Here is a 57,440-nt window from a genome sequence, read left to right as displayed (position 1 = left end):
GCTGCCAGAACTGCCGGCCGGCACCGATGTCCAGGTCACCGGCGCGGACGCCTCGTCACGAAGCAGCGGCGTGCTCGTCGGCGAACTCGACGAAGACCTCGGCGGGATGCTCACCGAACGCTGGAACGGCTCGTCATGGCGGGTCGTCCCGGCACCGACTCCGAAGCAGAGCCTCGGCGCGTCACTGCTCGACGTGGAGGACTTCTCACCCAGCAACGCGTGGGCCGTCGGGTACGCGCAGATCCTCGACGGGACGGTCCCGGACCCGGACGGCGGATTGCCACATCAGCTCGATCACTTCGAGCCGGTCGTGCGGCACTGGGACGGCACGGCCTGGCAGGTCGTGAACATGCCCGACGTCGCCGACAGCTGGTATCTCCAGTCGATGACGGCCGTCTCCCCCCATGACATCTGGGCGGTCGGCCGCACGCAGGACCTGAAGCCCGTCGTCGTGCACTACGACGGGACCTCGTGGTCCCATGTGCCCGTGCCTGCGGCGAGCGGGGAACTGCGGAGTGTCGTCGCCAGCGGCCCGCATGACGTGTGGGCGGTCGGCGGAATGCGCAACGCGGACGACACCGGCGCCGAAGCGCTCGCCCTGCGCTTTGACGGCACCGCTTGGCACAGAGTTCCGATGCCGGCCGGCACCGGCGTGCTGGACCACGGGACTGCCACCCCCCTGGGCGTCGCGTTCAGCGGTAACACCGACGCCCCCGACGAGGGCGACAGAGCGCCGTTCGGGATCCAGGTGGAGGACGGTCGGGTGCGGCCGATGAGGTTACCGACGGGCATCACGGACGTGACCTTGACCGCGATGGACTCGGCCGGCCCGGGACTGCTCATGACCGGCTTCCGGGTCATCTCCACCGACACGACGTACGGGTGGATCCCGGTGCTCCTGACCGGCTGCTGGTAGCACCCGGATCGCCCCCCGGCAGGGCGCGCGGCCCACACCGTTCGCGGGTCCTGCCGGGCCGGGGTTGCGAACATCGACTCCCGCTCCCCGCAGCAAGCGGAGGTCCCCCGGCTCTCCGTTGTTCCCACCCGGTGCGCAGGCACTCACTTCCGCGTCACCCCCTACCCCCGCGTCAGCGACAGCAACTCCCGCGCCGGCCCCGTAGGCCGATGCCCCACCGGCCACACCGCGCGCAGGGAACGGTGCAGCCGGACGCTGTCGAGGGGGATGCTGACCAGGCGGCGCATCGCCAGCTCCTCGCCGACGGCGAGTTCGCTGAGGACGGCCGGGCCCGCGCCGCTGACCGCGGCCGCCTTCACGGCGGTGGTGGAGGAGAGCTCGATCAGGGGGCGGGCCAGGCCGCCGAGGGCGACGTCGAGGACCTGGCGGGTGCCGGAGCCCTTCTCCCGGAGGATGAGCGGGGTCGTGGCGAGCTCGTCGGCGGCCAGCGGGCGTCGGCGGCGGGCCCAGGGGTGGGCGGGGGCGGTGACGACGATGAGGCGGTCGTGGGCGATGACGGCGGAGTCGAGGCCGGGCGGCACGGTCAGTCCCTCGACGAAGCCGAGGTCCGCCTCGTCGGCCAGGAGCCGCTCGGCCACCGCCGCGGAGTTGCCCGCGAGCAGCGACACGGCCGTGTCGGGCCGCTGGGCACGCAGCGCGAGCAGCCAGCCCGGCAGCAGGTACTCGGCGATCGTCATGCTCGCCGCCACCCGCAGCCGCGAGTCGCGCCGGTCGCGCAGCGCCTGTGCGCCCACGTCGAAGGCCTCCGCCGCCTCGACGATCCGCCGCGCCCAGTCCGTCACCAGGGCGCCCGCGTCCGTGAGCCGTGAGCCGCGCGGGGACCGGTCGACCAGGGCCACACCCAGCTGCCGTTCCATGGAGCGGATCCGGCTGCTCGCGGCCGGCTGGGTGATGCCGAGCTCGCGCGCGGCCCCGCCCAGACTGCCCAGCCGCGCCACCGCCAGCAGCAGTTCCAGTGCCCCGAGATCCGGCACCCGGTGCGCCAGCGAGCCCCCGGGCGCGGGTCGGTCCTCCGCCTGCCCCTCCGTCTTGCTCATAAACCCAGCTTATGCCGTCATAGGAACATACTTACTGGTCGCGTGCGCCGGACCGGGAGACGGTGGACGCATGGTCACCGCCGCCCACCCCCTCCCGCGCGCCCTGTCGGTCCGTCACCTCGGACCGAACTGGTACGCCACCGTCATGGGCACCGCCGCCGTCGCCCTCGCCGGCACCGCGCTCCCCCTTCGCCCACCCGGCCTGCGCACCGCCTGCACCGCCGTCTGGGCCCTCAGCCTCGCCCTGCTGCTCATCCTGCTCGCCGCCCGCGCCCTGCACTGGACGCACCACCGCGACCAGGCCCGCGCCCACCTCCTCGACCCGGCTACGGCACCTTTCTACGGCTGCCTGTCCATGGCCCTGCTCGCGGTCGGCGGCGGCGCCGTCACCGTCGGCCGCGACTGGCTGGGCCCGCGCGCCGCGGTCGTGCTCGACGCCGTGCTGTTCAGCGCCGGTACGGTCGTCGGGCTCGTGGCCGCCGTCGCCGTCCCGTACCTGATGGCCGTACGCCACCGCGTGGAGCCGGGGCAGGCTACGGCCGTGTGGCTGCTGCCGCTCGTCGCGCCCATGGTGTCCGCGGCGCTCGGGCCGCTGCTCGTGCCGCACCTGCCGCCCGGGCAGCCGCGGGAGACCCTGCTGTTCGCCTGCGTCGCGATGTTCGGGCTGAGCCTGCTCGCGACGCTGGTCACGCTGCCGTCGATCTTCGCCCGGCTGCTCACCGGCGGCCCGCCTCCCCTCGCGCTCACCCCGACCCTGTTCCTCGTCCTGGGCCCGCTCGGGCAGTCCACGACCGCCGTCGGCGCCTTCGCCGACGTGGCACCGGGCGTGGTCCCGGCGCCGTACCGCGACGGCTTCGCCGTGCTCGCGGTGCTGTACGGGGTGCCGGTCATGGGCTTCGCGCTGCTCTGGTTCTGCCTCGCCGCCGCGCATGTGCGGCGCGCCCGACGGCACGGCATGGGCTTCGGGATGACGTGGTGGGCGTTCACCTTCCCGGTCGGCACCTGCGTCACCGGCGCCGCCGCGCTCGCGCGGCACACCGGTCTGGTGGCCTTCGAGGGGCTCGCGGTCGTGCTGTACGGGGTGCTGCTGGCGGCCTGGGTCACCGCGGCCGCGCACACCGCGCGCGGACTGCTCAGCGGTGAGCTGCTCGCAGGGCCGCGCCCAGCACCCGTGGCGCCTCGGCCAGCGACGGTCCGTACCATGTCAGGTGCCGTCCGCTGACGAGCGCGCAGGGCAGGCCGGGGAAGGCCTCAGGACCGTCGTCGGCGGTGAATCGGTACGGCTCGTCCGGCAGGACGACCAGGTCCGGTGCCGCCGCGCGCAGGTCGTCCAGCGGGATGCGGGGATAGCGCTCCTCGTGTCCGGCGTACAGGTGGTCGACGCCCAGGCGGGCCAGGACGTCACCGGCGAAGGTGTCCCGGCCCAGCACCATCCACGGCCGGCGCCAGATCGGCACGACCGCCGTCCTGCGGGGCTCGGGCACCGGCGGCGCGGACCAGGCCTCCTCGGCCTCGTCCAGCCAGCGCGGCCGGGACACGGCACCGCACGCCTCCAGGACCCGCGCCAGTTCCCGGAAGGCCTGCGGTACGTCCCGCACCTGGGTCAGCACCACGCTCACGCCCGCGGCGCGCAGGGCGTCGAGGTCCGGCTCGCGGTTCTCCTCCTCGTTGGCGATCACCAGGTCGGGCGCGAGGGCGACGATCCGCTCGGTCTTCGGGTTCTTGGTGCCGCCGACGCGGGTGACGTCGAGCCCCGCCGGATGCGTGCACCAGTCCGTGGCGCCGACCAGGACACCGGGCACCGACACCGCGACCGCCTCGGTCAGCGACGGCACCAGCGAGACGACTCGCATCCGTCCCACCCGCGCTTCACGGACGCGAGCGGTGTGAGCGGTTCTGCACCGCCTCGACGTTCTCGGCCACCGCGACGACGACCACGCGCGTGTCCGGCACGGTCGCCCGCCAGCGGTGGCGCACCCCGCCGGTGAGGTACAGGGTGTCGCCGCGGCCGAGCCGGTAGGCGCGCCCCTCCGCCTCGATCTCCACGCCTCCGTCGGCGACGTACATCAACTGGTCGTTGCGGTACTGGAATTCACGGCCCGCCTCGTGGTCGCCGGTGAACTCCGAGGCGTGCATCTGGTGGTGGCCGCGCACCAAGGCACGGGCCCGGGGCTCGGGCCCCGGCTCGTTCTCCTCGGCGCGCACCACGTCGACGCTGCAGGCCGGGTCGGCGGCCGCGAGGAGTTCGACGGCGGTGGTGCGCAGGGCGTCGGCGACCCGTTCGAGGGAGCTGCGGCTGGGCCGCGCCCGGTCGTTCTCGACCTGGCTCAGGAAGGGGACCGACAGACCGCTGCGCTCGGCAACGACGGCAAGGGTGAGGTGCAGGGCCCGGCGCCGTCGCCGCACGGCCGCCCCGACCCGCAGAGGCTGTTCTTTGTGGTCGCCCATCGCTCCGGCTCCCTCCTTCGCTCCTCGGTCCGCCGTCCGCGCGCCCCGCTGCGGACACGCTCCTCCTGAGGAGTTCTCTGCACCCTACGCAGGTTCGGCAAACCGTTTCATGCGCCCGTCACATCGACGTCACGCGGCGGTCGGCCGGACCTGCTGGATCACGCCAGTAGATCAGCTCACCGGCCGCTCCGGGAGTGGTTTTCCGCCTTCGCCTCCGCGGGGACCGAAGAGGCTGACCAGAAGGGGTGCGACCAGGGGGCGGCGGGCCCGCGGCGGCGCCCGGTCCGAGCGACGGAGCCGTCGTCACGTCCGCCGCGCTCGGTGTCGCCTGCGGGCCAGGAGGAGTTCGGGTGACGGCCTGACGTTATGTGGTTGTCCGGATCCGGTCAGTGGGCGCCCCGTCACGCCGGAAGGGGCGGGCCCCGCCCTACGTGTGGGACACGTACGGCGATGCCCGCCCCTCCTCAGGCGGTCCGGGAGTGTCAGGTCACCCGGCCGCCTGGCTCTTCCCGCCCGCCTTGGCGACCGGGGCCCACTTGTCGACCAGGCCCGGGTGCTGCCGCAGCCAGGTGCGCACGGCGTCCTGTTCCTTGCCCTTGCCGGACTTCTGGATCTGGGCCTCCAGACCGGTGAGCTGCTCCTCGGTCATCGAGAAGCCCTTCAGCCACTTGCCGACCTCGGGGTTGTCGGCGGCGAAGCCCTCGCGGGCGAGGGTGTGCACGCCGTCGCCCTTGCCCCAGGCGCCCTTGGGGTCCTTGAGCTTCTTCAGGTCGTAGTCGCTGTACGCCCAGTGCGGCGACCAGAGCGTGACGGCGATCGGCTGCTTCTTGGCGTAGGCACGCTTGAGTTCGGCGAGCATCGCGGGCGTCGAGCCGTCCACGACGTCGTAGGAACCCTCCAGGCCGTAGTCCTTCAGCACCTTGTCCTTGAGCAGGCCCATCATGCCGGCGCTCGGCTCGATGCCGACGATCTTGCCGTCGAACTCGGAGGCGTGGTTCTTCAGGTCCGCCAGGGAGTTCACGTCCTTGACGTACGACGGGACGGTGATCTCGAGGGAGGTGGGGCCGTACCACGAGCCGAGGTCGTCCAGTTGCTTGCCGTACTTCTTCCAGTACTCGGCGTGGGTGGTGGGCAGCCAGGCGTCGGTCTGGAAGTCGATCTGGCCGGTGGCGACGCCGGTGTAGAGGGGGCCGGCCGCGTACTGGGTCGTGGTGACCTTGAAGCCGCGCTCCTCCAGGAGTTCCTTCCACAGGAAGGTGGAGGCGATGCCCTCGTCCCAGGGGATGTAGCCGATCTTGATCTCCTTGCCCTTGCCGACGTCCGTGGCCGAGGCCTCGGCTGTGCCGCCGGGGGCACCGAAGACGCCGAGACCGCCGGCGACCAGGCCGAGGACGGCCACGCCGACGACGGCGACGACGGGACGGGGGCGGTGGTTCCACAGCGTCGGGCCGCTGGTGGCTCGGGCCTTGGCGGCGGCGCGGCGGCCGAGCGGGGAGATGTGCGTGCCCAGCGCGCCGGTCATCCGGTCCAGGTAGATGGCGAGGACGACGATGCCGAGGCCCGCCTCGAAGCCGAGGCCGATGTCGAGCTGGCCGATGGCCTCGTTGACGGCGCCGCCGAGACCGCCGGTGCCGACCATGCCGGCGATGACGACCATCGACAGGCCCAGCATGATGACCTGGTTGACGCCCGCCATGATCGTGGGCAGGGCCAGCGGCAGCTGGACGCGCAGCAGGGTGTCCCGGGGTGTCGTGCCGAAGGCCTCGGCGGCCTCCACGAGCTCGGCGTCGACCTGGCGGATGCCGAGTTCGGTCATGCGCACGCCGGGGGCGAGCGCGAAGATCAGGGTGGCGACGACGCCGGCCGGGACGCCCATGCCGAAGAACAGGATCGCCGGGATCAGCAGCACCATCGACGGCATCGTCTGGAGCAGGTCCAGGACGGGCCGTACGGCCGCGCTGACGGTCTTGGAGCGGGCCGCCCAGATGCCCAGCGGGATGGAGACCACCAGGGCGACGACGGTGGCGACGATCACGAGGGACAGGGTCGACATCGCCTGGTCCCACAGGTCGAGCGAGTCGACCAGCGCGAATCCGGCGAACGCGAGGACACCCGCGACCAGGCCGCGCAGCCACCAGGCGAGCACCGCGAGGATGCCCGCGAGCAGCAGGGGCTCGGGGGCGGTGAGGACGGTGTCGATGCCGTCGTACATGCCTTCGACGACCGTCTTGATCGCGTCGAAGAGCCAGGACATGTGGGTGACGAGCCATTCGACGCCGGAATCGACCCAGTCGCCGAGGTGGAGCCTAGGCACGGGCGATCACCTTGCCCTCCGGGTTGTCGCAGGGCGCGGGAGCTGCGCTCTCGTCGCCGAGGAAGCCGACCAGCCGCTGCCGCGGCACCACTCCGACGACTCTGCTCGCCTCGTCCACGACCGAGACGCGGTGCGACAGACGGGCACTGATCGCGCACAGTTCCACGAACGGCGTCTCGCGGGTCGCGGTCTCGCAGGCGCAGAGGGGGGCGTCGGCGGTGACCGAGGCGTCCATGACGGCGCCCGCGGTCAGCACCCGGGAGCGGTCGACGTCCTGGATGAACGAGGCCACGTAGTCGTTGGCGGGCCGGACGAGGATGTCCTCGGCGGTGCCGGTCTGGACGATGCGGCCGTCGCGCATGACGGCGATGCGGTCGCCCAGGCGCATGGCCTCGTTGAGGTCGTGGGTGATGAAGACGATCGTCTTCTTCAGGGTCTGCTGGAGGGTCAGCAGCTGGTCCTGCATGTCACGGCGGATCAGCGGGTCGAGCGCGCTGAAGGACTCGTCCATCAGCAGCAGGTCGGCGTCGGTGGCGAGGGCGCGGGCGAGGCCCACGCGCTGCTGCATGCCGCCGGAGAGCTCGTCGGGCCAGGACTTCTCCCAGCCGTCGAGGCCGACCAGGGCGAGGGCCTCGGCGGCGCGCTTCTCGCGCTCCGCGCGGGGCACGCCCTGGACGCTCAGGCCGTAGGCGGCGTTCTCCAGGACGCTGCGGTGCGGGAACAGCGCGAAGTGCTGGAAGACCATGCTGATCTTCTTCGCGCGGACCTCGCGCAGCTCGCGGTCGGCGAGCGCGGTCAGGTCCTCACCGTCGAAGAGGACGCGTCCGGCGGTCGGCTCCAGCAGGCCGTTGAGCATGCGCAGCAGGGTGGACTTGCCGGAGCCGGACAGGCCCATGACGACGAAGATCTGGCCCGGGTCCACGGTGAAGGAGGCGTCGATGACGGCGGCGGTGGTGCCGTCGTTGCGCAGCTCCTCCCGGTCGGCTCCCTGGCGGAGCCGCTCCACCGCCTCGACCGGTCGTCTGCCGAACACCTTGAAGAGATGTTCGGCCTCAAGCCTGGATGACACGCGTACCTTCTCGTCTCGGGGGCAAGGAAAGGGAGCGATCTTCGGCAGCAAAGGTTGAAGTTGCAACCGGTGTCGCTCCGAGGCGGCGCCTGCCCCAAGCGCCACGGGCCAAACACGGCCGTGGGCCACTTCACAGGGCGTTCACAAGTGCCACGCGAGGGAATGCCACCGGGTGACTGTCGGTCCCGTACGGCATGATGCGTGGCGTGACCGGACGACTGATGCTCCTCGACACCGCCTCGCTCTACTTCCGCGCCTACTTCGGCGTCCCGGAGTCCGTGAAGGCACCGGACGGCACACCGGTGAACGCGGTGCGCGGACTGCTGGAGTTCATCGACCGCCTGGTCCGCGACCATCGGCCCGCCCACCTGGTGGCGTGCATGGACGCCGACTGGCGCCCGCAGTGGCGGGTCGACCTCATCCCCTCCTACAAGGCGCACCGCGTCGCCGAGGAGCGCGAGGTGGGCCCGGACGAGGAGGAGGTGCCGGACACGCTCTCGCCGCAGGTGCCGGTCATCGAGGCCGTTCTGGACGCCGTCGGCATCGCGCGCGTGGGCGTCGAGGGGTACGAGGCGGACGACGTGATCGGCACGTTCACGGCACGCGCGAAGGGCCCGGTCGACATCGTCACGGGCGACCGGGACCTGTACCAACTGGTGGACGACGCGCGCGGGGTGAGGGTGCTGTACCCGCTGAAGGGCGTGGGATCCCTTGCGCTCACCGATGAGGCCGCGCTGCGTGAGAAGTATGGGGTCGACGGCAGCGGGTACGCGGATCTGGCGCTGCTGCGCGGCGACCCGAGCGACGGCCTGCCGGGGGTACCCGGCATCGGGGAGAAGACCGCGGCCAAGCTGCTGGCCGAGTTCGGCGACCTGGCCGGGATCATGGCGGCGGTCGACGACCCGAAGGCGAAGCTCACGCCGTCGCAGCGCAAACGCCTCGACGAGGCACGGCCGTACGTCGCCGTCGCGCCGAAGGTCGTGCGGGTCGCCGGTGACGTGCCCCTGCCGGACGTGGACACGGTGCTGCCGAGCGCGCCGCGGGATCCGGCGGGTCTGGAGGAGCTGGCGGCGCGCTGGGGACTGGGCGGGTCGTTGCACCGGCTGCTGACGACGCTCGGCGCCTGAGGTTCGAGCGCCCCGTACATCAAGAGATCGCAAAAGCGTGGGAAATCCCGGCCGGGAGAGGCGTTGAACAAGAAGGGAATGCTAACTTAGGTAACCCTAACCAGGGTGTGTGGATTTAGGCGTATGGGAGGCCGTCATGGCAGAACGTCCGGCTCGAAAGCCGCGGAAGCCCCATTCCGCGCAGGTCGTCCGCACTGAACGGCTGACTCCGCACATGCAGCGCGTGGTTCTCGGCGGCGCCGGCCTGGCGGAGTTCTCCGCGGACACCGCGACCGACCACTATGTGAAGCTGCTGTTCCCCGCCGAGGGCGCGACCTATCCCGAGCCCTTCGACGTGGAACGCATCCGTGCGGAGTTCCCGCGCGAGCAGTGGCCGGTGACCCGTACCTACACGGTGCGCGCCTGGGATCCCGTACACCGCGAGCTGACCCTGGACTTCGTGATCCATGGCGACGAGGGCCTGGCCGGGCCGTGGGCGGCGCGCGTCCAGCCCGGCGAGACGGTCCACTTCATGGGCCCCGGCGGCGCGTACGCCCCCGATCCGCACGCCGACTGGCATCTGCTGGCCGGGGACGAGAGCGCCCTGCCCGCGATCGCCCGCTCGCTGGAGTCGCTGCCCCCCGGCGCGGTGGCGCACGCCTTCGTGGAGGTGGCCGGCCCCGAGGAGGAGCAGAAGATCGACTCCGATGTCGAGGTCGTCTGGCTGCACCGGGGCGAGCGGCCCGTGGGTGAGGCACTGGTCGAGGCCGTCCGGGCGCTCCGGTTCCCCGAGGGCCGTGTCCACGCCTTCGTGCACGGCGAGGCCGCCGCCATGAAGGAACTGCGCAAGCTGCTGCGCGTCGAGCACACGCTCCCCCGCGAGGACCTCTCCCTGTCCGGTTACTGGCGCCTCGGCCACAACGAGGACGGCTGGCAGGCCTCCAAGCGCGAGTGGAACGCCCGCGTGGAGGCCGAGCAGGAGGGCACGGCGCCGGCCGCGTGAGGGCGGATCCCCCGACGGGAAATGGTTTGTCGGGCCGGGTGCCGGGTGGGTAGCTTCGCCGCTCATGACATCCCCGCTGCGTACGAAGCGTCTGCTCCTCGACCGCTACGTCCCTGAAGACGAGGAGAACTTCGTCGTCCTCTTCCAGGACGCGAGGGTGTCGCGATGGATGGGTGACGGCCCCTCCTCCGAGGCGGACGACAGGGCTCTGTTCGGGCGGATCTTCACCAAGGTCTACGCGGCGGACCTCTTCGACGTCTGGGCCGTCCGCCGCGACGGACGTCTGGTCGGGCACGCCGAGATCAAGCCGACCGACGAGGTCGAGGGCTACGAGATCATCTATGCCCTGGCCCCGGAGATGTGGGGGTGCGGCCTGGGCCGCGAGGTGGCCGAGGCACTCGTCGCATACGGCTTCGACACCCTCGGGCTGACCGAGGTGCACGCGACCGTGGCCGCGGCGAACAAGGCCTCACTGGCCTTGCTGGACGCGATCGGTTTCGAGTACGTCCGGTCCGTGACGGAGGAGGACGGCAGTACGACCCGGGTGTTGACCCGCTCCCACCGCCCGGTCAGTCGCCCTGGAGACGGGCGTGCAGGTGCATGTCGTGCCAGCCGTCCGGGTGAAGGAGGGCACTGCGCTTGACGCCCTCCAGCGCGAAGCCGGTCTTGGTGGCGACGCGGCAGGAGGCCTCGTTGGCGACGGCGTGCATGAGCTCCAGGCGGTGGAAGCCGACCTCGTCGAGGGCCCAGCGGGAGAGGGTTGTCGTGGCGCGCGCGGCGACGCCCCGGCCGCGGGCCGCCGGGGTGGTCCAGTAGGCGACCTCGGCGACGCCGTCGGCGAGCACGATCTCGCGCAGCGCGACCCGGCCCAGGAGCCGGTCGGACTCCGCGTCGGTCACCGCCCACTGGGCGTCCCGTTCCGTGTCCCAGACCTTGCGCCACCCCTCGATCCAGGGGCCGACCTCGTCCTCCGAGTCTGCGGCGCGGACATGCCACTGGTGCATCAGGGGATCCTGGAAGGCCTGGTGCACGGCGGGCGCGTCCTCGGCCCGCCACGGGCGCAGGAGCAGTCCGTCACCGCTGGGTATCACGGGCTGCGGGGCGCGGTTGAGGGTGCCGGGGGGCAGGACCGGGCTGGTGAGGAAGGGCATGTCCCGCATCCTGCCAAGCGGGCGACGCCCGGCCAACAGGTTTTGCCCCTGCCTCGGGCTTCCCCACCTCACCCCGGCCGGGGGCCTCCCCGGCGCGCCGTACGCTGGCCCTGATGAGACGTCGTACCCCTCCCCCGCCCTCCCCACTGCCGCAGCGCGACGGGATCGATCCGGTGCGGGTGCGGTTGCCCGGGGAGGGCGCGTGGGCCACGGTGCGGGAGCATCTCGTGGAGAGGCTCACGGGGGCGGGGCCCGGGGTGGTCGACGGGATGTTCGACGCGGGACTGGTCGTCGGGGCGGACGGGCGGGCGGTGGCGCCGGACGCGGCCTATGTGCCGGGGATGTTCGTGTGGTTCCACCGGGACCTGCCCCCCGAGGTGCCCGTGCCGTTCCCCCTCGAGGTGGTGCACCGCGACGAGCACATCGTCGTCGTCGACAAGCCGCACTTCCTCGCCACCACCCCGCGCGGCGGCCACGTCACCCAGACCGCCCTCGCCCGGCTGCGCCGCGAGCTGGAGATCCCCACGCTCGGCGCAGCGCACCGGCTGGACCGGCTCACCGCCGGTCTCGTGCTGTTCACGGTACGACCCGAGGAACGCGGCGCCTACCAGACGCTGTTCCGCGACCGGCGGGTGCGCAAGGAGTACGAGGCCGTCGCCCCGTACGATCCCGCGCTCGCGCTGCCCCGGACCGTACGCAGCCGGATCGTGAAGGAGCGCGGCATCCTGACCGCGCTCGAGGTCGCGGGCGAGCCGAACGCCGTCACCCACGTGGAGCTGGTCGAGCACCGGCCGGAGGGCCTGGCGCGCTACCGGCTGGTGCCGGCCACCGGCCAGACCCATCAGCTGCGCGTGCATCTGAACGCGCTGGGCGTGCCCATCCTCGGTGACCCGCTGTATCCCGTGGTGACCGACCCCGTGCCGGCCGGTGACTTCCGGCGACCCCTGCAACTGCTGGCACGGGCGCTGGAGTTCACCGATCCGGTCACGGGAGTGGAGCACCGCTTCCGCAGCGGTCGGACACTTCAGGCGTGGTCCTCGTACACGACCTGGTCCAATCAGTAACCGCGCCACCAGCGCACGAGGCGGCGCCAGGCACCCGGCCCGCGGGTCGGCTCCGGGTACACCGTCGGCTCGGGCTGCGGGGGCGCCACCTGCGTGGGGGCCGGTGCGGGGGCGGAGACCGGGGTGGACGCCGGTGCCGGCAGGGGCGCCGACACGGGCTGCGGATCCGTGGTCACCTGCCAGGCGGGCCGCGGCGCCGGGACCGCGCCGTGGCTCGGCTTCTGCATGATGTCCTGCGGCGGCTGCGGCGCGAACCGCACCGGCAGCTCCACCAGATGGCGCGAGGCGATCGAGGTGGTCCAGCGCAACTCGTCCTGGTCGCAGTCGAGTCGGACGTCCGGCATGCGCATCAGCAGCGCGTCGACGCCGACCTCGGTGATGGCGCGGCCGATGTCCTGGCCGGGGCACTCGTGAGGTCCTGCGCCGAAGGCGAGGTGGGAGCGGTTGCCCATCATGCTGGCGGACAGGTCGGGCCGTACCCGGGGGTCGATGTTGCCCGGTGCCGGGGCGAAGAGCAGTCCGTCGCCCTTGCGGATGCGTTGGCCGCCCAACTCCGTGTCCTGTTTGGCGAAGTAGCCCAGGATCGCGCTGAACGGGGGTTCGTCCCACAGGGTCTGCTCCACGGCCTCCCCCACGGTCATCTGGCCGCCGTTGAGCCGGGCGACGAAGCCCGGGTGGGTGAGGACCATGCGCAAGGTGTTGGACAGCAGGTTGACGGTGGCCTCGTAGGCGGCGAAGAGCACCAGGCGCAGGTGCTCCCTGACCTCGTCGTCGGTGAGGCGGGCCGGGTGGGCGATGAGGTGACTGGTGAAGTCCTCACCGGGCTGGGCACGGCGACGGGCGGCGGCCCGGCTCAGCACCTCCATGACGTAACCGTGGCTGGCGATCGCGGTCTTGGTGCCCTTGAGGGCGTCGCGGGCGGCCTGCACGAGCCGGTCGTTGTACTCGTCGGACATGCCGAGGACCTCGCACATGATGGCCATCGGCAGGTGCTCGGTGAACTGGCTGACCAGGTCGGCGCTGCCCTTCTCGCAGAACTCGTTGACCAGCAGCTGGGTGTAGCGGTTGATGTGTCGGCGCACACCGCGGTGGTCGATCGTCGAGATGGCGCCGAGGACCGCGCCGCGCAGCCGCAGGTGTTCGTCGCCCTCGGCGTGGGAACAGATGGGCTGCCAGGCGATGTGCGGCATCAGGGGGTGGTCGGGCTTGACGGCGCCGTCCAGCAGCGGGGTCCAGACGCGGCTGTCGCGGGTGTACACCGACGGCGTGCGCAGCATCTGGAGGTTCTCGGAGTGGCCGAGGACCACCCACATCGGCACGTCGTCGTGGAGCAGCGCGGGCGCCACCGGCCCGTGTTCGTCGCGGAGTTCCTCGTAGAGCTCCCCCAGGTCCTCCGCCTCGGGGCCGTAGAGCCGCCTGAGTCCCCCGGGGCCGCGGTCGTGGGCGGGGCAGCCGGGGGGCGGATCGAGAGTGAGGTCGTCCGTACCGGTCGAGGAGTGGTGTTCAGGCGTCACAGGGGTCGCTTTCGAAGCAGAGCGGATCTGGGGGAGGGCGTACGGGTGTCAGGTGAGGCTGCCGGAGAGCGCCAGGGAGTGCAGGAAGCGCATCAGCGTCATCAGGACGTCACGGCTGGAGGCGCGCCGGCGGGCGTCGCACTCCACGATCGGGACCTCCGGCGGCAGGTCGAGTGCGGCGCGGAGGTCCTCGACGGGGTAACGGGGGCCGTCGGGGAAGGTGTTGACGGCGACCACGAAGGGCACTCCGCGCTCCTCCAGCCTGCCCATGACGTCGAAGCTGACCTCCAGGCGGCGGGTGTCGAGCAGGACGACCGCGCCTAGCGCGCCCTCGAACAGGCCGTTCCACAGGAACCAGAAGCGTTCCTGGCCGGGGGTGCCGAACAGGTACAGCACGAGTTGTTCGGTGATGCGGATGCGGCCGAAGTCCATGGCCACGGTGGTGGCGGTCTTGGTCTCGGAGCCGTAGTTGTCGTCGACCCCGACCCCGGCCTCCGTCATGGTCTCCTCGGTGGTCAGCGGCTTGATCTCGCTGACCGAGCCGACCATGGTCGTCTTGCCGACTCCGAAGCCGCCCACGATGACGATCTTCGCCGCGGCCTGGGTCGACTGCGGCAGATGGTCCTCGGCCCGTGGGCCGGGGATGGTGTCAGAGCCTTTGAAGTCCATGCATCACCGCTTCGAGGAGGGAACGGTCGGGGATTTTCTGGCGGACGATCGGGGCGCGCGCGTGGACCAGTTCCGTCGCCAGCATCTCGGTGAGCAGCACGGTCACCACGCTGAACGGCAGCTTGAGGTAGGCGGACACCTCCGCCACGGACAGCGGGTTGGCGCACAGCCGCAGCACGGCCGCCTGCTCGGGGGTGACGGAGGAGGGCGGGTCGGCGTGCGCCACCATTAAGGTCACCAGGTCCATGGGGGCGCGCTCGCCGTCGGGCCCCGTGATGACGTACAGCCGCTCCGGCTGTTTGCCCTCGCCCTCCTCGGGAGGCTGCGGCGGGGGCTGTTCGACGGGCTGTCGCCGCTGACGTTGTGGAGGCGTCATACGGTCTGCCCGTTGCGTCGGGGCGGGCTGGTGAGATGGCTGCCGATGCGGACGACGAGGTCGCGCATCATCGCGCTCATCCGGCCGGGTTCGCAGGTCACGTCGGAGAGGACCGCGAGGTAGGCGTTGGCGCCGGCGGACATCAGGTAGAAGTAGCCGCCCTTCATCTCGATGACGACCAGGCTCATGTCGCCGGTGACGCTGGGGATCTCGTCGGAGACGGCGCTCGCCAGGCTCTGCATGCCCGCGCACGCCGCGGCGACCCGGTCGGCGGCGTCGGGGTCACCGCCGTAGCGGGCGATGCGCAGTCCGTCGGCCGACAGCACCACGATCATGTGGATGCCCGGTACACCGTCGTCCAGCTGCTTGAGAATCCAGTCCAGGTTGCCTCGCTGCTGGATCACTTGAGGTCCCCCTCGTCGTCGGTGTCGGTCCTGCCCAGAGGCGAGTTCTTGAGCAGATGGGTGTACGCGGTCGGATTGCGGGTGAAGTCGGTCGGGTGGACGCCCGGGTTGTCCTTCTTCAGGCCCTCCCAGAAGGCCTCGACCCACATGCCGGGGGGCGGGCCGTCGTCCTCGGGCTCGGGCTCGGGTTCGGCCTGGCGCTGGTGCTTGGTCCAGATGTCCTCCTTGCCCTCGCGCTCGAGCCGCTCGGACTCGGCCATCTCGGCGTAGCGCTGGGACAGGGGGGTCTTCATGCGGCTGCGGCGCTGCGGCAGGCCCTTGTCGGTCCACTCGGTGACCTCGGGGATCTCGTCCTCCATGGGGACCGAGGCCGGGATCTTCGGGCTGGTGGGGCGGCGCTTCTTCGGCCGGCGCTTGGGGCCCTCGACCGCGTCGGGGCCGACCGTGGGCAGGGAGGTGGCGCCGATGCCGTGGGCGTAGCCGGAGGCCGGGGCGTCGGTGAGCATCTCGCTCGGAATGATGAGGACGGCGCGGACCCCGCCGTACGCGGAGGCCCGCAGCGAGCACTGGAGGTTGAACTGCGTGCACAGGCGGCCGACGATCGCGAGGCCCAGGCGCGGGGTGCTGTCGTTCATGTCCTGGATGGCGACACCGGCCTTGGCGGCCTCCAGCATGCCCTCGACCTTGGCGCGGGACTCGTCGGTGAGGCTGACGCCCGCGTCCTCGATCTCGACGGCGATGCCGGTCTGCACCTCGGTCGCGTTGACGTGCACCTTGCTCGTCGGCGGCGAGTAGCGGGTGGCGTTGTCGAGGAGTTCGGCGGCCGCGTGGATGACCGGCTCGACGGAGATGCCGCGGATGTTGACCTTGGCGATGGAGTCCAGCGAGATGCGGGGGTACTCCAGGATCCGGGACATGGCGCCGCGCAGCACGCTGTACAGCGGCACGGGCTGGGGCCACTGGCGGCCGGGGCGGCCGCCGCCGAGCACGGCCACGGAGTCGGCGAGCCGGCCGATCAGGGCGTTGCCGTGGTCGATGCGCAGGAGGTCGTCGAAGACCTCGGGGTTGCGGCCGTGGTCCTCCTCCATCTCGCGGAGTTCCTTGGCCTGTTGGTGGACGATCGCCTGGACGCGGCGGGCGATGCTGACGAAGGAGCTCAGCGCGGAGTCACGGATGTTCTCCTCCATGTCGACGATCGCGAGCACGGCCCTGATCACCTCGCGGTGTCCCTCGGGGAGGTCCTTGAAGGAGGGCTCGTACTCCGCCAGTTGCAGCATCACCTCCCTGGGTGAAAAGCCGCGCTTCATCCGCTGGAGCGCGCTGGGCAGCAGTTCGTGCCCGAGGAGGTTGCTCTCCGCCTCACTGGCGGCGATGCGCTGGTGGAGGTGCGCAATCTGCTGGGCGTGCTCCGCGCGGAGGTTGCGCATCTGCCGGCCTCGGCGCACCGCCTCGGCCGCCGCCGCGATCACCAGGACGGTGGCTGTGGCTCCGCACACGCCGACGGCGATCCGGGCCGGCTCCGCCACGAGCGCGACGGCGGCCCCGGTGGCCGCGGCCATCAGTATCGCGGGGAACAACAGCACGCGCGCGTAGGGAAGTTCACGGCGTCCGGGTGGGGATTGAACACTCACCATGTGGGCCCTCTGAAACGAGTCGGCTGGGGATCGGTGGAGCTTGCAGGGGGGTGTGTCATACAAACGCTCCGGATCTTCGAGAAGATTCGGGAACAAACGCACGAATATGCTCAACTCGGTGCGCTGCGGGCGAGCTTAGTCCGACCGGATCAACGCTGTGTCATATTCGGCAAGCACCTGAAACCGGGCCCGCAAGGGGAGTACGCTCGGCCGTTTTGCACGCAGAGCCTTCGATCGAACACGGAACGTCACGGCGCACACGCATACGAAAGCCGCTCACCCCGAGGGGTGAGCGGCTTTGCGGGTGCCTCGGGTCGGCTCACCCCACCGACGAGTAAGCCACAACTCCCCGCAGCAACTGATCGACAGCCTTGCGCGCGGCCTTCGCCACGGTCGAGCCCTCCGCAGGAGCCGCCGCGGAGATCTGCCCGAGCACGTCGATCACCTGCTTGCACCACCGCACGAAGTCACCCGCCGGCATCTCCGCCTCGCGAAGCACCTCGTCGAGTCCCTTCCCGGAGGCCCACATGTACGCGGCCCAGGCGAACCCGAGGTCGGGCTCCCGCTGCCCGACTCCCTCGGTCTGGCTGATCCGGAAGTCCTCCTCCAGCGCGTCCAGCCGCCCCCAGATCCGCACCATCTCCCCCAACGCGGCCTTCGCCTTGCCGGACGGCAGCTTCGGCGCCATCGCGTCGTCCCCGACCCGCGCCTCGTACACCAACGCCGAGACGCACGCGGCGAGTTCGGCGGGGGCGAGCCCCTCCCAGACGCCGGCCCGCAGACACTCACTGGCCAGCAGATCGAGCTCGCCGTACAACCGCGCGAGCCGCTTGCCGTGCTCGGTGACCTCGTCGGCGCGCAGATAGTCCAGCTCGGTCAGCAGCGCCACGATCCGGTCGAAGGTCCGGGCGATCGTGTTCGTACGGCCCTCGATGCGCCGCTCCAGCTGCGAGGTGTCCCGCAACAGCCGGTGGTACCGCTCGGCCCAGCGCGCGTGGTCCTCCCGGTCGTTGCACCCATGGCAGGGATGCGCCCGGATCGCCGTGCGCAGCTGGGCGATCTCACGGTCGTCGGCGGCCTGCGAGCGCTTCTTGCGGGCCCTCTCCGGCGGAATGTGCCCGGCCTTGGTGCGCAGCGCGGAGGCGAGGTCCCGACGGGACTGCGGGGAACGGGGGTTGAAGGACTTCGGGATCCGCATCCGCTCCAACGCCTCGACGGGGACGGGGAAGTCCATCGACGCGAGCCGCTTGACCTGCCGTTCGGCCGTCAGCACCAGCGGGCGCGGCCCGTCGTGCTGCTCGAAGCCGCGGTGACCGTTGGAACGCCCCGCGGGCAGTCCCGGGTCCAGCACCAGCGCCAGACCCGCGTACTTGCCGGTGGGGACGTGGATGACGTCTCCCGGCTTCAGCTTCTCCAGCGCGACGGCCGCCTCGGCACGCCGCTGCGCCGCGCCCTGGCGGGCCAGCTCGGTCTCGCGGTCCTTGAGTTCGCGGCGCAACCGCGCGTAGTCCTCGAAGTCGCCGAGATGGCAGGTCATGGAGGCCTTGTAGCCTTCCAGCCCCTCCTCGTTGCGCTGCACCTGCCGGGAGATCCCGACGACCGACTTGTCGGCCTGGAACTGCGCGAAGGACGTCTCCAGGAGCTCGCGCGAACGGTGCCGGCCGAACTGCTCGACCAGGTTGACCGCCATGTTGTACGACGGCTTGAAGCTGGACCGCAGCGGATATGTGCGGGTGCCGGCGAGTCCGGCGAGGTGGTCGGGGTTCATCCCGCGCTGCCACAGCACCACGGCGTGGCCCTCGACGTCGATGCCGCGCCGCCCGGCCCGCCCGGTCAGCTGGGTGTACTCGCCCGGGGTGATGTCGGCGTGCTGCTCGCCGTTCCACTTGACGAGCTTCTCCAACACCACGGAGCGGGCGGGCATGTTGATGCCCAGCGCGAGCGTCTCGGTCGCGAACACGGCCTTGACCAGGCCGCGTACGAAGAGTTCCTCCACGACCTCCTTGAACGTCGGCAGCATGCCCGCGTGATGGGCGGCGATGCCGCGCTCCAGGCCCTCCAGCCACTCGTAGTAGCCGAGGACGTGCAGGTCCTCGGCCGGGATGGAGGCGGTGCGCTCCTCGACGAGCGCGCGCACCTTTTCGCGTGCCTCGTCGTCGTTGAGCCTGAGGCCCGCGTACAGGCACTGTTCGACGGCGGCCTCGCAGGCGGCGCGGCTGAAGATGAACGTGATGGCGGGCAGCAGGCCCTCGGCGTCGAGCCGTTCGATGACCTCCGGCCGGCTCGGCGTCCACACGCGGGAGCGCTGCCTGCGCTCGCGCTCGCGGTCGGCCTCGCGCATGGCGCGGCCGCGCCGGCGGTCCTGGTACGACGGGCGGCTGGCCTCCATGCGGGCCAGGCGCGCGAGGTCGGGGTTGACGGCCTTCTTGTGGCCCTCGCCCTCCTCGAACAGGTCGTACATCCGGCGCCCGGCGAGCACGTGCTGGAAGAGCGGCACGGGCCGGTGTTCGGAGACGATGACCTCGGTGTCACCGCGGACGGTGTCCAGCCAGTCGCCGAACTCCTCGGCGTTCGACACGGTCGCCGACAGCGACACGAGTGTCACGGACTCGGGCAGGTGAATGATCACCTCTTCCCAGACCGCGCCGCGGAAGCGGTCGGAGAGGTAGTGCACCTCGTCCATGACGACATGGCCGAGGCCGAGGAGGGTCTGCGAGCCCGCGTACAGCATGTTCCGCAGCACCTCGGTGGTCATCACGACCACCGGGGCATCGGAGTTGACGCTGTTGTCGCCGGTGAGCAGACCGACCTTGTCGCTGCCGTAACGGCGGCACAGGTCGGCGTACTTCTGGTTCGACAGCGCCTTGATGGGTGTCGTGTAGAAGCATTTCTTGCCCTGTCGGAGGGCGAGATGGACGGCGAACTCGCCCACGATCGTCTTGCCCGAGCCGGTGGGGGCGGCCACCAGCACGCCCTTCCCGCCTTCGAGGGCCTGGCAGGCCTCGATCTGGAAGGGGTCGAGGCCGAAGTCGTACATCTCGCGGAAGGACGCGAGCGCGGTGGCCTGCTCGACAGCGCGCCTACGGCTTGCCGCGTAACGCTCGGCCGGTGAGAGATCCTCTGTCATCGTGCTTTCGAGCGTACCGGGCCGCACTGACAACAGGACGATCATTATCCGGATCGATAGCTGTGAGACCCGGGGTTCACGCAGCTCACGGCCCTACGCCGGGGGCGCGCCGGGCAGATGTGGGCCCCCACACGCTCCTGGTGCTTCCGCCCTGGGGCGTGTTCCGCAACAGGCCCTGGACGCGAGAGCGGCCGGTGGCGCCACGAGGGCGCCCCGGCCGCGGTCCACGGTGAGTGGTGGTGGTGAACGGTGTCGGACTCAGGTCACGTCGTCGTAGCCGTTGACCCGGTCCGTGCTCGCCTGCTCGGGCAGGGCCCGGCTGGCGGAGATGGCCTCGACCTCGCCGATGTCCTCGGGGGTGAGGTCCAGATCGGAGGCCTCGTCGTCGGCGGGTCCCTCGGCCTCGCGTCGGCGGCGACGGCTGTCGTTCATCAGGGAGAAAGCCGTCGCGACGAAGTACAGGACCCAGATCGGCCCGGCCAGCGCCAGCATGGTCAGCGGGTCGGTGCTGGGTGTGGCCACGGCCGCGAAGACCGTGATGCCCATGATCATGCCCCGCCACCAGCCGAGCATCCGCTTACCGGACAGCACACCCGTCAGGTTGAGCATGACGAGAAGCAGCGGCAGCTCGAAGGAGAGACCGAAGACGAGCACCATACGGACGATGAGATCGAGCAGGTCGTCCAGCGGCAGCTGGTTGTCGAGGTCCGCCGGCGAGAAGTCGAGGAGCACCTTCGCCATGGTCGGCAGCGTCTTGTACGCGAAGAACCCACCGCCGAGGAACAGCGGTACGCCGGTGCCGACGAACGCGTAGGCGTACTTCTTCTCGTGCTGGTGCAGCCCGGGAGCGACGAACGCCCAGAGCTGGTAGAGCCAGACAGGCGACGCGAAGATCACGCCGGCCATCAGGGAGACCTTGAGGGCGAGCGTGAAGGGGGTGAGCAGGCCGTTCAGGACGATGCGGGCACAGGTACCGCTTCGTTGCTGCGCCAGCTCGGAGAGGGTCGACTTGCACCCCACCGAGCTCAAGATCGGGTTCGTGAAGAACTCGATGATGTCCTTGTAGAAGAAGGCGGCCACGATCGTGACGACGACGATCGCGAGAACGGCCCTCACGAGCCGGTTGCGCAGCTCACGAAGGTGATCGCCGAGGGGCATCCGCCCCTCGGGGTCCTTCTCCTGCTTGCGGGCAGACTTCAGCAACCCACGTTCCCATCTCGTGCGGCGGGCCGGAGGTCACCGGCCCTGCGTCAGCGCTTGGTCGTGTCCGTCGGCTCGCTGACCGGGCGGGAGCTGGTCACGTCGCCGGGAGCGGCCTGGATGGTGCGCTGGGCCGGGGGCTGCTCGCCGTCGTTGGGCGGGCCGGCCGGGGTCGAGGAGTTGCTGCCCTCGTCCTTCATCGCCTTGGCCTCGCTCTTGAGGATGCGCGCGGACTTGCCGAGCGAGCGAGCCATGTCGGGAAGCTTCTTCGCGCCGAACAGCAGGATGATGACGACGAGGATGAGAATGATCTCGGGGGCGCCGAGCCTTCCGAACATAAGTCTTTACCTTCTCACCGAGGCGGCTGGGTGGGGTGCTGTCCGACCGGTCGGACACTTGTCCGAACGATCGTGTTGCCAGCGATCGTAACGCTCAGGGGTAAACGTGAGGCAATCCCCGTGCGTACTCCCGGTCAGCGGAACGGGCCTCGTTTTCCGTGCCGCGACCAGCAGCGTACCTGCCGAGGCCGTCAAGTTGACAGGTCGAAGTGGCCCAAAACGCATGGATCACAGGACTCACAGCGGACGGCGTCCCCGTCACAGGGAATCGACAGCGCGTGCGGCACTGGCCGTCGCCCGCTCCAGGTCCTCCGCCGCCCTGTTGATGCGTCGCGCGGAATCGGTCACCTGCCGCCCCAGCCGCTGCGCCTCCACGAAGACCCGCACCGCGAGCACACCGAGAACGGCGAGACCCAGGAAACCCACAGCAACAGCGAACATCGGCCAGAACATGACGCCGAGCCTAGACGGTGCTACAGCGTGGAGTGCAGGCGCAGGGTGCGGACACCGCCGCCGGTCAGCAGTTCCACGATCCGCTCACCGGCCGGCTTGCGGACGGACGCGCCGCAGTCGGGGCAGGTGAAGGAGTAGAAGGTGGTGCGGCTCGTGGCGCCGATGGCCAGGCGCAGGGCGCTCGCGGCGAGCTCGAAGCGGCCCCGGCAGTCCGGGCAGCCGGCCCGGAACACCACGGGAGCCACGCTCCTCATCCCCGCGAACGCGGAGGCCACCGACATGCCCACACCCGACGAAGCCGACTCGCTCAAAGCCCCTGCTCCTGCCTGTCGAACTGCCCGTCGTACCCACCGTGGTACTGCTCGCCGTGCTGGCGGCCATCCTGGCCGCCATGCTGCTCGCCGGGGCCCTGACGGCCCGCGTACGGCTCCTGCGCCTCGACCCCGTCGTACGCCGCCAGCGCCTCGCGGGCGGCCTGCCGGGCGCTGTCGGCCAGGCCCTGCGGCGAGACGATCCGGCCGTCGCGCCCGAGCCGCAGCGCCAGACGCCTGAGCGAAGCGGGGTCGGGGGTGCGCAGGGTAATACGCAGCCCGCCGTCGGAAAGCTCATCCGCGCTGTCGTGCGGGTAGTACTCGGCGACCCAGCGCCCGCCCGGGCCGACCTCGACCACGACCTCCGGGTCCTCGGCGGCGGGCTGCACCAGCGCCTCCGACAGGTCCCGCAGCTCGATCTCCGGCGGCGCGGACGGCTCGTCGAGGACCTTGATCTCGGCGACCCGGTCCAGACGGAAGGTGCGGCGCGCCTCCGAGCGGTAGCACCAGCCCTCCACATAGGTGTGGCCGACGCTGACCAGGCGGATCGGGTCGATCTCGCGCTCGGTGACCTCGTCGCGGGCGGGTGAGTAGTAGCGGATCCACAGCCGTCGGCGCTCGGAGATCGCCCGGTCGACGTCGGCGAAGACACCGCCCTCGGACTCGAACGTCACCGACAGCCGCGCGCTGGCGCCCGCCGCCTCACCGGCTGCCGCCTCCACCTTGGCGGTGGCCCGCAGCAGGGCCTGCCGGTCGCTCTCGCGCAGGCCCGGCAGGGTCGACACGGCCCGGGCCGCCACCAGCAGCGCGGTCGCCTCGTCGGCGGCCAGCCGCAGCGGCTCGGCCGCCTCGGCCGCGAGGGCGGCCGGGTTGTGCCACCAGATGCGCTCGCCGTCGGTGTCGATGTCGAGCAGGTCGCCACCGCGGAAGCTGGTGCCGCACATGGGCAGCACGTCGAGGTCCGAGACCAGCTCGTCCTCGGTGATCCCGAAGGCACGCGCGACGTCCTCGATCCGGGCGCCGGGGCGCTCCCTGAGATACGTCACCAGGGAGAGCATCCGCCGGGTCTGGTCGATCGCGTTCGTGGGCCTGACCGGTTTGCCTGCCACTGTCTTGTCCGCTCCCCCTCAGCCCTTGGCCACGGCCCGTAGCCGGTCGACCACGTCCGCCCGCAGCTCCGCCGGCTCCAGGACCACCACGTCGGGCCCGAACTCCACCAGCCACGCGTCCAGACCGTGCCCGTACGGAATCTCCAACTCGTCCCAGCCGTTCCCGAGTTCCCGCACCGAGGCGGCCTTCGCCCGCAAGGGGTAACCGGCGTCGGAACGCAGCCGGATCAGCGCGCTGCGGTCGGCGGTCTCCCCCGCCCAGCTCGCGACGGTCTCACGGACGGTGACCACGTCGGGCACCTCGGCGGTGAACCGGGCGCCCCGCGAACGCACCTTGCCGGTGATCCGGGAGAGCCGGAACACCCGCTCGGCCCCGCGGTCGCGGTCCCAGCCCGCCAGGTACCAGTGGCCACGCCAGCACTCCAGCGCCCACGGCTCCACATGACGGGGCTCGGGATGGGCGGCGTTGGCCTTGCGGTAGTCGAAGACGACCGGACGCCGGTCGCGACAGGCCAGCATCAGCGGCTCGAAGGCGGCCTCGTGCACCGGGATACGGGGCTCCAGCGCGCCGTGCGCCTCATAGGGGTCGACGTCCTCGGGCAGCCCCGCCGCACGCAGCTTCTGCAGGGCGCCGCTGGCCGCGCCGGCCAGCCGGGCCTGCTGCCACACCTTGGCGGCCAGGCCCAGGGCGGCGGCCTCCTCGGCGTCGAGGGTGATGGGCGGGAGACGGTTGCTGTCACGGCGGGCCATGTAGCCGACCTCGCCGTCGAGGTTCTCCACGGTCTCGATGACCAGGCCCAGCTCGCGCAGGTCGTCCTTGTCCCGCTCGAACATCCGGTTGAAGGAGTCGTCGCTGCCGGCCGCGCCCTTCCCCGGCCTGAAGGCCTCGGCGTAAGCCTCGATGGAATCGCGCAGCTCACGCTTGCTCAGCGGCCGCCGGGTCCCGAGCAGACACAGCGCCAGGTTCATCAGCCGCTCTGCCTTGGCAATGGCCATCGACGCCCTTCGCCTTCCTTATGGTGCTTACGAGCGACGACCGTACCGCTCCGCGGTACCGAGACAAAAGCCGAGGGCCCATGCCCGGACAGGCATGGGCCCCAGGTGATCGGGTCCGGTCGGACGCCGCTCAGACTCCGAGCAGGTCCACGACGAAGATCAGCGTCTCGCCGGGCTTGATCGCCGGGGTCGGGCTCTGGTTGCCGTAGGCGAGGTGGGCCGGAATGGTCAGCTGGCGGCGGCCGCCGACCTTCATGCCCTGCACGCCCTGGTCCCAGCCCTTGATGACCCGGCCGCCACCCAGCGGGAAGCGGAACGGAGTGCCACGGTTCCAGCTGGCGTCGAACTCCTCGCCCGTGCTGAAGGCGACACCCACGTAGTGGACGGTGACGGTCTGACCCGCCTGCGCCACCGCGCCGTCGCCCTCCCAGATGTCCTTGATCTCGAGGTCCGCCGGGGGCTCGCCACCCGGGAAGTCGATCTCGGGCTTGTCGATGCTCACGTCTTCAGCTCCTGCTTCTGTGCGAAAAGGCAACGCCCACAGTCTTACACTTCCGGGCGATCACATCTTGGCGAGGATGTCCACGCTGAACACCAGCGTCGAGTCCTTGCCGATCCCACTGCCGGCCGGCGGGTTGTCGCCGTAGCCCAGGTCCGGCGGAACGACGATGAGGACCCGGCTGCCCACCTTCTTGCCGGTCAGCCCCTGCGCCCAGCCCTTGACGACCTGCTGCAACGAGAACGACGTCAGCGCCTTGCGGCTGTACGTGGAGTCGAACTCCTTGCCGTTGTCCCACAGCACGCCCTTGTACTGGACGAGGACGCTGTTCTCCGCCTTCACCTCTTCGCCGTCGCCCTCGATGACGTAGTTCGCCACGAGCTTCTTCGGCGCGGCGGCCTTGGGCACCTCGATCGAGGGCGCCTTGCCGTCGGTGTTCGTGCCGACCTTGGGCAGGTTCGCGTCGTTCTGGGCGACATCGGACCCCTTGGCCGAGCTCTTGGCGTTGAACGTGGCCTGGAGATCGACCACGAACACCAGCGTGTCGGTGCCCTTGATGCCCGCCTGCGCATTGCCGTTCTTGCCGTATCCCCAGGTCGGCGGAACGGAGAACTCGACCCGGCTGCCGGTCTTCTTGCCCGTGAGGGCGTAGCGCCAGCCGTCGATGATGCTGCCCGCGGCCAGCTGGATGACCAGCGGCGTCTTGCGGTCGTAGGAGTTGTCGAAGACCTTGCCGCTGGACCAGATCTGCCCCAGGTAGTTCGCCTGGATGTAGTCGTTCTCCGCGACCGTCTGACCGTTGCCCGCGATCACCGTCTTCACCGCGAGCTGGTCGGAGGGTTCACCGCTGCCCTTGGCGACCGTCGGTTTCTCGTTCAGCTTGGTACCCGCCGTGATGGCCGGCAGCGGACCGTCGACGATCTTCGGCGGCGGCGCGGCCGAGGTCTCCTGGGCGGACGGCGACGCGCTGTCGCTGGCCTTGCTCGAGTCGGACTTGTCGTCGCCGCAACCGGCGAGCGTGACCAGTCCCGCGGGAACGGCGGCAAGGATGAGTGAGCGTCGGCGCACGGTGAGAGCCTCGTAATCGGTCGATCTTGTTGATGGCGTGCGCGCAACTCTACGGCGTGAGAAGGGCGCCGTACGGGAAACGTACGGCGCCCGTGTTGCGTTCCGACAGAATCTCGCGGAACGTGTTCGCTCACATTCCGGCGATGAGCTTCTCCACACGGTCGTCGACCGAACGGAACGGGTCCTTGCACAACACGGTGCGCTGTGCCTGGTCGTTGAGCTTGAGGTGGACCCAGTCGACCGTGAAGTCCCGGCGCTGTTCCTGGGCCCTGCGGATGAAGTCACCGCGCAGCCTCGCCCGAGTGGTCTGCGGCGGAACCGACTTGCCCTCGAAGATCTTCAAGTCGTTGCAGATCCGCGCGGCCTGCCCCTTCTTCTCCAGCAGGTAGTACAGGCCACGACGACGGTGGATGTCGTGGTAGGCGAGGTCTATCTGCGCCACCCGCGGATGCGACATCGTCATGTTGTGCTTGGCCCGGTAACGCTCGATGAGCTTGTACTTCATCACCCAGTCGATCTCGGTGCCGATGCGGTCGAGATCCTCGGCCTCGATCGCGTCCAGCGTGCGGCCCCACAGCTCCAGCACCTGCTCCACCGTGCCGGTGCGGATACCGCGGCGCTCACAGAAGTCCACGGCCTTCTCGTAGTACTCCCGCTGCACCTCCAGCGCCGAGGCCTCCCGGCCACTGGCCAGGCGCACCTTGCGGCGGCCCGTGATGTCATGGCTGACCTCGCGGATCGCCCGGATCGGGTTCTCCAGGGTCAGGTCACGCATCACGGTGCCCGCCTCGATCATGCGCAGCACCAGGTCGGTCGCGCCGACCTTCAGCAGCATCGTCGTCTCGGACATGTTCGAGTCGCCCACGATGACGTGCAGGCGGCGGTAGCGCTCGGCGTCCGCGTGCGGCTCGTCGCGCGTGTTGATGATCGGCCGGGAACGGGTCGTCGCCGAGGAGACGCCCTCCCAGATGTGCTCGGCCCGCTGGCTCACGCAGTACACGGCACCACGCGGGGTCTGCAGGACCTTCCCTGCCCCGCACAGCAGCTGCCTCGTGACCAGGAACGGAATCAGGATGTCCGCGAGCCGGGAGAACTCCCCGTGCCGCGCCACCAGATAGTTCTCGTGGCAACCGTACGAGTTGCCCGCCGAGTCCGTGTTGTTCTTGAAGAGGTAGACGTCGCCCGCGATTCCCTCCTCGTGCAGGCGTCGTTCGGCGTCCACCAGGAGTCCCTCGAGAATGCGCTCGCCGGCCTTGTCGTGGGTGACCAGTTCGGTCACGTTGTCACATTCGGGTGTCGCGTATTCCGGATGTGAGCCCACGTCGAGATAGAGGCGGGCGCCATTTCGCAGAAAGACGTTACTGCTGCGGCCCCATGACACGACACGGCGGAAGAGGTACCGCGCCACCTCGTCAGGAGACAGGCGGCGCTGTCCCCTGAACGTGCACGTGACGCCGTACTCGTTCTCCAGCCCGAAAATGCGGCGGTCCATGACTGAACATTACGCCCGATCCCCTGAACTGAAACGGGGTTCGGCAGCACGGTTTGGATCATTTTCCGATGAAGCCGCAACCACCGCACCCACAGCGGGAGCTGCGAGTACCCGTCCCGTGGCCAGCAACACCAGCAACGACACGGCCCCCGCCGCACTCGGCACCGCGAAACCCCACAGCGCGCCACCGGCCTGGACCACCGGCCCGGCCAGACCCGTTCCCACCGACGCACCCACGCTGAACGTCGTCACAAGCCACGAGAACGCCTCGGTGACCGTTCCGCGCGGAGCGTGTCGGTCCACGATCACGAAGGCGCACGCGATGCAGGGCGCCAGGAACACCCCGGCGAGCGCCGCCAGCGCCGTCATGGCCACCACGCCGGGCATCGACGCCAGCGGCAGATAACACACCGCCAGAAGCGCCACCAGCACGCGCAGTCGCCGCTCCGGCACCCCCGGCCACGACCGCGCGCCGTACACCATGCCTCCCACGAGCGCGCCCAGCCCCAGAGCCGCCATCAACCAGCCGTACACCGCGTCACCGCCGTGATCGTCCGCGTACGACACCGCGGCGACCGCGATGGAACCCATCGCGATCCCCACGAACAGGAACGTGGCGAGCAGCGCCAGCAGGCCGGGCGAACGCAGCGCCCCCAGCCAGTGCGCCTCGCGCGGAGCCGAGCGCCACGCGCGCGAGGGCGGCGAGACGACCACGGAGAGCGCCCCGAGCACGCCGACGGCGTTCAGCACGAGCAGGGCGGCCTGCGCCGACCACAGCGACACGCACAGGGTCACCAGCAGCGGCCCCACGGTGAACATGACCTCCTGGGCCACCGCGTCCATGGCGTACGCCGTGTGCACCTGGTCCTCCCTGCTCAGGACCGACGGCCACAGCGCCCGCAGCCCGCCCTCCAGGGGCGGCGTGAACAGGCCCGCGGCCACCACCGCGGCGCAGGCGAGGGGCAGCGGGTCCGTGCCCGCAAAGGCGAACACGGCCGTCGCCAGCGCCGACGCCACGACGGCGGGCAGCTGGACGCGCGGCTGCCCGTACAGGTCCACGAGGCGGCCCAGCACCGGCTGCCCTATCGCGTTGGCGACGCCGTACACGGCCGCCAGCGCCCCCGCCAGGCTGTACGTACCGCCCTCCGCGCGCACGAACAGGACGATCGCGATGGGGGCCACCGCGTTGGGCAGCCGGCCCACGAGCGTTCCGACGAGCAGCCGCACGGCGTGCTTCGCCCTGAGGATCTCCAGGTACCCCGCGTGTCCCGCGGCCATCCGCTGCCCTCCGTCGGCTCACCCGAGGCTCGGCACCGGCCCCGAAGTTTTACGTATAACTTCCTCGCTCCATACGTACCATGTGCGCTGTTCGCCAGTCCATACGAAAGCGCAGGCCCACGGTGGCACGAGGTAGCACCCGCCCGACCAGCCGTGACGTGGCCCAGGCCGCGGGAGTCTCCCAGGCCGCGGTCTCCCTGGTCCTCGGCGACAAATGGCGCGGACGAGTCTCGGAACCGACGGCCGAGCGCGTACGGGAAGCGGCCCGAGAACTCGGCTACCGCCCCAACCTCGCCGCACGCAACCTCCGCCTGGGCCACACCCGGACCGTACTGCTCGTCGTCCCCGCCCTGACCACGGAGTTCTTCGCCGGCGTCTACACCGGCGCCGCACGAGTCGCCGCCGACCACGGCTTCGGCGTCGTCCTCTACCCCTCCCCCGAAGGCATCGGCCCCGCCCGCGACCCCTTCGCCTCCGCCCAGGCCGCCCTCGACGGCGTCATCGCCTCCTCCATGGCCGCCGACGCCCTCACCGCCATCCGCGGCGACCAACTCCCCCTTGTCATGCTCGACAGCGACCCCGACGGCAGCCTCGGCGCCGCCACCGTCAACCTCGACATCGCCGACGGCGCACGACAGGTCGCCGACCACCTGCTGGACCTCGGCCACCGCCACTTCCTGCACCTCGCGGCCGACGTGGCCTCCTGGACCTTCGACGTACGCGCGCGTGCCCTCGCCGAACGACTCGCCGCTGCACCGGGAACATCCCTGCGCACGGCGTACGCCCCGATCACCATCGACGGCGCCCACACGGCCGCCGAGGCCGCCCTGACCGCCCCCGGCCCCCGCCCCACCGCCCTGGTCTGCGACGACGACAAACTGGCAGCCGGCGCCTACAAGGCCATCCGCCGCCTCGGACTGCGCATCCCGGACGACATCTCCGTCACCGGCGTCGACGACCTCGCCCTGGCCACCGCCCTCGACCCCGAACTCACCACCGTCCGCCTCGACGCCGAGCTCTTCGGCGAACGCGGCATGCGAGCCCTCCTGGCCGTCCTGGAGGCCCGCACACCGGACCACGGTGACATCCCGGTGCAACTGGTCGTCCGGGCCTCCACAGCCCCACCCAGCGCCTCCTGAGGCGCACTACGCCCAGACCGGCCCCACAAAAACGCCCCGTGCCCCAGCCGAGTCGTCGGCGGGAGCACAGGGCGTCGTGTAGGGCCGGTGAAGCGGGGCGAGCCGGGTGAGGCTACTCCTCGTCGGAGTTCTCGTCGGAGCTCTCCGCCTCCGTCGCCGCGCCGTCGGTCTCCAGCAGGCGAGCCAGCTGGCGACCGACGATGCGCTTGAACTTGCGCTGCTGCGGACGCGTACGGTCCAGGACCGCCACCTCCAGGCGCTCGGCGGGAATCTCCCGCTCACCGCCGTTCGGCTCCCGCGACAACGCCTGGACAGCCAGCTTGAGCCCCTCCGCGAGACTCATGCCGTCCCGGTGACGCTGGTCGAGATAACTACTGATCTGTTCGGCGTTGCCGCCGACCGCGACCGAGCCGTGCTCGTCCACGATCGACCCGTCGTGCGGCAGCCGGTAGATCTGGTCGCCGTCCGGCGTCTCACCGACCTCGGCCACGACCAGCTCCACCTCGTACGGCTTCTCACCGGCCGAGGAGAAGATCGTGCCCAGCGTCTGCGCGTAGACGTTGGCGAGACCACGCGCGGTCACGTCGTCCCGGTCATAGGTGTAACCACGCAGGTCGGCATAGCGCACGCCGCCGATCCGCAGGTTCTCGTACTCGTTGTACTTGCCGGCCGCGGCAAAGCCGATCCGGTCGTAGATCTCGCTGAACTTGTGCAGCGCACGGGACGGGTTCTCGCCGACGAACACGATGCCGTCGGCGTACTGCAGCACGACCAGGCTGCGGCCACGGGCGATGCCCTTGCGGGCGTACTCCGCACGGTCGGCCATCGCCTGCTGGGGTGAGACATAGAACGGCGTCGACACCGGTTATCCGTCCCTTTCTGTGGAAGTCACTGGATCACCTTGCCAAGACAGACCGGCCGGCTACAGCAGCGCGGCCCGCGGACCGTCCGGCTGCTCGAGACGCCGCGCCAGGATCGAGCGGGCGATCTCGGAGGACTCGTCCTCGGTAAGCCGGCGGAAGCCGTCGTCGGTGATCACGGTGACGATCGGGTAGATCCGGCGGGCGACATCGGGACCGCCGGTCGCCGAGTCGTCGTCTGCCGCGTCATAGAGCGCCTGCACCACGAGCGTCGTGGCCTCGGCCTCGCTGAGGTCGTCACGGTAGAGCTTCTTCATGGCACCGCGCGCGAAGATCGAGCCGGAGCCCGTGGCCGCGTAGCCCTGCTCCTCGGAGCGGCCGCCCGTCACGTCGTAGGAGAAGATCCGGCCCTTGTCGCGGTCCACGTCGTACCCCGCGAACAGCGGCACCACGGCCAGACCCTGCATCGCCATGCCCAGATTGGAACGGATCATGGTCGACAGCCGGTTCGCCTTGCCCTCCAGCGACAGCTGGGCGCCCTCGACCTTCTCGAAGTGCTCCAGCTCCAACTGGAACAGCTTCACCATCTCCACGGCCAGACCCGCCGTACCGGCGATACCCACCGCCGAGTACTCGTCCGCCGGGAAGACCTTCTCGATGTCCCGCTGCGCGATGATGTTGCCCATCGTCGCCCGGCGGTCACCGGCGAGCACGACACCGCCGGGGAACGTCACGGCGACGATCGTCGTCCCGTGCGGCGCCTCGATCACGCCCTGGGTGGGCGGGAGCTGCCGGTTGCCGGGCAGCATCTCCGGCTGGTGCTCCGAGAGGAAGTCCATGAAGGACGAGGACCCAGGCGTCAGGAAGGCAGCTGGTAGACGCCCGGTGCTACGAGTGTTGGCTTCCACGCGATTCCTTCCACGTAAGCAGCAGCCCGCCTTATGGCATCGGGCCGATCCTTGAACTGCCCCAGTGCGGCGTTGCAGCTGAAGCACAGTACGCCACGGACCCTACCCGTGTTGTGGCAGTGATCCACATGTGCGGCCGGGGCCGACAAACATATGCAGCAGACGCCCCCTTGAGAGGCGATCAACTGGTCCCGCTCGGCTTCGGTGATGCCGTACTGGCGCTTGAGATGGTCGCGTCGCCCTCGCACGGCCCGGCAGGCCTTGCAGCGCGTCGACAAGCCGTCGGACGCCGTTGCATTGCGATGCCACTCACTGTGCGGCTTCACCTCGCCGCACGTCCGGCAGAGCTTGCGCCCTGCCGGGACCTCCACCTTCACGCGCACCGACTTGCCCATGGCCTCGCGACGGCGCCGGTAGTGCGCGGCGCTGTACTCCGCCACGCACTCCCGGCAGCGCACCTGGAGGCCGTCGACCCGATTCCTGTCCCGCGCGAATGCACCCGGAGCCAGGCTCCGCTTGCAGCCGGTGCATTCCTTGGCGTTCGGCTCGTCCGCCACCCGAATCCCGCGCAACCTTCACTTCGAAGGCAAAGTGGCCAATTCGCCTTTACTCGCCACCTTTTTGCACGAAGGACCTCACGAAATCCTCGGCGTTCTCCTCGAGTACATCGTCAATCTCGTCAAGAACCGAGTCCACGTCGTCGCTCAGCTTCTCCTGACGCTCCTTGAGGTCCTCCGAAGCCTGCGCGTCCGCGGTCTGCTCCTCGACCTCCTCCGTGGAGCGCGTCGCCTTCTGCTGGCCGCCGCCGGTGTCCTTGGTCGCCATAACCCTCACCCCGCTCAGTTGCCCGACATGGTCGACAGGTCGGCTTTCCTGCCGATCAGTGATGATCAGACCCTACAAGCCGGGTCTGACATCGGCCCCGCAGTTCTTACAACGAACGGGGGCCACTTCGATGATTCCCTGGCGGCAGGATTTCCACCCTGTCCGCCGGGTGTGGTCCGGTGCCCGCTCAGCTGCCGGACAACACCCTGACCAGGTCTTCTGCCGTGCGGCAGCGATCGAGGAGCTCCTTGACGTGATTTCGCGTTCCGCGTAGCGGTTCCAGGGTTGGAACCCGCTGGAGACTGTCGCGGCCGGGCAGGTCGAAGATCACCGAGTCCCAGGAGGCGGCCGCGACGTCGTCGGCGTACTGCTCCAGGCAGCGGCCGCGGAAGTACGCGCGTGTGTCCTCCGGCGGCTTCGCCCTCGCCCGGTCGACGTCCGCCTCGGTCAGCAGCCGCTTCATGCGTCCACGGGCCACGAGACGGTTGTAGAGGCCCTTCTCGGGCCGTACGTCGGCGTACTGGAGGTCGACGAGGTGCAGCCTCGCCGCGTCCCAGTCGAGGCTGTCACGGCGCCTGTAGCCCTCCATGAGCTCCCGCTTGGCGACCCAGTCGAGCTCGCCGGCGAGACTCATCGGGTCGCGCTCCAGACGGTTCAGGGTGTCCTCCCAGCGGGCGAGGACGTCCTTGGTCTGCTCGTCGACGTCGGCGCCGAAGCGCTCCTCGATGTACTTGCGGGACAGCTCGTAGTACTCCATCTGCAGCTGTACCGCGGTCAGTGTGCGGCCGCTGCGGAGGGTGACCAGGCGCTTCAGTGACGGGTCGTGCGAGACCTGGTGCAGCGTGCGTACGGGCTGGTCGACCGCCAGGTCCACGGCGATGAAGCCGTCCTCGATCATCGACAGGACCAGGGCGGTGGTGCCCAGCTTGAGGTAGGTGGAGATCTCCGAGAGGTTCGCGTCGCCGATGATCACGTGCAGGCGGCGGTACTTCTCGGCGTCGGCGTGCGGCTCGTCGCGTGTGTTGATGATGGGGCGCTTGAGTGTGGTCTCGAGGCCCACCTCGACCTCGAAGTAGTCGGCGCGCTGGCTGAGCTGGAAGCCGTGTTCGTGGCCGTCCTGGCCGATGCCGACGCGGCCTGCGCCGGCGAAGACCTGGCGGGAGACGAAGAAGGGCGTGAGGTGGCGCACGATGTCCGAGAAAGCGGTTTCCCGCTTCATGAGGTAGTTCTCGTGCGTGCCGTAGGAGGCGCCCTTGTTGTCGGTGTTGTTCTTGTAGAGGTGGATGGGCTGTGCCCCGGGGAGCTGGGCCGCTCGTTCGGCGGCTTCGGCCATGATCCGCTCGCCGGCCTTGTCCCAGAGGACGGCGTCGCGCGGGTTGGTGACCTCGGGGGCGCTGTACTCGGGGTGTGCATGGTCGACGTAGAGGCGCGCGCCGTTGGTCAGGATGACGTTGGCGAGGCCGATGTCCTCGTCGGTGAGCTGGCTGGCGTCGGCAGCCTCGCGGGCGAGGTCGAAGCCTCGGGCGTCCCGCAGCGGGTTCTCCTCCTCGAAGTCCCAGCGGGCCCGGCGTGCCCGGTGCATCGCCGCCGCGTAGGCGTTGACGATCTGGGACGAGGTGAGCATGGCATTGGCATTGGGGTGGCCGGGGACGGAGATGCCGTACTCCGTCTCGATGCCCATTACTCGCCGTACGGTCATGCGGCCCTCCTTGCCCGGCGGCGTCCTCGGTCGGGGACGCCGCTCAAGTACCGCTGGCGCTCCGGTGCGTGTGCGGTGCCCGTCCCCGCACTGCGCGACTCGGCGGTACCGAAGAGCCTAGAACGCCTTGGCGCTGGTGTGGAGATCATTTGCGTCATTGCCTTGCGCGCCTCTTGTCCGGTTGTCGCCCGAAAAAACAGTGGGCTGCGGGTACCCGGTGGGGGCACCCGCAGCCGCCCTGTCTTTTACAGGTACTGCCCGGTGTTCGCCACCGTGTCGATGGAGCGTCCGGTGTCCGCGCCCTGCTTTCCGGTGATGAGGGTGCGGATGTAGACGATCCGTTCGCCCTTCTTTCCGGAGATCCGGGCCCAGTCGTCCGGGTTGGTGGTGTTCGGCAGGTCCTCGTTCTCCTTGAACTCGTCCACGCATGCCTGGAGGAGGTGGGAGACGCGCAGGCCCTTCTGATTCTTCTCGAGGAAGTCCTTGATGGCCATCTTCTTGGCACGGCCCACGATGTTCTCGATCATGGCGCCGGAATTGAAGTCCTTGAAATAGAGGACTTCCTTGTCACCGTTGGCGTAGGTGACTTCCAGGAAGCGGTTTTCCTCGGATTCGGCGTACATGTGTTCCACGGCCGTCTGAATCATGCTGCCGACGGTGGTGGTCTTGTCGCCGCCGTGCTCGCCGAGGTCGTCCGAGTGGAGCGGAAGGCGCTCGGTGAGGTACTTGCCGAAGATGTCCTTGGCCGCTTCGGCGTCCGGACGTTCGATCTTGATCTTCACGTCGAGTCGGCCGGGCCGCAGGATGGCGGGGTCGATCATGTCCTCGCGGTTGGAGGCGCCGATCACGACCACGTTCTGCAGGCCCTCCACGCCGTCGATCTCGGCGAGCAGCTGCGGGACGATCGTGTTCTCGACGTCCGAGCTGACACCGGAGCCGCGGGTGCGGAAGAGGGACTCCATCTCGTCGAAGAAGACGATGACGGGGGTGCCCTCGCTGGCCTTCTCACGAGCACGTTGGAAGACGAGGCGGATCTGCCGCTCGGTCTCGCCGACGTACTTGTTCAGGAGCTCGGGGCCCTTGATGTTGAGGAAGAAGCTCTTGCCGGCGGCCTGGCCGGTGACCTCGGCGACCTTTTTGGCCAGCGAGTTGGCGACGGCCTTGGCGATGAGCGTCTTGCCGCATCCGGGAGGTCCGTAGAGCAGGACGCCCTTCGGGGGGCGCAGCTCGTGCTCCTTGAAGAGGTCCGGGTAGAGGTACGGGAGCTCGACCGCGTCGCGGATCGCTTCGATCTGGCCGCCCAGACCGCCGATCTGCTCGTAGCCGATGTCGGGGACCTCTTCGAGGACGAGTTCCTCGACCTCGCTCTTCGGTACGACCTCGTAGACGTAGCCGGACCTGGGTTCGAGCAGGAGGGCGTCGCCGGGGCGGATGGTGACGTCCAGCAGCGGCTCGGCGAGCCGCACCACCCGTTCCTCGTCGGTGTGCCCGAGCACCAGGGCGCGTTCGCCGTCCTCAAGGATCTCCTTGAGGGTGACGATGTCCCCGACGCGCTCGAATTCCATGGCCTCGACCACGTTGAGCGCTTCGTTGAGCATTACTTCCTGGCCGCGCCGGAGCTCTTCGAGCTCGACGCTGGGGCTGACGTTCACCCGGAGCTTGCGGCCCCCGGTGAAGATGTCGGCGGTGCCGTCCTCGTTCGCTGTGAGGAAGACGCCGAAGCCGGCCGGCGGCTGGGCGAGCCGGTCGACTTCTTCCTTGAGGGCCACGATCTGGTCGCGGGCCTCACGGAGTGTGTTGGCGAGTCGCTCGTTCTGGGCGGACACGCCGGCCAGGTTGGTCTGCAGCTCGACGATCCGCTCTTCGAGAATCCTCGTGTGTCGCGGAGAGTCGGCGAGCTTGCGTCGCAGGACGGCGATCTCCTGCTCAAGGTAGGCAATCTGCCCGGCCGGGTCGTCGGACCCGCGTCCCGGGCGGATGCCGCGGTTCATGTCGTCGTCGTGGGCTGCCACGGTCCTCACCTCCTCCAAGGGGAGCTGGACGCTTCCAGACCCTACCTGGGTGGGTGTCGATTGAAACCCCTAGATCACAAAGACTGTCAAGGTGTGTCGTCGGTCACCCTGCGCTCTCCCTCGTGCCGTGTGGATACCCACTCAACGGGATTCAGAAGCCGAGTGTTCCAACGTCGGAGGGGTCAAAGTCTTCGAAGGCAGCGTGAGTTGCCTTCCGGGCCCGCGCCGGGAGCCCGTCGTGCGGGTGTGGCGCGATCCGCGCGGGGTACCGGACGGCCGGACGTGTTGTCGGCTCTTGCGGGGCGGTCACGGACCGGAGCGGGCGGGGACCCACCGCACACGGTGCCGTCGGTGGCCGGAGGTAGGGTCGAGGCGTTCCGTACCCGGCACCAGGAGAGCAAGACAGACATGACCGTGCAGCAGGAGGCGGAAGTCGGCGGTGACGCGCTGGAGGTCTGGATCGACCAGGATCTTTGCACCGGCGACGGCATCTGCGCCCAGTACGCGCCGGAGGTGTTCGAGCTGGACATCGACGGGTTGGCCTATGTGAAGGGCGCGGACGAGGAGCTGCTCCAGGACGCGGGGGCCACGACGCGCGTGCCGTTGCCGCTGTTGACGGATGTCGTGGACTCGGCGCGGGAGTGTCCCGGCGAGTGCATCCATGTGCGTCGTGTTTCGGACAAGGTGGAGGTGTACGGCCCGGACGCGGAGTGAGCGTCCGGACACGTTTGATCACCGTGACCGGGTGTGGCGTTCACACGCTGTGCGCGCCGGCGGGTGTGGAGCGCAGGAACGCGCCGTTCTTCCACTGCCATTTCGCGTCGGCCTTCACGTCGGGGCAGCAACTGGGCACGTCGGCTGTGGAGTAGCCGAGGAGTGAGGCGAAGACGGCTCCGTCGCGCACGGCGACGGTGGTGACGGTCTTGCGGTCCTTGGGGTCGACGAGGGTGGCCACTACGCGCGGCTGCGTGGTGTCCTCGGCCTGGGTGAGGACGTAGACGCCGTCGGGTGGGGTGCCCATGGGGGCGTCGCAGTGGACGACGGCCACTGTTTCGGGTCGGCCGTCTCCGTCGAGGTCGCCGGTGGCCTTCCGTTGTACGACAGCCTTGACGGGTCCGCACTGGAGGGGGAAGTCGACGCCCGTGGTGGTCGGGGGCGCTGCCGCGGGGGCGGTCTTCGATTCGGGGCCGGAGGCCTGTGCGGCCGTGGCTGAGTCCGGCTGGAGAAGTGAGGAGAGGGCGACGACGCCGGCGAGGGCTGTCGCGGTGGCGAGCCAGTGGATGGGGCGGGTGTGGGTGTGTGCGAGTTCCGGGACGGCGGATTGCTGCACTAGGAGCGTCTCCCGTGGGGGCTGTGCCGGTGGATGGCCTGCATGGTGCCACACGTCACACTGCGAGGGAACGGTGGGGTGGGCGGCGGGAGTCGCACGGGTGCGGTCGGGGGGGCCGACACCTTGTCCGGCGTCAACAAAAAGACGCCGTGGTGGAGTTCTCGCTGTGTTGCGGGAACTTCACCACGGCGTGATGACGTTGACTGCGGCACAGGGCCGCCTCAGCGGCCGACGCCTCCGTCGGCGTTGGGGCCGCTGTAGTCCTCGCCGTAGGCGCCCTTGGCGGGGCGGCGGCGGCGCATGGGCGGTTCGACGCCGTCGGCGAGGCGACGGGCGGTCAGGAGGAAGCCGGTGTGGCCGATCATCCGGTGGTCGGGGCGGACGGCGAGGCCCTCGATGTGCCAGTTGCGGATCATCGATTCCCAGGCGGTCGGCTCGTTGAAGCCGCCGAGTTCGCGGATGGACTCGACGGTCCGGGCGAGCTGGGTGGTGGTGGCGACGTAGCAGCACAGGATGCCGCCGGGCACGAGCGCCTTGGAGACGGCCTCCAGGCACTCCCAGGGGGCGAGCATGTCGAGGATGACCCGGTCGACGTCGGTGTCGCTCAGGTTGTCCTGGAGGTCGCCGACGGTGAGTTGCCAGGCGGGGTGCGGGCCGCCGAAGTAGCGCTCGACGTTCTGCTGGGCGATCTCGGCGAAGTCCTCGCGGCGCTCGTAGGAGTGCAGCATGCCCTGGTCGCCGATGGCGCGCAGCAGGAAGCTGCTGAGCGAGCCGGAGCCGACGCCGGCCTCGACGACGCGGGCGCCGGGGAAGATGTCGGCGAAGGCGAGGATCTGCCCCGCGTCCTTGGGGTAGACGACGGCTGCCCCGCGGGGCATGGACAGGACGTAGTCGGGGAGCAGGGGGCGCAGCGCGAGGTAGGCGACGTTTCCGGTGGTGCGGACGACGCTGCCCTCGGGAGCACCGATCAGTTCGTCGTGCGGGAAGGAACCCTTGTGGGTGTGGAAGTTCTTCCCGGCCTCGAGCGTGAACGTGTAGTGGCGGCCCTTGGGGTCGGTCAGCTGTACCTGGTCCCCGACCTTGAAGGGCCCGCGCCTGCGGGCGGCACCGGTCGGTTCGGACATGTGAACAGCCTACCGGGGTTTGCGGGGGCCGCCGACCATGGGGAGGGGGCGTTCCGGTCCTAGGAGGGCCTGGCCATCGCCTTGACGAACGCGCGCTCGACGTCGGCGGCCGACAGCACGCCGTAGATCTCTCCGGTCTCCTCGACGACCAGGTACTCGGTGGCGGGGGTGGCGCGCAGGGCGTCGAGGAGGTCCTCGCCGGCGAGTTCCGCGGAGACGCGCATGCCGTCGGTGAGGTCCTGGGCGAGGCCGCTGACGGGGACCCAGGGGCGGCGGTGTTCGGGTACGCCGACGATGGCGGCCTCGCGGACGAGGGAGACGGGTTCGCCGTGGGCGTCGACGACGACGAGGGCGCGGGCTCCGGCGTCGTTGGCGCGGCGCAGGGCTTCGGAGAGGGGGGTGTCGGTCTCGACGGGGACCGCGCGGCGGGTGAGGGTGCGGGCGCGCAGTTCGGGGAGGTGTTCGCGCAGGCGGGCCATGCGCAGGCTGTTGCCGGCGCCGGTCCAGATGATCGCGGCGAGGATGGCGGCGAGCAGGGCGTCCATGACCGTGTCCATGCCGACGCTGTCCTCGGCGGCGGAGCCGAGGGCTCCGGACTGGGTCAGCAGGGGCAGTCCGATCAGGACGGTGACGGCGAGGGCGCGGCCGACCCAGGCGGCGGCGATGGTGCCGCTCATCGGCTTGCCGGTGATCTTCCAGACGACGGCGCGCAGCATGCGGCCGCCGTCGAGGGGGAGGCCGGGCAGGAGGTTGAAGGCGGCCACGATGAGGTTGGAGATCATCAGGCCGGCCAGCAGGACGCCGGGGACGGTACCGGGCTCGACGGGCTGCATGGCGAGGTAGAAGAGGCCGGAGAGGACGAGGGAGAGCAGCGGGCCGACGAAGGCCAGCACGAACTCCCGGCCGGGGGTCTCGGCCTCCTTCTCGATCTCGGAGACGCCACCGAAGAACTGGAGCTGGATGCGGCGGACCGGGAGCTTGAAGCGGAGGGCGGCGACCGTGTGGGCCAGCTCGTGGACGAGCACGGAGGCGTAGAAGGCGATGGCGAAGAAGAGGGAGACGAGGTAGCGCAGGGCTCCGAGTTCGGGCAGGACGCGGTCGAGCTGGCCGCCGAAGACCCAGGTGATCAGGATCGCTACGAGGAACCAGCTGGGCGCGACGTACACGGGCACCCCGAACGGCCGCCCCATCAGCAGCCCGCCCCGAGTGTTCTCCGGGGGCCGCGGGGGGCGTCCCTTGGTGCCGGAGTGGGCGTGAGCGTGGGCCGGGTGGGTGTCTGCGTGGTTGTCGGCGTAGTTCCCTGCGGAGTGGTTCGCGACCGGCCGGGCGGGGTGCGGGTCCCGACCAGGCACGGGGCTTCCCGACTGACCAGAGGTCACGCCCTGTTCGGGGCCGGGCCGCTCGGGGCGCCCGGCGGTGGCGTCGCTGTCGGGCGCGGTGCCCTCGGGGCGGCCGGTGGTGGTGCCGTCTCCGGGCATGGCGGGCCCGGGGCGCTCGGCGGTGGCGTCGCTGTCAGGCCCGGGGCGCTCGGCGGGCCCGGGTTGCCCGGGGGTCGCGCCGCCTACGGGCGCGGTGCCCTCGGGGCGGCCGGCGGTCGTGCCGTCTCCGGGCCCGGGGCTCCCGGCGGTCGCGCCGTCCCCGGGGCGCTCGGTGGTCGTGCCGTTGTCGGGAGTGGTGGGTGGCCTGGATTCCTTGTGTGTGCGGGGAGGCTCAGGCGCGTCGGGCGCGGGGCTCGGCGTGTGGGTGTGGTTCTCGGGTGCTGCCGGGGCGGGCGACTGTTCGTTGTGGTGGGGCTGCGGGGCGTCGTCCGGGCGGTGCGTGCCGTGGGCCGTCGGGGGCTCGGGCTCCGCTGTCGTGTCCTCGGGCTCTTCGTCCGGGGTGTCGGGGGCCGGGTGCGTGGGGTCGGCGGCCTGGGCCGCGGGCCCCGCGTGGTGCTCGGCCGCCTCGTCGTTGCCCGGGCGCGGCTGTCCGCTCCCGCCGCTTTCCACCACGGTGTCCCCTCGTTTGCAGCGTGTTCCCCGCCTGCCGGGCGGATGGTCTCGGGTCGATGGTATGCGTCCGTCGTGGCGCGTTCCGCCCCGGCACCCCCTGTGTTTCCCGTGCCGGGGTGGCGGTCGCGGCCCGCGGGTGGGTCACTGTCAGTGGCGGGCCGTATGGTCTGTGGTCATGGAGACCAGCACCGAGGGCGTCGAGCCATCCCCCAGCGACGGTGTCGTACCGGACCAGGCGCAGGCCGTGGAGCCGGCGGCCGTCGCGACAGCGCCCGCCTCTCTGTCGCCCTCGCGTGCGAGTGATTTCATGCAGTGCCCGTTGCTGTACAGGTTCCGGGTGATCGACCGGCTGCCGGAGAAGCCGAGTGAGGCCGCGACCAGAGGCACGTTGGTGCACGCGGTGCTGGAGCGCCTCTTCGACGCGCCTGCGGCCGAGCGCACCGCGCCGCGCGCCAAGTCGCTGATCCCCGGCCAGTGGGACCGGCTGCGGGAGAGCCGGCCGGAGGTGGTGGAGCTGTTCGCCGACGATCCGGAGGGCGAGCGGCTGGCGCGCTGGCTGGGTGAGGCGGAGCGGCTGGTGGAGCGCTGGTTCACGCTGGAGGACCCGACGCGGCTGGAGCCCGCCGAGCGGGAGTTGTTCATCGAGGCCGAGCTGGAGTCCGGGCTGACGCTGCGCGGGATCATCGACCGCGTGGACGTGGCGCCGACGGGTGAGGTGCGGATCGTCGACTACAAGACGGGCAAGGCGCCGCGGCCGGAGTACGCGGAGGGCGCCCTGTTCCAGATGAAGTTCTACGCCCTGGTCGTCTGGCGGTTGAAGAGGGTGGTCCCGCGTCGGCTCCAGCTCGTGTATCTCGGCAGCGGTGACGTGTTGACGTACGACCCGGTGGTCGCCGACCTGGAGCGGGTGGAGCGCAAGCTGCTCGCGTTGTGGGAGGCGATCCGGCTGGCGACCGAGACGGGTGACTGGCGGCCGCGGCCGACGAAGCTGTGCGGCTGGTGCGATCACCAGGCGCACTGCCCGGAGTTCGGCGGCACTCCCCCGCCCTATCCGCTGCCGTTGCCGGTGAGGGCGGCCGAGTCCGGCGATGTCACGCAGGGCAGAATGGGGCCGGACTAGCGAAGGAGACTTACGTGGCCATCCGCGTCCTACTCGTCGACGACCAGCCGCTCCTGCGTACGGGCTTCCGGATGATCCTGGAGGCCGAGCAGGACCTCGCGGTGGTGGGCGAGGCCGGAGACGGCCTTCAGGCGCTCGATCAGGTACGGGCCCTGCAGCCCGACGTGGTTCTGATGGACATCCGCATGCCGCGGATGGACGGCGTGGAGGCGACCCGGCAGATCACCGGACCGGGGCGGGACGGCCCGGCGAAGGTGCTGGTGCTGACGACGTTCGACCTCGACGAGTACGTGGTGGAGGCGCTGCGCGCGGGTGCCAGTGGCTTCCTGCTGAAGGACGCGCCGGCCAACGAGCTGGTGCAGGCGATCCGGGTGGTGGCCGCCGGTGAGGCGATGCTCGCGCCGAGCATCACCAGGCGGCTGCTCGACAAGTACGCCACGCATCTGCCCTCCGGCGACGAGCCGGTGCCGGACACGCTGCACACGCTGACCGACCGTGAGGTGGAGGTGCTGAAGCTGGTGGCGCGCGGTCTGTCGAACGCGGAGATCGCCGCCGACCTGTTCGTCAGCGAGACCACCGTCAAGACGCATGTGGGTCATGTCCTGACGAAGCTGGGGCTGCGTGACCGGGTGCAGGCCGCGGTGTACGCGTACGAGAGCGGGCTGGTGCGTCCCGGGGCGCAGTAAGACGGACGTACGCGCGTAGGGCGCCCCCTTGACTTCAGGGGGCGCCCTACGCGCATGTTCACGAACCAGGCGTCGATCAGTCCTCGCTCTTGCTGAGCTCCCAGAACCGGAAGACGGTCGAGGCGTCGAGGCAGTACTGCAGGCCGTAGGTGTTGTCGCGGACGACCGCGTACTGCTTGGCCTGCCAGACCGGCAGCACGGGCAGTTGGTCGGCGACGATGTCCTGGAGGCGGCCGAAGTCCCCGTCGGTGTTGGCGCGTTCGCTCTGGGCGGCGGTGCGGGGGATGAGGGTGTCGGTGATGGTGCTGTTGGTGTAGTTGTTGCTGAGCACGTTGCCCTTGCCGAAGAAGGGGGCGGTGAAGTTGTCGGCGTCGGGGTAGTCGGGCACCCAGCCCTTGACGTAGACGCCGTACTTGCCGGCCTCGATGTCCTTCTCGTACTGGCCGTAGGCGACGGACTTCACGTCGGCGTCGAACAGGCCGCTGGCGTTGAGCTGGCCGGCTATGGCCTTCAGTTCCTGGTCGGTGGCGGGGCCGTAGCGGGAGGGGGTCGACCAGAGGGTGAGCTTGACCTTGCCGGTGATGCCGTCGCCCTTGAGCGCGTCGGCGGCCTTGGTCTTGGAGGGGCTGGCGCCGTAGCGGTCGAAGAACGCGGTGTTGTGGCCGGCGATACCGGCCGGGATGATCGAGTACAGCGGGCTCGCGGTGCCCTGGTAGACGTTCTTGATGAGGGCGTCGCGGTCGATCAGGTAGGCGATGGCCTTGCGGACGCCGAGCTTGCCGGCGACCGGGTCGTCCATGTTGAAGACCAGGTGCTGGACCTCGGCGCTGGTGCCCTCGACGGCCTCGACGCCGGAGTCGGGGTCGCCTTCCTGGATGGCGGTGACATCGCTCGCGGTGAGACCGCGGTAGGCGAGGTCGACCTTGCCGTCGAGGAGGGCCTTCTTGAGGGCGGACTGGTCGCCGTGGAAGAGCTTCAGCGTGACGCCGGAGTTCTTCACCTCGGCGGTTCCCTTGTAGTTCTCGTTGACCGAGAAGACGGCCTCGTCCTTGCCGAAGGAGTCCAGCTTGTACGGGCCGGAGCCGACGGCCTCGCCGTCCTTGCGCAGCCCGTCGGCGTCGTACTGCCGGTGGTCGACGATGGAGCCGGCACCGGAGGCGAGCTTGCTGGGGAAGGTCGCGTCGGGGACCTTGAGGTGGAAGACGACGGTCTTGTCGTCCGGCGTCTCGACCTTGTCGAGCATGGGGAACATGATCGCCGGGCCGGCCTCGTCGTTGATCTTCAGCATGCGGTCGAAGGAGAACTTCACGTCCTTGGACGTGAGGGAGTCGCCGTTGCTGAACTTCATGCCGTCCTTCAGCGTGCACGAGAACACCTTGGCGCGGGTGTCCGTGAAGGAGCACTCCTCGGCGGCCTCCGGCTGCGGCTCGGTGCCTCCGTTGGGGAAGCTCAGCAGCGACTGGAAGACGTTGTTGAACAACAGCCAGGAGCCGGGGTCGTAGCCGGAGGCGGGGTCGGTGGCGAGGACGTCGTCGGACATCCCCATCACCACGGTGGAGCCGTTGCCCCCGTTGTCGCCGCTCTCCGTGCCGCATCCGGTCAGCAGGCCGGAGGCCAGACCAGCCACGATCGGCAGGACCGGCCACTGGTTGCGCATCTTCACTTGGGTGTGCCTTGTCGTCGGGTTCTCGTCACCCCGGGGTCGTGGTCAGGGCCCCGGGCTCTCAAGGAGTGTCAGCCGCTCACACCACGGCCGAGCTCCCACAGCTGAAGGGTGGAGGCGGAGTTGAGCGCGTACGCCGTGCCCGTGATGTCGTCGCGGGCGGCGACATACTGCTTGCCCTGCCACAGGGGCAGTTCGGGAACGTCCTGTGCGACGGTGTCCTGAATGTCTGTCAGGGTCGTCGCGGCGGCGAGGCGGTCGGCCTCGCGGCGGGACTCCGGAATCAGGGTGTTGATGATCCGACTGTTCGCGTACGGCGACTTGAGGAAGTTGTCCTTGTCGAGGAAGGGGGCGAGGAAGTTGTCGGCGTCGGGGAAGTCGGGGAACCAACCCATGCCGTACACCGCGTACTCGCCCTTGCGCTCCGCCGGGACGTAGGTGTCCCAGGGGGTGCCCTTGATGGTGACGTCGAAGAGGCCGCTGTTGTTGAGCTGCTTCTGCAGGACCTGGAACTCCTGCTTGGTGGCCGGGCCGTAGTGGTCGGTGGTGTAGTTCAGCGTCAGCTTCACCGGGGTGGAGACGCCGGCCTTCTCCAGCAGCGACTTGGCCTTGGAGGTGCTGGGGTCGCCGTACTTGTTGAAGAACGAGTTGGAGTGGCCGGTCACGGAGGCGGGGACCAGCGAGTACAGCGGCTCGGCCTGGGTGCCGTACACCTGGGAGACGAGTTCGCTGCGGTTGACGAGCTGGGCCATGGCTTGCCGCACGGCCTTGGCCTTCACCACCGGGGCGTCGGTGTTGAAGCCCAGGTAGCGGATCTCCAGGCCGTCGAGTTCGACCATGTCGACGTCGCCCGAGTTGCTGGAGAGCTTCTTGATCTGCTCCGGGGACATCGTGCGGGACATGACGTCGATGTCACCCTTTTCCAGGGCGGCGCCCATGGCGTCGGCATCGGCGTAGGAGACCATGTCGACCTCGTCGTTGTTCACCTTCAACGTCCCCTTGTAGTCGGGGTTCTTGGTGAACACGGCCTTGACCATCTGGTCGTCCTTGGTCTCGGCCTTGAGGGTGTACGGGCCGGAACCGTCCACGTCGAAGCCGTCGCGCAGCTTGCCCTTGTCGTAGTCGTCGGGGTTGACGATGCCCGCGACCGGGGTGGACAGCTTGAACGGGAAGGTGGCGTCGGCGGTCTTCAGGTGGAAGATGACGTCGCGGTCACCCTTGGTCTCGACGGTGTCGATGGTGGACAGCAGCGCGAACACGCCGGAGTCGGCCTTGAGGGAGCGCGCGCGGTCGATGGAGAACTTCACGTCCTCGGCGGTGACGGGGTCCCCGTTGGAGAACTTCAGGCCCTGGCGCAGCTTGCACTCGTAGCGCTCGTTGCCGCTGTCGGTGAAGACGCAGCTCTCGGCGGCCTCCGGGACCGGGTCGCCCTCACCCTTGGGCTGGATCATCAGGGTCTGCACGGTCTGGCGCAGGATGTTCCAGGTGCCGACGTCGTAGGCGTAGGCGGGGTCGAGCGGGGCAGGGACGTCCTTGGTGGCGATGAACCGGTCCGTGGTGCCCACCACGATGGCGTCGCCGCCACCGCTACCGCTGTCGGACCCACCGCAGGCGGCGAGCACGGGCGCGATCAGGCCGACCACGGCCGGCAGCACCAGGGTCTTGCGGTTCATGCTCGAGTTTCTCCAGAGTCGGTTCCGTGTACCCGGCATGCATGGGTGTCGCGGCGGATCACGGGGTAAGGGCGATGTTCTCGCGACGAGATTAGTCCGCACTTGCAGGGGCGCCCGCAGTCACCGGAGTTGAGTAGCCATCACGCAGCGAAACCGGGCGTGGACGCACCGAAAACCCGACAGGGGAAGGATTCGTGCAGGGTCTCATCAATCGGGACACAAGGGCGCGCCCGGGCCCCCCGAACGGGGGTGTAAAGCACACATGAGATCCCGTGTCGACCCCTTGCGTGGTGGCTAACGTCACACCCCGAAAAGAGGTCGCTCCGCCTGGAATTCGATCGCCCCAAGGTCGTAATTTCCCTGGTTGGGCGTGTGTCGAATTCCCTGGTTATCGCCTCCGCACGCTGGGTGAACACCCAGGCGCTTTTCTGTCATCAGTTGGTCAACAACCCGCGCAGAAATGTCAGGTCGACCTCTTCCAGCGAGGTCACGACGGTGCGTCGGGCGGCCGGTGCGATGGGTGCGACCGACGGCACGGCCACGACGTGGCAGCCCGCCGCCTCCGCCGAGGCGACACCGGTGGCGGTGTCCTCGACGACGGCGCACCTCGCCGGATCCGCACCGAGTCCGGAGGCGGCGAACAGGTAGGGGTCGGGGTGCGGCTTGGTGCGGGGCACCTCGTCGCCGGCCACGCTCAGGGCGAAGTACTGGGGGCCGAGCGAGGTCATGACGCGGTCGATGATGCGCCGGTGTGAGGCCGAGACCAGGGCCGTGGGGATCTCGTGCACGGCGAGCTCGGCCAGCAGCCGGGCGGCTCCCGGCATCAGCGGCAGGGCGTGTCCGATGCGCTTCTCGAAGCCCTGGTTCAGCAGGACCGTGAGCTCGTCGAGCGAGATGTCGGCGCCGGTGGCCTCGATGAGGAATCCCGCGCTGCGGGTCATGGGGCCGCCGACCACGACATGGCGCCAGGACTCGTCCAGGGTGTGCCCCAGACCGGCGAAGATCTCGCACTCGACGTCCCACCAGAAGCCCTCGGTGTCGACGAGGGTGCCGTCCATGTCCAGGAGCACGGCCTGTAGGGCGGAGCCTTCGGCCGTTCGGGTTCCGAGTGCGGGGATCGTACTGGTCATCCACGTACCTCCATGGGGGACGAGCAGGCCGGTTCCCGCGCGGGAACCGGCCTGCAGTGGACCGACCAGTGTACGACTTATCGGATCAGCGTGCTGGGTGTGACGCACAGCGCCCTGCGAGGGGGCGCCGGACGGCGCCCCGTGTCACCGTGCGTTGAAGTACTTCGCCTCCGGGTGATGGATCACGATGGCGTCGGTGGACTGCTCGGGGTGGAGCTGGAACTCCTCCGAGAGGTGGACGCCGATCCGCTCGGGCTGGAGGAGCTCGGCGATCTTGGCGCGGTCCTCCAGGTCGGGGCAGGCACCGTAGCCCAGGGAGAAGCGGGCGCCGCGGTACTTCAGCTCGAACATGCCGGCCATCTCCGCCGGGTCCTCGCCCGCGAAGCCCAGCTCGGAGCGGACCCGGGCGTGCCAGTACTCGGCGAGGGCCTCCGCCAGCTGCACGGACAGGCCGTGCAGTTCGAGGTAGTCGCGGTAGGAGTTCGACTCGAAGAGACGGGCGGTCTCCTCGCCGATGCGCGAACCGACGGTGACGACCTGCAGGCCGACGACGTCCGTCTCCCCCGACTCCTCCGGGCGGAAGAAGTCGGCGAGGCAGAGGCGGCGGCCGCGGCGCTGCCGCGGGAAGGTGAACCGGGTGCGCTCGTTGCCGCTCTCGTCCAGAAGGATCAGGTCGTCGTCCTTGGACACGCAGGGGAAGTAGCCGTAGACCACGGCGGCTTCGAGGAGGTTCTCGGTCTGGAGCCGGTCCAGCAGGCCGCGCAGCCGGGGCCGGCCCTCGCTCTCGACCAGCTCCTCGTACGTCGGCCCGTCACCGGTGCGGGCCTGCTTCAGGCCCCACTGGCCCTTGAACAGGGCGCCCTCGTCGAGCCAGCTCGCGTAGTCCTTCAGCGGGATGCCCTTGATGACGCGGGTGCCCCAGAACGGCGGCTCGGGGACGGGGTTGTCGGTGGCGACGTCCGAGCGGACGTGACCCTCCTCCGGCCGCTCCTCGACCTCCGCACCGGCCGTCGCGCGGACCCGGCGCTGCTTCAGCTCCGGCAGCTTCGCGCCCGGCACGCCCCGCTTGACGCCGATCAGGGCGTCCATCAGGCGCAGGCCCTCGAAGGCGTCGCGGGCGTAGCGGACCTCGCCCTCGTAGATCTCGTGCAGGTCCTGCTCGACGTACGCCCGGGTGAGGGCGGCGCCGCCGAGGATGACCGGGAAGTTTGCCGCCAGGCCGCGCTGGTTCAGCTCCTCCAGGTTCTCCTTCATGATCACCGTGGACTTGACCAGGAGTCCGGACATGCCGATGACGTCGGCGCGGTGCTCCTCGGCGGCGTCCAGGATCGCGGAGACGGGCTGCTTGATGCCGAGGTTGACGACGTTGTAGCCGTTGTTGGACAGGATGATGTCGACGAGGTTCTTGCCGATGTCGTGGACGTCGCCGCGCACGGTGGCGAGGACGATGGTGCCCTTGCCGGCCTCGTCGCCCTCGACCTTCTCCATGTGGGGTTCGAGGTAGGCGACCGCGGTCTTCATCACCTCGGCGGACTGCAGGACGAACGGCAGCTGCATCTGGCCGGAGCCGAACAGCTCGCCGACGACCTTCATGCCGTCCAGGAGGGTGGCGTTGACGATGTCGAGGGCGGAGCGTTCCTGCAGGGCCTCGTCGAGGTCGGCCTCCAGGCCGTTGCGCTCGCCGTCGATGATGCGGCGCTTGAGGCGCTCCTCCAGCGGCAGCGCGGCCAGCTCCTCGGCCTTGCCGGCCTTCAGGGACTTGGCGGTGGCGCCCTCGAAGAGCTGCATGAGCTTCTGGAGGGGGTCGTAGCCCTCCGCGCGGCGGTCGTGGATGAGGTCGAGGGCCGTTCGGACCTCTTCCTCGCTGAAGCGGGCGATCGGGAGGATCTTCGACGCGTGGACGATCGCCGAGTCCAGGCCCGCCTTGACGCACTCGTCGAGGAAGACGGAGTTGAGCAGGATGCGCGCGGCCGGGTTGAGGCCGAAGGAGATGTTCGACAGGCCCAGGGTGGTCTGGACGTCCGGGTGGCGGCGCTTGAGCTCGCGGATCGCCTCGATGGTGGCGACGCCGTCCCCGCGGGACTCCTCCTGACCGGTACAGATGGTGAAGGTCAGGCAGTCGATGAGGATGTCCGACTCGTGGATGCCCCAGTTGCCGGTCAGGTCGTCGATGAGCCGTTCGGCGATCTCGACCTTCTTCTCGGCGGTGCGGGCCTGGCCCTCCTCGTCGATGGTGAGCGCGATCAGCGCGGCGCCGTGCTCCTGGGCCAGCCGGGTGACTTTCGCGAACCGGGACTCGGGGCCGTCGCCGTCCTCGTAGTTCACGGAGTTGATCACCGCGCGGCCGCCGAGCTTCTCCAGGCCGGCCTGGATGACGTCGACCTCGGTGGAGTCCAGGACGATCGGCAGGGTGGAGGCGGTGGCGAGGCGGCCGGCGAGTTCCTCCATGTCGGCGACGCCGTCGCGGCCGACGTAGTCCACGCAGAGGTCGAGCATGTGGGCGCCCTCGCGGATCTGCTCGCGGGCGATCTCCACGCAGTCGTCCCAGCGGGCCTCCAGCATGGCCTCGCGGAACTTCTTCGAGCCGTTGGCGTTGGTGCGCTCGCCGATGGCCAGGTAGGAGGTGTCCTGGCGGAAGGGCACCGACTGGTAGAGGGAGGCCGCGCCGGGCTCCGGCTGCGGGCTGCGCTCGGAGGGGGTCAGCTCGCGGACGCGCTCGACGACCTGGCGCAGGTGCTCGGGCGTCGTACCGCAGCAGCCGCCGATCAGGGACAGGCCGTAGTCGCGGACGAAGTTCTCCTGCGCGTCGGCCAGGCCCTCGGCGTCGAGCGGGAAGTGGGCGCCGTCCTTGGTGAGGATGGGCAGGCCCGCGTTCGGCATGCACAGCAGTGGGATGCGGGAGTGGCGCGTGAGATAGCGCAGGTGCTCGCTCATCTCGGCCGGGCCGGTGGAGCAGTTCAGGCCGATCATGTCGATGCCGAGCGGCTCCAGCGCGGTGAGCGCGGCGCCGATCTCGGAGCCGAGCAGCATGGTGCCGGTGGTCTCGAACGCCATCGAGACCAGCAGGGGCACCTGGGTGCCGGTCGCCTCCAGGGCGCGGCGGGCGCCCAGGACGGAGGCCTTGGTCTGGAGGAGGTCCTGGGTGGTCTCGACGATCAGGGCGTCGGCGCCGCCCGCGAGCAGGCCCTCGGCGTTGGCCTGGAAGCCGTCACGGATCGTGCCGTACGGGACGTGACCGAGGGTGGGCAGCTTGGTGCCGGGGCCGATGGAGCCCAGGACCCAGCGCTGCCGGCCGTCGCGGCCGGTGTACGCGTCCGCGGTCTCGCGGGCGATACGGGCGCCGGACTCGGAGAGTTCGAAGACGCGGTCGGCGATGTCGTACTCGGCCATGGCCGCGTGGTTGGCGCCGAAGGTGTTGGTCTCGACGCAGTCCACGCCGGCGTCGAAGTACGCCTCGTGGACGGAGCGGACGATGTCCGGGCGGGTGACGTTGAGGATCTCGTTGCAGCCCTCGAGGTTCTCGAAGTCCTCGAGGGTGGGCTCCTGCGCCTGGAGCATGGTGCCCATCGCTCCGTCGGCTACGACCACACGGGTGGCGAGCGCCTCGCGGAGCGCGGACACGCGGGCCCGGCTGTCGGCGGAAGGGGTCGGCGGCACTGAGGCCATGAAGGGGCTCCCTTTGATGCGACGGCTGTCGGCTTTGCGCGTTCCCCGGACCGGCCCGGGCAGGGCTCACCCGAGGAGGGCGCACCCGGCCAGGGTAGCCGGGACGGTGGGCTTATGGTCAGGGCGTCCACGGGACGGACGGGCATGGCGGCCGGACCGGGTGCCGGGGCACGCTCGGGCGACCTGCGGGATCACGCTCGGGCCACCTCCGGGTCGCCTGCGGAAGACGCCTGGCGGAACACGTATTGACCGACCATTAGCGGGAGGTCGGCATGGACCGGTAGTGTTCGACATTGCCGAACGACGGCAGCACTGCCGCGCTGTGAGTGGTCGAGGCGGTCTATGCGGTCGGTGCGGTCGGTGCGGTCGATGGGGACGGAGGCAGGACGGCGATGGCACGGAACATCCAGTCGCTCGAACGGGCGGCCGCGATGCTGCGGCTGCTCGCGGGTGGTGAGCGGCGGCTCGGCCTCTCGGACATCGCCTCGTCGCTGGGCCTGGCCAAGGGCACCGCCCACGGCATTCTGCGCACCCTCCAGCAGGAGGGCTTCGTCGAGCAGGACGACGCCTCCGGGCGCTATCAGCTGGGCGCGGAGCTGCTGCGCCTGGGCACCACCTATCTCGACGTCCACGAGCTGCGGGCGCGCGCGCTGGTGTGGACGGACGACCTGGCCCGCTCCAGCGGGGAGAGCGTTCACCTGGGCGTGCTGCACCAGCAGGGCGTGCTGGTCGTGCACCATGTCTTCCGTCCCGACGACAGCCGTCAGGTCCTGGAGATCGGGGCCATGCAGCCGCTGCACTCCACCGCCCTGGGCAAGGTGCTGTCGGCCTACGACCCCGTCGCGCACAGCGAGGCCCTGGAGGCCGACCGCAAGCCCTTCACGGACCGGACGGTGTGCGAGCCGGAGGCGTTCGAGCAGCTCCTGGACATCACGCGCGCGCGTGGGTACGCCGCCGACGTCGAGGAGACCTGGGAGGGCGTGGCCTCCATCGCCGCCCCCATCCACGACCGGCGCCGCATGCCGGTCGGCGCGGTCGGCATCACCGGCGCGGTCGAGCGCGTCTGCCGTGAGGGGGAGCTGCGCCCCGACCTCATCGCGGCGGTCCGCGACTGCGCCCGCGCGGTCTCGCGCGACCTGGGCGCCGGGCGGTTCTGAGCAGCGCGCCGCAGGGCATCAGCAGGCCGGGACGCCGTCATGGCGTACCCGGCCTTCGTCGTTTCGGCCTGGAGAGAAGGCGCGATCAGTAACGATCAGGTTTTCGATAACAGAACTCTTGACGCACGTGTGACGCCGGAGCAAGACTCCCGTCCATCGGTCGGCATTGTCGAACACCTACCGGCAATACGCGCTAGAGTGTGACAACGCCAAGGGCCGGCATCGCTCTCACCCCTGAGGGCGCGGAACCTCCGGAGGGACCCGGGGTTCGGCTTCCCCTGGACGAAGGACAAAGGAGTCGCGGGTGTCCAGCTCCGACATCTTCATCGGCGAGACCATCGGTACCGCCATACTCATCCTGCTCGGCGGCGGCGTCTGCGCCGCCGTCACGCTGAAGGCCTCCAAGGCCCGCAACGCCGGCTGGCTCGCCATCACCTTCGGGTGGGGCTTCGCAGTGCTCACGGCGGTCTACACCTCGGCGCCGCTGTCCGGCGCCCACCTGAACCCGGCCGTGACCCTCGCGCTCGCGATCAAGGACAACGACTGGAGCAACGTCCCGACGTACTTCGCGGGACAGCTGCTCGGCGCCATGATCGGTGCCACCCTGGTCTGGGTCGCCTACTACGGCCAGTTCCATGCCCACCTCACCGACAAGGAGATCGTCGGTGGCCCGGGCGCGCAGGCCACGGCGGCCAAGGCTGTCGAGGCCCAGGAGAAGGGCGCCGGCCCCGTCCTGGGCGTCTTCTCCACCGGGCCGGAGGTCCGGGTGGTCTGGCAGAACCTCGCCACGGAGATCATCGGCACGATCGTGCTGGTCCTCGCCGTCCTCACGCAGGGCCTCAACGACAAGGGCAACGGTCTCGGCACCCTGGGCGCCCTGGTCACCGCGCTCGTCGTCGTCTCCATCGGTCTGTCGCTCGGTGGCCCGACCGGCTACGCGATCAACCCGGCCCGTGACCTCGGTCCGCGTATCGTGCACGCCCTCCTCCCCCTGCCCAACAAGGGCGGCTCGGACTGGGCCTACGCCTGGATCCCGGTGGTCGGTCCGCTCGCCGGCGGCGCGATCGCTGCGGGCATCTACAACGTCGCATTCGCTTGAGGGCACCGGGCTCGCGCCGTCGAGCCCGACCCGGGAACTTCACAGCACGCGCCGTACGTAAAGCCCCATAACCACTGATTTCTCAGGAGCACACAGTGACCGACGCCCACACCGCCGGCCCCTTCATCGCAGCCATCGACCAGGGCACGACCTCCTCCCGCTGCATCGTCTTCGACCGCGACGGCCGCATCGTCTCCGTCGACCAGAAGGAGCACGAGCAGATCTTCCCGAAGCCGGGCTGGGTCGAGCACAACGCCAACGAGATCTGGACCAACGTCCAGGAGGTCGTCGCCGGCGCCATCGCCAAGGCGGGCATCACCCGCGACGACATCAAGGCCATCGGCATCACCAACCAGCGCGAGACCACACTGCTCTGGGACAAGAACACCGGTGAGCCCGTCCACAACGCCATCGTCTGGCAGGACACCCGCACCGACGCCCTGTGCAAGGAGCTCGGCCGCAACGTCGGCCAGGACCGCTTCCGCCGCGAGACCGGCCTCCCCCTCGCCTCCTACTTCGCGGGCCCCAAGGCCCGCTGGCTGCTCGACAACGTCGAGGGGCTGCGCGAGCGCGCCGAGGCGGGCGACATCCTCTTCGGCACCATGGACACCTGGGTCATCTGGAACCTGACCGGCGGTGTCAACGGCGGCAAGCACTACACCGACGTCACCAACGCCTCCCGCACCCTGCTGATGAACCTGCACACGCTGGAGTGGGACGCGAAGATCGCCGAGTCCATCGGCGTCCCGCTGGCGATGCTGCCGGAGATCCGCTCCTCCGCCGAGGTCTACGGCGAGATCACCGGCGGCAAGCTCGGTGACCTGCTCGGCGGCATCCCGGTCGCCTCCGCGCTCGGCGACCAGCAGGCGGCCCTGTTCGGCCAGACCTGTTTCTCCGAGGGCGAGGCCAAGTCCACGTACGGCACCGGCACGTTCATGCTCATGAACACCGGTGAGAAGATCATCAACTCCTACAGCGGCCTGTTGACCACCGTGGGCTACCGGATCGGCGACGACAAGCCGGTCTACGCCCTGGAGGGCTCGATCGCCGTCACCGGCTCGCTGGTGCAGTGGATGCGCGACCAGATGGGCCTGATCTCCACCGCCGCCGAGATCGAGACCCTGGCGCTGACGGTCGAGGACAACGGCGGCGCCTACTTCGTGCCGGCCTTCTCCGGCCTGTTCGCCCCGTACTGGCGCTCCGACGCCCGCGGTGTGATCGCCGGCCTCACCCGGTACGTCACCAAGGCGCACCTCGCGCGCGCCGTCCTGGAGGCCACGGCCTGGCAGACCCGTGAGATCACCGACGCCATGACGAAGGACTCCGGCGTCGAGCTCTCCGCGCTCAAGGTCGACGGCGGCATGACCTCCAACAACCTGCTGATGCAGACCCTCTCGGACTTCCTGGACGCGCCGGTGGTGCGCCCGATGGTCGCCGAGACGACCTGCCTCGGCGCCGCCTACGCCGCCGGTCTCGCCGTCGGCTTCTGGACCAGCACCGACGACCTGCGCGCCAACTGGCGGCGGGCCGCCGAGTGGACCCCCCGCATGGACGCGGACACCCGCGACCGTGAGTACAAGAGCTGGCTCAAGGCCGTCGAGCGGACCATGGGCTGGCTCGAGGACGAGGAGTAAGAAAGAGCATGACCAGTCAGTCCACCCTGCAGTCCGTGCCTGCCCTGGGGACCCACCCGGCCTCCGGCTCCAACCCGAGCCGCGCCGAGACCCGGGAGCAGCTTTCCAGGGCGTCGTACGACCTTCTCGTGATCGGCGGCGGCATCCTGGGCATCTCCACCGCCTGGCACGCCGCGCAGTCCGGCCTCAGGGTGGCTCTGGTCGACGCCGGCGACTTCGCCGGCGCCACCTCCTCCGCCTCCTCCAAGCTGCTCCACGGCGGTCTGCGCTACCTGCAGACCGGCGCGGTGAAGCTGGTGGCGGAGAACCACTTCGAGCGCCGTGCGGTCTCCCGCCAGGTGGCCCCCCACCTGGCGAACCCGCTCACGTTCTACCTCCCCGTGTACAAGGGCGGGCCGCACGGCGCGGCGAAGCTCGGGGCGGGCGTCTTCGCCTACTCCGCGCTGTCGGCGTTCGGTGACGGCGTCGGGCACCTGCTGTCGCCGGCCAAGGCCGCGCAGGACGTGCCCGAGCTGCGCACCGACAACCTCAAGGCCGTGGCCGTGTACGGCGACGACCAGATGAACGACGCCCGGATGGCGCTGATGACGGTCCGCGCGGCCGTCGAGTCGGGCGCGGTCGTCCTCAACCACGCCGAGGTGACCGGCCTGCGCTTCACCAAGGGCCGGGTGACGGGCGCGGACCTGCGCGACCGCACCTCCGGCGACGAGTTCGGCGTGAACGCCCGTCTCGTCCTGAACGCGACCGGCCCGTGGGTCGACCACCTGCGCAAGATGGAGGACCCGAACGCGGCGCCCTCGATCCGGCTGTCGAAGGGCGCGCACCTGGTCCTGAAGCGGACGTCCCCGTGGCGGGCCGCGCTCGCCACTCCCATCGACAAGTACCGCATCACCTTCGCCCTCCCCTGGGAGGACATGCTGCTGCTCGGCACGACCGACGAGGAGTTCGAGGGCGACCCGGCGGATGTCTCCGTCACCGAGAAGGACACCGCCCAGATACTCGACGAGGCCGCGTTCTCCATCCGCGACCAGCAGTTGAGCCGTGACCTGATCACGTACTCCTTCGCGGGCCTGCGGGTGCTGCCGGGCGGCCCCGGTGACACGGCGAAGGCCAAGCGCGAGACGGTGGTCACGGAGGGCCGCGGCGGTATGCTGTCGGTCGCGGGCGGCAAGTGGACGACGTTCCGGCACATCGGCCGTACGGTGATGAAGAAGCTGGAGGCGCTGCCGGGTCACCCGCTGGGCGACGACTTCGAGCCGATCTCCTCGCTGCCGAAGAAGCTGCCGCTGCCGGGTGTCGCCAACCCACGCGCGGTCGCCCACCGTCTGCTGGTCGACGGCCCGGCGCCGGGCCCGCGCATGGCGGCGGACACCGCCAAGCACCTGGCCACGCACTACGGTTCGCTGGCCTTCGACATCGCCCGCCTCGCCAACGACAACCCGGAGTTGGGCGAGCGCGTCCACCCCGACGCCCCCGAGATCTGGGCCCAGGTCGTCTACGCCCGCGACAACGAGTGGGCCGAGACCCCGGACGACGTACTGCGCCGCCGTACCACCCTCACGATCCGCGGCCTGGCCACGGACGAGGTCCGCGCGAAGGTCCAGGACCTCCTCGACAAGAAGTAGACCCACCGCCGGCCCACCTCCCCTGACCGGGCCGGCACGGGAACGGCCCCTCCGCACCGGGGCCGACACCACGAAAGGGGCGCCTCCCCGCCGAGGGAGCCGCCCCTTTCGCATGCGGTCGTTGTCAGTGGCGGGTGCTTCCATGGGCCCATGGACATCGATCAGCCCGCCCCTGAGGATCTCGCCGCGCTGCGGGCGGCGTTCGCCGTGGACGACGGCGGTGAGTCGGCGCTCGGCTGGGAGGCGGTGCACGCCTTCGAGGCGGAGCACGGGGTGCTGCTGCCGGAGCCGTACCGTACGTTCGTGGCGGAGATATCCGACGGGTCGTTGCAGGGTCCGCCGGAGTACGGGCTCGTGGGACTGGCCGAGTTGCCCGGCGACTGGGGCGATGACGGCGAGGGCCGGGACCTGGGCAAGCCGTTCCCGCTCACCGGAGGATGGCTCTGGGAAGAGGACGACGGGCCGTACGAGGATCCCGAGGCCGTCATAGAGCAGGTACTCAACCACGGGTCGATCGTGCTGGGGACGGACGGGTGCGCCATGAACTGGCACCTCGTCGTCACCGGCCCCCAGCGAGGGCAGATCTGGCATGTGACCGACGTGGGCGCCATGCCGTTCGGGGCGGAGTTCGGGTTCACGAGCTCCGCGCCCGGCTTCGCCGGCTGGGTCGCTCACTGGGCGGCCGGGAAGGAGTGGTTCGACAAGGCGTGACGCGGGTTGCCACCGGGGGGAGCGTCACGAACGCGACCGCCCCATAATGACGCCTGGACATCCGATGTCTGGGCGCTGTACGACAAGGGAGGCCGGTCATGGCAGTCACCGATGAGGCGATCGAGAAGATCAAGGGCATGATCGTCTCCGGCGCGCTGCGCCCCGGCGACCGACTGCCCAAGGAGAGCGAGCTCGCGGCGGATCTCGGGCTGTCGCGCAACTCCCTGCGGGAGGCCGTGCGGGCGCTGTCGCTGATCCGGATCCTGGACGTGCGGCAGGGGGACGGCACGTATGTCACCAGTCTCGACCCGCAGTTGCTGCTGGAGGCGCTGAGCTTCGTCGTGGACTTCCACCGCGACGACACGGTCCTGGAGTTCCTGGCCGTGCGCCGCATCCTGGAGCCCGCGGCGACGGCGATGGCGGCCTCCCGCATCAGCGAGCAGCAACTGGACGCGCTCACCACCCAGCTGGACAAGCTCGGATCCACTCCGTCGGTGGAGGAACTCGTCGCCTGCGACCTGGAGTTCCACCGCGGCATCGTGCAGAGCGCGGGCAACTCGGTGCTGTGCTCGCTGCTCGACGGGCTGTCCGGGCCGACCACCCGGGCCCGGATCTGGCGCGGGCTGACCCAGGAGGACGCGGTCACCGGCACCCTGCGCGAGCACCGCGCGATCCTGGCGGCCCTGCGCGACCGGGACGCGGAGGCGGCCCGCTCGTGGGCGACCGTGCACATCGCGAGCGTGGAGCAGTGG

At 70.1% G+C, this 57,440-nt stretch carries 51 protein-coding genes (2 of these 51 running past the window's edge); 16 read left to right on the top strand and 35 right to left on the bottom strand.

Annotation, left to right across the window (positions count from 1 at the left end; all coding sequences use genetic code 11):
- On the top strand, positions 1-916 hold the 3' portion of the coding sequence (locus tag ACGFNV_RS25890) for a hypothetical protein (protein ID WP_393625375.1). The gene continues 65 nt to the left of window position 1, outside the view; 916 of the gene's 981 nt are visible here — the last part of the coding sequence; the start codon falls outside the window, past its left edge; its stop codon occupies positions 914-916.
- 161 nt (positions 917-1,077) lie between these two features.
- Here ACGFNV_RS25890 and ACGFNV_RS25885 read toward each other — a convergent pair whose 3' ends face one another.
- Positions 1,078-2,013: a LysR family transcriptional regulator gene (locus ACGFNV_RS25885; RefSeq protein ID WP_393625374.1), complete on the bottom strand. Its 936-nt coding sequence runs from the start codon at positions 2,011-2,013 to the stop codon at positions 1,078-1,080.
- A 70-nt stretch (positions 2,014-2,083) separates the two neighbouring features.
- Here ACGFNV_RS25885 and ACGFNV_RS25880 point away from each other — a divergent pair, with 70 nt between their 5' ends.
- Positions 2,084-3,235, top strand: a complete 1,152-nt coding sequence (locus tag ACGFNV_RS25880) for a TDT family transporter (RefSeq protein WP_393625373.1) — start codon at positions 2,084-2,086, stop codon at positions 3,233-3,235.
- On the opposite strand, the gene ACGFNV_RS25875 is transcribed toward ACGFNV_RS25880, so the two are convergent.
- The 4 genes from ACGFNV_RS25875 to ACGFNV_RS25860 all read right to left on the bottom strand — a co-directional run bounded on the left by ACGFNV_RS25875 (position 3,147) and on the right by ACGFNV_RS25860 (position 7,844).
- Positions 3,147-3,866, bottom strand: coding sequence for a helical backbone metal receptor (locus ACGFNV_RS25875; RefSeq protein WP_393625372.1), 720 nt, complete (start codon positions 3,864-3,866; stop codon positions 3,147-3,149). The genes ACGFNV_RS25880 and ACGFNV_RS25875 overlap by 89 nt on opposite strands.
- 16 nt (positions 3,867-3,882) lie before the next feature.
- Positions 3,883-4,461 (bottom strand): helix-turn-helix domain-containing protein, encoded by a 579-nt coding sequence (locus ACGFNV_RS25870; RefSeq protein ID WP_393625371.1) that lies wholly within the window; start codon positions 4,459-4,461, stop codon positions 3,883-3,885.
- 487 nt (positions 4,462-4,948) lie between these two features.
- Positions 4,949-6,775 (bottom strand): ABC transporter permease/substrate binding protein, encoded by a 1,827-nt coding sequence (locus tag ACGFNV_RS25865; protein ID WP_393625370.1) that lies wholly within the window; start codon positions 6,773-6,775, stop codon positions 4,949-4,951.
- Positions 6,768-7,844 carry a glycine betaine/L-proline ABC transporter ATP-binding protein gene (locus ACGFNV_RS25860; protein ID WP_393625369.1) on the bottom strand — a complete coding sequence of 359 codons (1,077 nt, stop codon included), beginning with the start codon at positions 7,842-7,844 and terminating at the stop codon, positions 6,768-6,770. Before ACGFNV_RS25860 ends, ACGFNV_RS25865 begins: the two co-directional genes overlap by 8 nt.
- Positions 7,845-8,041: 197 nt before the next feature.
- Here ACGFNV_RS25860 and ACGFNV_RS25855 point away from each other — a divergent pair, with 197 nt between their 5' ends.
- The 3 genes from ACGFNV_RS25855 (at position 8,042) to ACGFNV_RS25845 (ending at position 10,596) form a co-directional block, all read left to right on the top strand.
- The gene (locus ACGFNV_RS25855; protein ID WP_393625663.1) at positions 8,042-8,971 is read left to right on the top strand and encodes a 5'-3' exonuclease H3TH domain-containing protein; all 930 of its coding nucleotides are present in this window, start codon (positions 8,042-8,044) and stop codon (positions 8,969-8,971) included.
- Positions 8,972-9,107: 136 nt separating this feature from the next.
- Entirely contained in the window at positions 9,108-9,953 is an 846-nt protein-coding gene (locus ACGFNV_RS25850; protein WP_393625368.1) for a siderophore-interacting protein, read from the top strand.
- A gap of 64 nt (positions 9,954-10,017) precedes the next feature.
- Positions 10,018-10,596, top strand: a complete 579-nt coding sequence (locus tag ACGFNV_RS25845; protein WP_393625367.1) for a GNAT family N-acetyltransferase — start codon at positions 10,018-10,020, stop codon at positions 10,594-10,596.
- On the opposite strand, the gene ACGFNV_RS25840 is transcribed toward ACGFNV_RS25845, so the two are convergent.
- Complete coding sequence (locus tag ACGFNV_RS25840) at positions 10,523-11,104, bottom strand: GNAT family N-acetyltransferase (RefSeq protein ID WP_393625366.1); 582 nt, start codon at positions 11,102-11,104, stop codon at positions 10,523-10,525. The genes ACGFNV_RS25845 and ACGFNV_RS25840 overlap by 74 nt on opposite strands.
- A 113-nt stretch (positions 11,105-11,217) precedes the next feature.
- Between ACGFNV_RS25840 and ACGFNV_RS25835 the strand changes: the two genes are divergently transcribed.
- Positions 11,218-12,168 (top strand): RluA family pseudouridine synthase, encoded by a 951-nt coding sequence (locus ACGFNV_RS25835; RefSeq protein WP_393625365.1) that lies wholly within the window; start codon positions 11,218-11,220, stop codon positions 12,166-12,168.
- Here ACGFNV_RS25835 and ACGFNV_RS25830 read toward each other — a convergent pair.
- From ACGFNV_RS25830 to ACGFNV_RS25755, 16 genes are all read right to left on the bottom strand, one after another.
- The gene (locus tag ACGFNV_RS25830) at positions 12,162-13,682 is read right to left on the bottom strand and encodes a cytochrome P450 (RefSeq protein ID WP_393625364.1); all 1,521 of its coding nucleotides are present in this window, start codon (positions 13,680-13,682) and stop codon (positions 12,162-12,164) included. The genes ACGFNV_RS25835 and ACGFNV_RS25830 overlap by 7 nt on opposite strands.
- Before the next feature lie 48 nt (positions 13,683-13,730).
- The gene (locus ACGFNV_RS25825) at positions 13,731-14,351 is read right to left on the bottom strand and encodes an ATP/GTP-binding protein (protein WP_393625363.1); all 621 of its coding nucleotides are present in this window, start codon (positions 14,349-14,351) and stop codon (positions 13,731-13,733) included.
- Positions 14,332-14,727, bottom strand: coding sequence for a DUF742 domain-containing protein (locus ACGFNV_RS25820; protein ID WP_133929372.1), 396 nt, complete (start codon positions 14,725-14,727; stop codon positions 14,332-14,334). The genes ACGFNV_RS25825 and ACGFNV_RS25820 overlap by 20 nt, the downstream gene beginning before the upstream one ends.
- On the bottom strand, positions 14,724-15,131 hold the full coding sequence (locus ACGFNV_RS25815; protein WP_133929371.1) for a roadblock/LC7 domain-containing protein: 408 nt from the start codon (positions 15,129-15,131) through the stop codon (positions 14,724-14,726). Before ACGFNV_RS25815 ends, ACGFNV_RS25820 begins: the two co-directional genes overlap by 4 nt.
- A complete protein-coding gene (locus tag ACGFNV_RS25810; protein WP_393625362.1) occupies positions 15,128-16,765 on the bottom strand; it encodes an ATP-binding protein in 1,638 nt (545 codons plus the stop codon). Before ACGFNV_RS25810 ends, ACGFNV_RS25815 begins: the two co-directional genes overlap by 4 nt.
- Before the next feature lie 319 nt (positions 16,766-17,084).
- Positions 17,085-19,937, bottom strand: a complete 2,853-nt coding sequence (locus tag ACGFNV_RS25805; RefSeq protein WP_393625361.1) for a DEAD/DEAH box helicase — start codon at positions 19,935-19,937, stop codon at positions 17,085-17,087.
- 213 nt (positions 19,938-20,150) lie between these two features.
- Positions 20,151-21,095 (bottom strand): twin-arginine translocase subunit TatC, encoded by a 945-nt coding sequence (gene tatC, locus ACGFNV_RS25800; protein ID WP_393625360.1) that lies wholly within the window; start codon positions 21,093-21,095, stop codon positions 20,151-20,153.
- A 47-nt stretch (positions 21,096-21,142) separates the two neighbouring features.
- On the bottom strand, positions 21,143-21,430 hold the full coding sequence (tatA, locus tag ACGFNV_RS25795) for a Sec-independent protein translocase subunit TatA (RefSeq protein ID WP_133929367.1): 288 nt from the start codon (positions 21,428-21,430) through the stop codon (positions 21,143-21,145).
- Positions 21,431-21,688: 258 nt separating this feature from the next.
- Positions 21,689-21,883 carry a hypothetical protein gene (locus ACGFNV_RS25790; protein WP_393625359.1) on the bottom strand — a complete coding sequence of 65 codons (195 nt, stop codon included), beginning with the start codon at positions 21,881-21,883 and terminating at the stop codon, positions 21,689-21,691.
- A 20-nt stretch (positions 21,884-21,903) separates the two neighbouring features.
- Positions 21,904-22,194, bottom strand: a complete 291-nt coding sequence (locus ACGFNV_RS25785; RefSeq protein WP_208299067.1) for a hypothetical protein — start codon at positions 22,192-22,194, stop codon at positions 21,904-21,906.
- A complete protein-coding gene (locus tag ACGFNV_RS25780; protein ID WP_393625358.1) occupies positions 22,191-23,303 on the bottom strand; it encodes a helix-turn-helix transcriptional regulator in 1,113 nt (370 codons plus the stop codon). Before ACGFNV_RS25780 ends, ACGFNV_RS25785 begins: the two co-directional genes overlap by 4 nt.
- An 18-nt stretch (positions 23,304-23,321) precedes the next feature.
- On the bottom strand, positions 23,322-24,299 hold the full coding sequence (locus tag ACGFNV_RS25775) for a helix-turn-helix transcriptional regulator (protein ID WP_393625357.1): 978 nt from the start codon (positions 24,297-24,299) through the stop codon (positions 23,322-23,324).
- 130 nt (positions 24,300-24,429) lie between these two features.
- Positions 24,430-24,801, bottom strand: a complete 372-nt coding sequence (locus ACGFNV_RS25770; protein ID WP_030053355.1) for an FKBP-type peptidyl-prolyl cis-trans isomerase — start codon at positions 24,799-24,801, stop codon at positions 24,430-24,432.
- Positions 24,802-24,861: 60 nt separating this feature from the next.
- Positions 24,862-25,866 (bottom strand): FKBP-type peptidyl-prolyl cis-trans isomerase, encoded by a 1,005-nt coding sequence (locus ACGFNV_RS25765; RefSeq protein ID WP_393625356.1) that lies wholly within the window; start codon positions 25,864-25,866, stop codon positions 24,862-24,864.
- A gap of 130 nt (positions 25,867-25,996) precedes the next feature.
- Positions 25,997-27,358: a Pup--protein ligase gene (gene pafA, locus ACGFNV_RS25760; RefSeq protein WP_028801611.1), complete on the bottom strand. Its 1,362-nt coding sequence runs from the start codon at positions 27,356-27,358 to the stop codon at positions 25,997-25,999.
- A gap of 9 nt (positions 27,359-27,367) precedes the next feature.
- Positions 27,368-28,636 (bottom strand): MFS transporter, encoded by a 1,269-nt coding sequence (locus ACGFNV_RS25755; protein WP_393625355.1) that lies wholly within the window; start codon positions 28,634-28,636, stop codon positions 27,368-27,370.
- 122 nt (positions 28,637-28,758) lie between these two features.
- On the opposite strand from ACGFNV_RS25755, the gene ACGFNV_RS25750 reads away from it, so the two are divergent.
- The gene (locus ACGFNV_RS25750; protein WP_393625354.1) at positions 28,759-29,775 is read left to right on the top strand and encodes a LacI family DNA-binding transcriptional regulator; all 1,017 of its coding nucleotides are present in this window, start codon (positions 28,759-28,761) and stop codon (positions 29,773-29,775) included.
- A gap of 112 nt (positions 29,776-29,887) precedes the next feature.
- Here ACGFNV_RS25750 and prcA read toward each other — a convergent pair whose 3' ends face one another.
- The 6 genes from prcA to arc form a co-directional block, all read right to left on the bottom strand.
- Positions 29,888-30,637: a proteasome subunit alpha gene (gene prcA, locus ACGFNV_RS25745; RefSeq protein ID WP_393625353.1), complete on the bottom strand. Its 750-nt coding sequence runs from the start codon at positions 30,635-30,637 to the stop codon at positions 29,888-29,890.
- A gap of 60 nt (positions 30,638-30,697) precedes the next feature.
- Complete coding sequence (gene prcB / locus ACGFNV_RS25740) at positions 30,698-31,543, bottom strand: proteasome subunit beta (RefSeq protein ID WP_393625352.1); 846 nt, start codon at positions 31,541-31,543, stop codon at positions 30,698-30,700.
- Positions 31,495-32,100 carry an endonuclease VII domain-containing protein gene (locus ACGFNV_RS25735; RefSeq protein ID WP_393625351.1) on the bottom strand — a complete coding sequence of 202 codons (606 nt, stop codon included), beginning with the start codon at positions 32,098-32,100 and terminating at the stop codon, positions 31,495-31,497. Before ACGFNV_RS25735 ends, prcB begins: the two co-directional genes overlap by 49 nt.
- Positions 32,101-32,149: 49 nt before the next feature.
- Positions 32,150-32,368, bottom strand: a complete 219-nt coding sequence (locus tag ACGFNV_RS25730) for a ubiquitin-like protein Pup (RefSeq protein WP_037670528.1) — start codon at positions 32,366-32,368, stop codon at positions 32,150-32,152.
- Between the two features lie 187 nt (positions 32,369-32,555).
- Complete coding sequence (dop, locus tag ACGFNV_RS25725; protein WP_393625350.1) at positions 32,556-34,067, bottom strand: depupylase/deamidase Dop; 1,512 nt, start codon at positions 34,065-34,067, stop codon at positions 32,556-32,558.
- A 245-nt stretch (positions 34,068-34,312) separates the two neighbouring features.
- On the bottom strand, positions 34,313-36,079 hold the full coding sequence (gene arc, locus ACGFNV_RS25720) for a proteasome ATPase (protein ID WP_133929357.1): 1,767 nt from the start codon (positions 36,077-36,079) through the stop codon (positions 34,313-34,315).
- A 408-nt stretch (positions 36,080-36,487) separates the two neighbouring features.
- On the opposite strand from arc, the gene ACGFNV_RS25715 reads away from it, so the two are divergent.
- Positions 36,488-36,793 (top strand): ferredoxin, encoded by a 306-nt coding sequence (locus tag ACGFNV_RS25715; protein WP_393625661.1) that lies wholly within the window; start codon positions 36,488-36,490, stop codon positions 36,791-36,793.
- A 40-nt stretch (positions 36,794-36,833) separates the two neighbouring features.
- On the opposite strand, the gene ACGFNV_RS25710 is transcribed toward ACGFNV_RS25715, so the two are convergent.
- The 3 genes from ACGFNV_RS25710 to ACGFNV_RS25700 form a co-directional block, all read right to left on the bottom strand.
- Entirely contained in the window at positions 36,834-37,409 is a 576-nt protein-coding gene (locus tag ACGFNV_RS25710) for a hypothetical protein (protein WP_393625349.1), read from the bottom strand.
- A 221-nt stretch (positions 37,410-37,630) separates the two neighbouring features.
- Complete coding sequence (locus tag ACGFNV_RS25705; protein WP_133929354.1) at positions 37,631-38,533, bottom strand: tRNA (adenine-N1)-methyltransferase; 903 nt, start codon at positions 38,531-38,533, stop codon at positions 37,631-37,633.
- A gap of 59 nt (positions 38,534-38,592) precedes the next feature.
- Positions 38,593-40,524 carry a site-2 protease family protein gene (locus tag ACGFNV_RS25700; protein ID WP_393625348.1) on the bottom strand — a complete coding sequence of 644 codons (1,932 nt, stop codon included), beginning with the start codon at positions 40,522-40,524 and terminating at the stop codon, positions 38,593-38,595.
- A 175-nt stretch (positions 40,525-40,699) separates the two neighbouring features.
- On the opposite strand from ACGFNV_RS25700, the gene ACGFNV_RS25695 reads away from it, so the two are divergent.
- Complete coding sequence (locus ACGFNV_RS25695) at positions 40,700-41,644, top strand: RecB family exonuclease (protein ID WP_393625347.1); 945 nt, start codon at positions 40,700-40,702, stop codon at positions 41,642-41,644.
- A 14-nt stretch (positions 41,645-41,658) separates the two neighbouring features.
- Positions 41,659-42,330 carry a response regulator transcription factor gene (locus tag ACGFNV_RS25690; protein WP_030606450.1) on the top strand — a complete coding sequence of 224 codons (672 nt, stop codon included), beginning with the start codon at positions 41,659-41,661 and terminating at the stop codon, positions 42,328-42,330.
- Positions 42,331-42,406: 76 nt separating this feature from the next.
- Here the strand turns inward: ACGFNV_RS25690 and ACGFNV_RS25685 are convergent, their stop codons facing one another.
- From ACGFNV_RS25685 to metH, 4 genes are all read right to left on the bottom strand, one after another.
- A complete protein-coding gene (locus ACGFNV_RS25685) occupies positions 42,407-43,993 on the bottom strand; it encodes an ABC transporter substrate-binding protein (protein ID WP_393625346.1) in 1,587 nt (528 codons plus the stop codon).
- A 71-nt stretch (positions 43,994-44,064) separates the two neighbouring features.
- Positions 44,065-45,666: an ABC transporter substrate-binding protein gene (locus ACGFNV_RS25680; RefSeq protein ID WP_393625345.1), complete on the bottom strand. Its 1,602-nt coding sequence runs from the start codon at positions 45,664-45,666 to the stop codon at positions 44,065-44,067.
- Between the two features lie 434 nt (positions 45,667-46,100).
- Positions 46,101-46,796, bottom strand: a complete 696-nt coding sequence (locus tag ACGFNV_RS25675) for an HAD family hydrolase (protein ID WP_393625344.1) — start codon at positions 46,794-46,796, stop codon at positions 46,101-46,103.
- Between the two features lie 144 nt (positions 46,797-46,940).
- Positions 46,941-50,462: a methionine synthase gene (gene metH, locus ACGFNV_RS25670; RefSeq protein WP_393625343.1), complete on the bottom strand. Its 3,522-nt coding sequence runs from the start codon at positions 50,460-50,462 to the stop codon at positions 46,941-46,943.
- A gap of 392 nt (positions 50,463-50,854) precedes the next feature.
- Here metH and ACGFNV_RS25665 point away from each other — a divergent pair, with 392 nt between their 5' ends.
- The 6 genes from ACGFNV_RS25665 to ACGFNV_RS25640 form a co-directional block, all read left to right on the top strand.
- Positions 50,855-51,619 carry an IclR family transcriptional regulator gene (locus ACGFNV_RS25665; protein WP_393625342.1) on the top strand — a complete coding sequence of 255 codons (765 nt, stop codon included), beginning with the start codon at positions 50,855-50,857 and terminating at the stop codon, positions 51,617-51,619.
- A 304-nt stretch (positions 51,620-51,923) separates the two neighbouring features.
- Positions 51,924-52,718, top strand: coding sequence for an MIP/aquaporin family protein (locus ACGFNV_RS25660; protein ID WP_393625341.1), 795 nt, complete (start codon positions 51,924-51,926; stop codon positions 52,716-52,718).
- Between the two features lie 95 nt (positions 52,719-52,813).
- The gene (gene glpK / locus ACGFNV_RS25655; RefSeq protein WP_393625340.1) at positions 52,814-54,352 is read left to right on the top strand and encodes a glycerol kinase GlpK; all 1,539 of its coding nucleotides are present in this window, start codon (positions 52,814-52,816) and stop codon (positions 54,350-54,352) included.
- An 8-nt stretch (positions 54,353-54,360) separates the two neighbouring features.
- The gene (locus ACGFNV_RS25650; RefSeq protein ID WP_393625339.1) at positions 54,361-55,977 is read left to right on the top strand and encodes an FAD-dependent oxidoreductase; all 1,617 of its coding nucleotides are present in this window, start codon (positions 54,361-54,363) and stop codon (positions 55,975-55,977) included.
- A 150-nt stretch (positions 55,978-56,127) separates the two neighbouring features.
- Positions 56,128-56,688 carry an SMI1/KNR4 family protein gene (locus ACGFNV_RS25645; RefSeq protein ID WP_393625338.1) on the top strand — a complete coding sequence of 187 codons (561 nt, stop codon included), beginning with the start codon at positions 56,128-56,130 and terminating at the stop codon, positions 56,686-56,688.
- Positions 56,689-56,786: 98 nt separating this feature from the next.
- Positions 56,787-57,440, top strand: partial view of a FadR/GntR family transcriptional regulator gene (locus tag ACGFNV_RS25640; protein ID WP_393625337.1) — the 5' portion only. The gene runs 18 nt beyond the window's last position; the window shows 654 of its 672 coding nt (coding positions 1-654); the start codon lies at positions 56,787-56,789; the stop codon falls past the right edge of the window.

Origin of the sequence: Streptomyces sp. NPDC048751, assembly GCF_043198595.1 — a bacterium.
Lineage (GTDB): Bacteria > Actinomycetota > Actinomycetes > Streptomycetales > Streptomycetaceae > Streptomyces.
Note: the sequence above shows the minus strand (reverse complement) of the source record. Positions and strands in the feature narration are given on the sequence as shown.

Bases quoted from the DNA above. Each gene is read 5' to 3' on its own strand.
- ACGFNV_RS25705 (WP_133929354.1), bottom strand. From the start codon at position 38,533: ATGTCCGAACCGACCGGTGCCGCCCGCAGGCGCGGGCCCTTCAAGGTC.
- ACGFNV_RS25810 (WP_393625362.1), bottom strand. From the start codon at position 16,765: ATGGTGAGTGTTCAATCCCCACCCGGACGCCGTGAACTTCCCTACGCG.
- ACGFNV_RS25835 (WP_393625365.1), top strand. From the start codon at position 11,218: ATGAGACGTCGTACCCCTCCCCCGCCCTCCCCACTGCCGCAGCGCGAC.
- ACGFNV_RS25650 (WP_393625339.1), top strand. From the start codon at position 54,361: ATGACCAGTCAGTCCACCCTGCAGTCCGTGCCTGCCCTGGGGACCCAC.
- ACGFNV_RS25820 (WP_133929372.1), bottom strand. From the start codon at position 14,727: ATGACGCCTCCACAACGTCAGCGGCGACAGCCCGTCGAACAGCCCCCG.
- ACGFNV_RS25695 (WP_393625347.1), top strand. From the start codon at position 40,700: ATGGAGACCAGCACCGAGGGCGTCGAGCCATCCCCCAGCGACGGTGTC.
- ACGFNV_RS25845 (WP_393625367.1), top strand. From the start codon at position 10,018: ATGACATCCCCGCTGCGTACGAAGCGTCTGCTCCTCGACCGCTACGTC.
- ACGFNV_RS25790 (WP_393625359.1), bottom strand. From the start codon at position 21,883: ATGTTCTGGCCGATGTTCGCTGTTGCTGTGGGTTTCCTGGGTCTCGCC.
- ACGFNV_RS25680 (WP_393625345.1), bottom strand. From the start codon at position 45,666: ATGAACCGCAAGACCCTGGTGCTGCCGGCCGTGGTCGGCCTGATCGCG.
- ACGFNV_RS25825 (WP_393625363.1), bottom strand. From the start codon at position 14,351: ATGGACTTCAAAGGCTCTGACACCATCCCCGGCCCACGGGCCGAGGAC.
- ACGFNV_RS25665 (WP_393625342.1), top strand. From the start codon at position 50,855: ATGGCACGGAACATCCAGTCGCTCGAACGGGCGGCCGCGATGCTGCGG.
- ACGFNV_RS25885 (WP_393625374.1), bottom strand. From the start codon at position 2,013: ATGAGCAAGACGGAGGGGCAGGCGGAGGACCGACCCGCGCCCGGGGGC.
- ACGFNV_RS25675 (WP_393625344.1), bottom strand. From the start codon at position 46,796: ATGACCAGTACGATCCCCGCACTCGGAACCCGAACGGCCGAAGGCTCC.
- ACGFNV_RS25880 (WP_393625373.1), top strand. From the start codon at position 2,084: ATGGTCACCGCCGCCCACCCCCTCCCGCGCGCCCTGTCGGTCCGTCAC.
- ACGFNV_RS25805 (WP_393625361.1), bottom strand. From the start codon at position 19,937: ATGATCGTCCTGTTGTCAGTGCGGCCCGGTACGCTCGAAAGCACGATG.
- ACGFNV_RS25855 (WP_393625663.1), top strand. From the start codon at position 8,042: ATGCGTGGCGTGACCGGACGACTGATGCTCCTCGACACCGCCTCGCTC.
- ACGFNV_RS25850 (WP_393625368.1), top strand. From the start codon at position 9,108: ATGGCAGAACGTCCGGCTCGAAAGCCGCGGAAGCCCCATTCCGCGCAG.
- ACGFNV_RS25645 (WP_393625338.1), top strand. From the start codon at position 56,128: ATGGACATCGATCAGCCCGCCCCTGAGGATCTCGCCGCGCTGCGGGCG.
- dop (WP_393625350.1), bottom strand. From the start codon at position 34,067: ATGACCGTACGGCGAGTAATGGGCATCGAGACGGAGTACGGCATCTCC.
- ACGFNV_RS25840 (WP_393625366.1), bottom strand. From the start codon at position 11,104: ATGCCCTTCCTCACCAGCCCGGTCCTGCCCCCCGGCACCCTCAACCGC.
- ACGFNV_RS25730 (WP_037670528.1), bottom strand. From the start codon at position 32,368: ATGGCGACCAAGGACACCGGCGGCGGCCAGCAGAAGGCGACGCGCTCC.
- pafA (WP_028801611.1), bottom strand. From the start codon at position 27,358: ATGGACCGCCGCATTTTCGGGCTGGAGAACGAGTACGGCGTCACGTGC.
- ACGFNV_RS25775 (WP_393625357.1), bottom strand. From the start codon at position 24,299: ATGGCCATTGCCAAGGCAGAGCGGCTGATGAACCTGGCGCTGTGTCTG.
- ACGFNV_RS25755 (WP_393625355.1), bottom strand. From the start codon at position 28,636: ATGGCCGCGGGACACGCGGGGTACCTGGAGATCCTCAGGGCGAAGCAC.
- ACGFNV_RS25715 (WP_393625661.1), top strand. From the start codon at position 36,488: ATGACCGTGCAGCAGGAGGCGGAAGTCGGCGGTGACGCGCTGGAGGTC.
- ACGFNV_RS25875 (WP_393625372.1), bottom strand. From the start codon at position 3,866: ATGCGAGTCGTCTCGCTGGTGCCGTCGCTGACCGAGGCGGTCGCGGTG.
- ACGFNV_RS25870 (WP_393625371.1), bottom strand. From the start codon at position 4,461: ATGGGCGACCACAAAGAACAGCCTCTGCGGGTCGGGGCGGCCGTGCGG.
- metH (WP_393625343.1), bottom strand. From the start codon at position 50,462: ATGGCCTCAGTGCCGCCGACCCCTTCCGCCGACAGCCGGGCCCGCGTG.
- tatA (WP_133929367.1), bottom strand. From the start codon at position 21,430: ATGTTCGGAAGGCTCGGCGCCCCCGAGATCATTCTCATCCTCGTCGTC.